Source organism: Ruegeria sp. C9 (assembly GCF_056537585.1).
In genome coordinates this window covers 1-57,671 of record NZ_JBQFRU010000010.1, presented here as the reverse complement: position 1 = coordinate 57,671, position 57,671 = coordinate 1, and the positions used below count along the sequence as shown (strand labels likewise).

Here is a 57,671-nt window from a genome sequence, read left to right as displayed (position 1 = left end):
CATATGGCGGGTCGACCCTTTGCGATCTGGACCGACCGGGTGGAATCTGAGGTAACCCGCCGCACAGCGTCTAGTAACCCGCTCTGGCATCGCCGGATCAGAGCGCGGTTAGAACATCGGCCCATGTGGGAATGGGAAAAATTTATCATCCGACGCGCGGCTCTGGGCCTGTTTCACGGCAAGGAAACCTATGAGACCTATGCCCCCTATTGCCGCCAACCACAACTCGTGCACGACATCCACATCAAGGCCTCGGAGCATCTCCCTCCCGAAGCTCTGAAAGCTAAGGTTGTCGCTGCGAACAATGGGCCCCTGAAGATCGTCTATACAGGAAGGGCGAGCGCGATGAAGGGTCCGCAAGACTGGGTGGAGGTTCTTGAGACACTTGCCAAGCGACAAGTGGATTTCCAAGCCACATGGCTGGGTGATGGACCGGATCTAGCAGACATGAGGGCGCGCGTCGCCAACGCAGGCCTTGAGAGCCACGTCACCTTCACAGGTTTCGTGAATGACCGCGCTGCGGTTTTCGACCACTTGCGACAGGCCCATATTTTCCTTTTCTGCCACAAGACGCCGGAATCCCCGCGATGCCTAATCGAAGCGCTGGTCTCTGGCACGCCGATCGTCGGCTATAGCAGCGCCTATCCCGAGGATCTGATTTCGACTCATGGTGGAGGACAACTCGTTTCACTGAACAATGTCGCTGCCCTGAGTGAAACAGTGCAGTCGATTGCTGGAGATCGGTTACTCCTCGGAGACATGATGGCCCGAGCCTTGCGGGATGGAGAGGGTTATACCGACGATGCGGTCTTCCAGCACCGCTGCGAGATCATTAAGAAGTATCTTTAAACAACGGATTGCCCGGGAAGGTCGTCTTGTGGTGACCTTCCCCCGCAGCCCGGATCAATGGGTAGCTTCACCGGGTTTGTGCGACAAAGCCACGAACATGTTTCATGCAAACATATCATAAGGGTTCGATATGAAGTATCTTTTATTCAATACGTTGATGAGTATGAAGAAGCCATTTTCCGATGCGGCTCGCGAACGTCGCCAAGCTCAGTTTTTGAAGCGTATGAAAATTAAAGGCGGCGAACGCATCATCGACTTAGGGGGAACGGTAGAATTTTGGAGAGGTTTCCCTGTCCCTCTGAAACTGACAATCGTAAATCTGCCAGATCCTGAGAAGACGGTTGATGCAAGTCACGAGTTGCATGAGATTGAAATTTTGGACGGAGACGCATGTGACGTAAACTTTGCCAATGACTTGTCTTATGACATAGTTTTTTCCAATAGTGTGATTGAGCATGTTGGTGCGATCGACAAGCGTAGAGCGATGGCTGAAGAGGTCTTGAGACTGGCGCCAAGCTACTGGGTTCAAACTCCTTCTATTTGGTTTCCAATTGAAGCTCATTGCAACATGCCGTTTTGGTGGGCCTATCCTGAGTGGTTAAAACGCCGATTAATTTCTCGTTGGTATAAGAAATTGCCTGCTTGGACGGACATGGTGGCCGGGACAACTGTCTTACTGAGAGCTGAAATTTTGTCTTTGTTCCCTAATTGCATACTGTGGACGGAATGGAAGTTTGGGTTCCCCAAGAGTTACGTGGCCTACAAACCTCCGTCTAACAGCAAGGGCCGGGTTTCAGAGCAGATGTAGGCGCCGAAAGCCAGTCCATTCATTGCAGCCTAGCTTGAGCTCGTACCGAGACGGAACTCAAATGGTGAAAAACGCGCTTTGGGTTAGAGTTGTGCTGGAGAAAAAGCCCGTTCGCTTAGTCGTAGTCGCCTTGGCAATCAAAATTGCTCGAACCGTTTGGGCTATATTGGCGCACGGGCGAACTTATCATCCATATCGTTCAGAATCGAACTAAATCCAGAAATTTAGAATGACAAAATAGGATTTGAGACGATGCGTCCAAAACCCGGAACATCCCTCGTTGTTCATTTCACTCCGGGGTGCGTCAAGAGTTTAGACCCGGTTTATCCCGCCGGTGCAAACCGAGGCAATGGCGGTTCAATCGCCATCAGCGCATCCAGCAGCCTTTCTTCCGCTGCTGCATCACTTTCACCTGGTCTAATCGGCGTGCTCAACCGGATGAGTGCCCCATCTGTCCGCCCTTCTCGGATGCCGTCCACCATCAGCCAGAACTTTGCTGCTAGATCCCATGCTACCTTTCGGCCTTTTTGGTCGAACCAGTAGAAAACCATCATCCGCGCCTCGCCGTGCTGAACGATTGCGCGGTTGATCATGAAGGGCGTCGCGCTGCCGACTTCTGCAGCGATGTCGGTTCGTTCTAGCCAGGCGATCTCCCAGCCGCTACCGGGCAGGCATATCTCAGGCGAATGAACGCCACCCCGACCCTGATCCGCATACCAGGCCATGAAAAGTCCGACCTCAGCGCCATCCGCTCGGGTCATATTGACCTGGCGGTAGTCGTCGGCGCCAAGCGTCTCCTCCACAACTGGGTCAAGCCGCTGATGGGGGGTTGTGCGCCAGTCGCCGAGGGTTCGGGGAAAAAGTGCAAAGCGTTCACGGGCCACTTCGATCTGGCCGCGTTCGGGGATCATCTGCCATGTTGCGACGGCCCCGACGGCCAGAATGGCGGCCGTGATTAGTGCGGCTGAAGGCTGAACCAAACGTATGCGTTTGGCTTGAGTCCAAAGCCCGTCCGTTTCCAGATCCAGAGCTTCGGTAAGGCTCATCTTCACGGGGTTAAAGAACAGCATGATCCGGGCAAGAACAAACAGAAGCAACACACAGGCAACAAAGATCACCCATCCTTCGAAGAAATGGGTAAACCCGTCCAACCAGTCGAGCCCGTAGTAGTTGACGACGGTTCCCGCGATGGCGATGCGGACCGAGTTCATGATGACGGTGATCGGCGCGGCCGCGATCAACAGTATAGCTTTGTGCCACATCGGGCCCTTGTAAAGGATGGCAAAGATGTAGCTGAAGCTGAGGATCGGAAAGAGGTATCTGAGCCCAGAGCAGGCCTCGGCCACATGCAGTTTGGTGACGCCCAAATCAATGATGTTGCCGTCAAGAAAGACCGGTACGGACAGAAGCCCTAGCATCCATACGCCCAATTCGGATGAGATCAGTTGCAGCCAGGTAGACATCTTGTAATAGAGCGTGTCGGGCAGCGGTAGCATGTAGACAAGATGCAGTACCGGCGGCCAGAAGTGTTTTCCGGTGGACCAGCCAAAGCTGATCAAAAGAATGCCGCCGACCCAAAGGATCAGCGCATAGGCGGCCATGTCGTCGATATTAGCCAGCCGTGCCAACGCACCAAAAACGAGTGCCAATGCCACGACTGCCACTCCGACCCAACGATCACCAATGGGTCCGGGCCGTTCGGGGTAGTCTTTGAGTTGGCGGAGGAAAAGAAGCCCGGACAGAACCGGGATCAACGGAGCGTGTGAGTACTCTGGCAGGCCCCAGGCAATGCGCAGCGCATCAAGTCCTGGTGATAGAAATATGAACGCCCCCACCGTCGCCACCAAAAGCCATAAAAGGCCCAAGTGCAGGCTTTTACCTACACGGTGGTTCAGAACGGTTTGGGCTGCGGATTCAGTCATGAGGATCTGTTTATCTGGTCGGGCCGGGTTGCCGTATCTTGCGGAAGCTATGTCATCCTAAGCGTAGTCATTAAAGCTTTTCAAACGCCCACCAGACAAAATCATGTCATAGATCTTCATCGTCTAGGCGGCTTTTGTGTTAGAAGTACATAGATTGACAGCATAGCCTTCGCGGCGGTGGAGAAATGTTTCAATGGCCTTGAGCTTGGTTCGAGGCTACGATTTACTCAGCACATGGCGAAATTTGTTCCTCATTGCCGGAGAGGTCACCATTGCGCGCGAGTATTTGTATCCGACCGCCGGTAATGAAGGCCATATAAAGTTACAGTCTCCTGCAAGGATCAGAACACGGGGGCGAGATATAAAAGATTTAATAAACCTATATACCTCACACATTATGGATAGGCCGGACAAAACGCTGAAAGATTTTGCAAACTGCCTGATTGTTTATGACTGACCGCACCTATGTCCTGATCTCTCCATGCCGGAACGAAGCGGCCTATATGCGGCGCACGCTCGACAGTGTGGTGGCGCAAACCGAGACGCCGTCGCTCTGGGTGATCGTCGATGACGGCTCAACCGATGGGTCGATGGATATTCTTACCGAATATGCCGCAAAGCATGACTGGATACGCATCGTCTCCGCGTCCGACCGCGGGCATCGGGCCGTTGGTCCTGGTGTGATTGACGCGTTTTATGCAGGGTTAGACACTGTTTCGCTGGAAAATTATGCCTATCTTTGCAAGCTCGACGTCGATCTGGACCTGCCGCCGCGCTATTTCGAATTGCTGATCGAACGGATGGAGACTGACCCGCGGCTCGGCACCTGTTCGGGCAAGCCCTATATTCGTCAGGATGGCAAGCTGATCTCGGAGCGCCGTGGTGACGAGATGAGTGTCGGTATGACCAAGTTCTACCGCCGTGAATGCTTCTCCGATATCGGCGGCTTCGTACGCGAGGTCATGTGGGACGCCATCGACTGTCATAAGGCGCGCCAGTTGGGTTGGATTGCGCGTTCGTGGGATGACCCCGACCTGAGGTTTGAACATCTGAGGCCCATGGGGTCGAGCCAAACCTCAATCTATACCGGTCGCCGCCGCCACGGGTTCGGGCAGTATTTCATGGGGTCCGACCCGCTTTTCTTTTTGGCGACGGCAATCTTTCGGATGACCGACAGGCCATATGTGCTGGGCGGGTTAGCCACAGTGCGGGGTTATCTGGGGGCCTGGTTTCGGGGGGAAAAGCAGCTCGATGACCCCGAGCTGCGCGCTTTCATTCGGGCCTATCAGCGTCGGGCGTTGTTCAAAGGCAAAGCTCGGGCGATTGCAGAGCAGGAGGCCGCAAAAGCCCGGGCGTGGTCGCTCGGCTCAACTTAGTCCGCATACATCTCCAGCCAGCTCTGGAACATCAGCACATTCCACAGCTGATGACCCCAATTGTGGGTCCCAGCTTGGTGTTGGGACCAAAGCTGCCCGACCAGGACGGGGTCCAGGTATCCTTCTCGGGCCAAGCGCTCGGGGGCCAGCAGGGCAGCGGCCCAGTCCTTGAGCCCTCCGCGCAACCATAGGCCGATGGGAACTTCGAAACCCATCTTCGGGCGCTCGATCAATTCTCGGGGGACGTATCGGTGGAGCACCTGTCTGAGCAGCCATTTCGATTGGCCGCCGCGGACCTTCATGTGAAGGGGCAGCCCCCAGGCAAACTCGGCCACTCGATGATCGAGCAGGGGCGCGCGGCTTTCCAGTGCCACAGCCATGGTCGCCCGATCGACCTTGGTCAGGATGTCGTCAGGCATATAGGCCAACATATCCAACTGCATCATCCGTTCGATCACACCCAGATCGCCACGCGGAGGGAGATGATCAGCCAGGATCGAAGGCGGGTTGGAACCGCCAATGACTGCGGCCTCTGGGAAGCGCCAAACCGATACCATCTTGCGGTGCAGTTCATCTACGTTGTGGCTCGCGGCATAATTGGCCAAGCGATGCAGACGCTGACCGTTGGGTTCCTTGCCTTGCGGAGTTGCGCGGATGGGCTCGATCAACTGGTTCAGAAGCGTTGCGGGGAGAGCGCGAACGGCCCCCGCCCCAAGACGACGTAATTGGGAGGGCATCAATGCCAGCTTTCTGAGCAGCGCCGCGCCTTGCTGATAGCGGTCGTAACCGCCGAAAAGCTCATCTCCACCGTCGCCAGAAAGCGCCACCGTAACGTGTTGGCGCGCCAGTTCGGCAATTAGGAACGTCGGAATTTGAGAACTGTCGGCGAAAGGTTCGTCATAGATAGTAGGCAATCGAGGGATCACGTCGCGCAGGTCTGTGTCGCCTACATAAAGTTCTGTGTGGTGCGTGCCTAGATGTTTCGCCACATCGGCGGCGAATACGGCCTCATTATAGCGGGCTTCGTGGAAACCGATGGAAAAGGTATGTACCGGCTTGTTTGATAGGTGCTGCATCAGCGCCACGATGGTCGAACTGTCGATGCCGCCCGACAAGAAGGCTCCAAGCGGCACGTCTGACATCATCTCGTTGCCGACAGCATCCAGCAGGAGTGCTTCAAGCTGGTTGATGGCCTCAGCATCAGTTGGCACCGGGCCGCGGGGAGCGGCAGCAATGGCACCCCCGTTCCAGTAAAACTTGCGGGCGAAGCCGGGGGCTGTCAGCGAGACTTCGGCCATCTCGCCCGGACGCAGCTTCATCAGCCCTTCATAGATCGTCAGGTCTTCGGGGACATGACCGTGGCGCAGCATCGCCACCAGCGCGTCGCGGCGCACTTCGGCGCGGAACGCGGGATGCGTGCGCAGTGCTTTGAGTTCTGACCCGAACAGGAATAGTGCGTCTTTTCCAGTGCCCTGCCAGCCATAGTAAAGCGGTTTTTCCCCCAAACGGTCGCGCGCCAGCAGAAGCTTCCTCTCCTCGCGGTCCCACAGCGCGATGGCAAACATGCCTTGGGTACGCCGGATCGTTTCTTCGAACCCCCAGACCTCGAAGCCACGCAGCATGACTTCAGTATCGGATGTACCGCGCCATTCCGGCGCCTTACCTGTGTCTTCCAATTCGGTTCGCAGGGCTCGGTGGTTGTAGATCTCGCCATTGTAGACCAGTTGGTAACGCCCGGTTGACGACACCATCGGTTGGTGTCCCGCAGGTGACAGATCGACGATGGCCAGTCGCAGATGGCCCAGGGCAACGCCTACCTCCTCATCGACCCAATGGCCCTGGCTGTCAGGACCGCGATGAGCAATGGCACTCATCATCGCCTGAACGCAGGTCGGAGCGTCCTGTACCTGAGGGTGACCCGGAAGCCAGAGAAAACCGGTGATACCGCACATAACGTGGTCTTAATACCTTACAAATTTCCCTAGTCTTAATGCCGGGGCGGAGAACATGAGGCAAGCGTACAGTCTCTTGCGCGGAAAAACTGTTTTTATGATGCTTCTTGCGCGCCGCGAGACGGGTATTGTGGTCGCTGGTTGCCAAAAAAATCATCATAAGCGATAGGTTGGGTTTCATCGGCGTCACCAAGCGCCGAGGAGCCGGGCAGGGGGGCATAAGTATCAAACATACCGGGGGTATTTAGTGTGGCCGTTTGTGCGCGAAGATCGACTGTAGATGTCTGATAGCCCCTTTCGCGAGGGCTGAAAAAGAGATTTGTGGAACTGGAAAGCGGGGCGTCACCGATCATTGGGTCATCAGTTCCCGTTTGATAGACAACATTGTTGGCGACCGTGATGTTATTGAAATGGTCCTGCCAGTTCACAAATATTGCCATATTGTCAGCAACATCCCATTGATATGCGTCTCGTCGGAGCCGGTTCACGAACGTATTATTTAGAATAGAAATCGGAGCGGAGTTGTTGTCTGGGGATGTGGAAGAACCGCCATTATGTCCGTCCAATAAAATAAATGCATGAGGGTTCGTGGTTCCAAGAGATTGTTCAGAATCCGGCAGAACAAAAACGTTGTTTCGGATGGTGGTGCCCCCAAAACCGAAATTTACGAGATTGGCAGTTTGATACCCTCCAACCACGTAATTTTTTTCAAACAAAGCATTTATGGGAAGCTTTTTCTGACCTTCACCCGGCCCCATTGTCACAACATTGTAACCTCCCTCAAAGGCATTCGCCTGGCAGTTGATTTTGGCGCCTTCGAAAGAGCTTGCATTCAATCGTAAGCACGGCTGCGTCGCAATAATTTTGCCATTTCCAGACCATCCTTGTCGAATAAAGAAATCAGAATTTTGAATGATCGAAACAACAGCATTTCCCGCCAATCGAGCCCCCCATCCTCCATTGCCGGTTGAATCGATCAGAGCATTGACATCAGATATGATTGAAGAGCCGGTGATGGCAAACCCTTCAAAGCTGGCGTCTAGAACCGCCGTACCAAAGTTGGTGACAACCGTATCGTTCAAAACGACAGAATGACCACCTTCGGTTTGGCCTACAATAATTGCAGCCAGAAGACCTGAAACGGAGCACCCATCCAACAATGCCAAATGCGGTGGGTTATTAAACCAAGTGAACAGGATGGGGTGCTCTCCGCCCAGAACCGAGGTTGAATCAAACCCGGACTCAAGAACCACATTTTGCCAAACCATATCTTTGGAAGGGTTTGGGATTCTTGGGGCGATGTCGTTCCAGAAAACCCCTCCTGTACAAAAAACCAGCGGCCTGTCAGCATTGCCGTCTCCTGCAACAATATGGAAGGATGGGGTATGTCCGCCAAACCCAGGCGAAATGCCGGAGAAGGTATATTCTTCGCCCCGATTTAACACGATCCTTTTGGGTGCCGCTTCTTGCCCTGCAATATTGTCGTTAAAAACGCTGCTGATATCGCCAGTTTTAAGGCGCCGAGCCCGAGGCGGAGAATGTTCGAAATTACCGGAGGGGCTGAGAAAAAGCGTGTTTCGGGCTGGAAATACGGCGCCAGGGTCTTCGATCACGATATCGGTTGATGCTGTGGCTGTCTTTCCCGAAGCTGGTTCGATGACGAAAACCGAAACGCGATAGCTGCCCGGAGTGCGAAACGTATGTGAGACCCAAGGGCCATATGCGACACCGGCGTTTAGGTGTTTACCAGGCAGGTTCTCTGGCGCCTGGAAATCGTATGGATCATCAAAGTCCCAAAAATAGTATAAGTCATGAAACCGGCTGTCATAGATTTGACCAGCGGTTGGCGCCACAGCGTCAAAGCCATCGACCGTCACTTCAAAAAAGACGGCATCGGGGGACACCTGCCAAACTGAGCGGCGCATAACGGTAATTTCAGCTGTAGCACCTTCAGACATGTAGGGGACTCCCGGCTGGAAATTTTACCTTGTTAGCAAGCGTTAATCTGATGAGAAACACAACCCTATTTAAGTTGCGGGCTCGTATGAAGCATTTTAAGTGATCGTGTTTCTTGACGGCGCCAGTGCCTGAAATTGTGTCACAAGTTGGATTGGTGACAGACAGGATTGGTGACAGTGTCAAAATCTTCGTGTACCCACTGGGCGTTGCTTTTGAATGCTGGGCGCGGGGCGGCTCCAAAATGTTCGGATATATCGTCCTGTATACTTGGCCGCTAGTCGTATTCGCCTTTTTCCGCGTCTGGTCTCCGGCCGTCGCGTTATTGGCGGCAATCATCGGGGGATATCTGTTCCTACCGACGGGATTGTCTCTTGACTTGCCCGGCTTACCAGCCCTGAACAAAGATACGATACCAGCAACTGCGGCTTTTATAGCTGCAATGATAACTTCAGGAACGACTACACCAACGAGCCTGCCGGGCTGGCTCCCCAAAAAACGTTTGCCAATACTTTTGATCGTTATTCTGATTTTGGGTACATGCTTGACAGTTTTAGCCAACAGACACCCATTGTTCTATGGGCCTCTCGTCTTTCCGGCTCTCCGAGTCTGGGACATTCTTTCGACATTGCTTTCAGCTGTAATGATGCTTCTGCCTTTCATTCTCGGACGGAAATATTTAGCACATCCGGAGAAGCAATGGCTTTTTCTGAAGGCGCTTGTCATTGCTGGAACTGGATATTCGCTACTGGCTCTATATGAAATTCGGATGTCGCCGCAGCTTAATTTCATGATTTATGGGTATTTCCCGCACGCATGGGAACAACATATTCGCCCGGGCGGTTATCGCCCACTTGTTTTCGTGCAGCACGGCCTTTGGTTGGCGATGTTCTTCGCTATGTGTGTCTTGGCTGCCGGCGGACTTGCCAAATACGTCAAAGAGAAAAGAGGGCGTGTCTACCTCCTGCTTTGCGTATGGTTATTGATGACGTTGTTTCTATCAAATTCTCTTGGGGCGTTTTTAATCGCAGCGATCCTGATAGTTGTGATGTTTGTTCTGAACGTCAGATTGCACTTTGCGATTGCTGCAGTGTTTTCTGGCATTGCTCTGCTTTATCCGATGCTTCGTGGTGCTGATCTTGTACCTGTCAATACTATCATTGAATGGGTTACAACCTTGAGCGTTGATCGAGCAGATTCCTTGGAATTTCGGGTAGTTAACGAAAATTATCTGTTGGAGAAGGCGCGCGAACGACCGCTGTTTGGATGGGGCGGGTGGGGTCGCAGTTTTGTGTATGATCCAGCCACCGGTGAAGGCATCAGTCTAATTGCTGATGGGTATTGGGTGGGGGTAATTGGTGTAGGTGGATGGGCGCGATACCTATCCGAGTTTGGATTGCTTTGTCTCCCGGCCCTAGTACTTTTTTTCAGAGCCCGGAGATTTGGTCTGGGACCAGAGACGGCTATTCTTTCGTTGGTTTTGGTCGCAAATGTGATCGACTTGCTTCCCAATGCGACAGTAACGCCAATTACCTGGCTTATAACCGGGGCGCTGTGGGGTAGACTAGAACTCGGCCGTGTCGCAACATCCGACACTGAAATGGCACCAGTAGCTGAGCCCAAGCATGCCCTTGCCCGTGCCCGCCCACGGGCACCCCTGCCGCCATCATCACCTGTGCCGGGACCGTCGGCCATGAAATCACGACCTACCAGCCGCTACACCCGGCAAACCAACCGGATCATTCGGAACGGTCGCGGAAGGAAAGGAACTGACGCATGACAGGGCAACCGACGGTTGGGGCCGTCGTCATAGGCCGTAATGAAGGGGATCGATTGGTGCGGTGCCTGGCCTCAGCCACTGAACAAGCAGATAGGGTTGTTTATGTGGACAGCGGTTCAACTGATGGCAGTCAACAGGCCGCGAAAGCCGTAGGCGCAACATGTGTCGAATTGGACCAAAGCCAACCCTTCACAGCGGCGCGCGCACGTAATGCCGGGTTCGATATCTTGCAAAAAGACCCGGTGCCGGTGCAATTTGTGCAATTCATCGACGGAGATTGCGAATTGCAACCAAGTTGGATCGAAGCCGCACGATCCTTTCTGGCGGAAACGCCGACTGCGGCCGTCGCCTGTGGTCGCCGCCGTGAACGCTTTCCCGAAGCGTCGGTTTACAATCGGCTTATTGACCAGGAGTGGGATACGCCGGTGGGACAGACCAGAGCCTGTGGTGGAGATGCGCTGATGCGCAGCAAAGCCTTGTCGGCTGTTGGCGGTTTTGATCCGGCCCTCATAGCGGGGGAAGAGCCTGAATTATGTGTCCGCCTGCGCGCAGCGGGTTGGTCGATCTGGCGGCTTGATGAGGAAATGACGTTGCACGACGCGGCTCTGACCCGGTTTGCGCAATGGTGGAATCGGAACCGGCGTGCGGGCCACGCATATGGGGAAGGGGCGGCCATGCACGGGTCTCCGCCCGAACGCCACTGTGTGCGGGAGACCCGATCAGCTCTCGCCTGGGGGGCTGTGTTTCCCCTGCTTGTTGTGACGGGTACACTTGTGACATCTTGGTCGCTCGCGTTACTTTTAGTCTGGCCCGCTCAGGTGCTGCGCCTGGTATCGCGTGGTATGGACCCGACCCGTGCCCTGTTTATAACACTGGGTAAGATCCCTGAGGCACAAGGTGTCCTGGGCTATTGGTGGGACCGGTTCCGCGGACGCCGGGCAAAGTTGATAGAGTACAAATAGGATCTTACCGCCCGGCAAAGGGCAGAATGTCAAAAACGCTTGGGTTCATCCAGATTGTAGCCATTACAATTCCACAGGAAGCAATCAGAAAAGCGAGGTCTTGTTTGGGGTACCACCCACTGTAAGGCCGGATAAAATAGACCAGAAATGGATAGGAAAAAATATCAACGATAACAGGAGCCAAAGCTGCACCGATCAAACCAAACTTGCTGACCATAGGCAACAACACCAAGATACGAGCAATTGCGGTGCCTGTTGTGAATATGGTGAAATCGCGCGAGTTTCCATTCGCCAATAGTATCTTATCGTAGCTCATGATGACCTGCCTTGGGATCATCGCCAGACTAAGAAGCACCAGAATTGGCCCTGCAGCGTGGTAACGGGGATCATAGAGAAAAGTTACAGCTAAAACGCCAACCATAGCCAAGACTGCAGCCATTCCAAGTGTTCCCATGGTCAGTAGCATTCGCGCACGTCCAATACTCTTTCGGTTTGCGTCATTGTCTGCGGGCGGTCGGGTACGATAAAGCGGGAACAATATCCGCTCTAGCAATTGCGTGCTGAGTGTGAGCGGGACAGCGGCAAGCATGAAAGCGATGGTGTAGACTGCAAGATCTTCAAGGCTTACATATTTCCCGAGTACCATTCGGTCACCTTGCTGCACAAAGAAGCCTGCAGCAGTCCCAAGGATAATATACTTTCCGAAATGAAAGATTTCCCTAAAAGCGTCGCGCTCCCAAGCAAGTCTGTTTGCGGGCCCGGGCAAGATTGTATGTGAAAGAACAACACGAACGCTGACCCCAACAAGTGCGCCCATTACAAGCGCCCAAACCGAGTTTAGCCAAAGCGCCATAACAATCATGAATACTGTACCAGAAGTTTGTGACGCTAGTTCCATCGCCGTCAAACGGCCTAACGTGAGATGTCGATTAGCGAGATACATTTTCGTCGACTGGAAACCCTGGATGAATGTTGACATCGCCAAAACCGGAATGATGAGACCAAGTTCAGGTTGTTCATAAAATGCGGCAATCGGATTTGAGATAAGACACGCCACAACCCAAAGCACAGCACCTCGAATGACTTGTAACGTCCAGGCGGTGTTCAGGTACTTGGGATCATCGCCTCGCGGACTCCGTACAACGGACGCACCTATGGCCACGTCAGAAAACATTTCGAGCCCGGCGATGACAACCTGCACCAGGGCCATCAGGCCGAACGCTTCAGGAAAAAGAATGCGCGTCAGGATCAGGTTCGACCCCAGGCGGATCAACTGGCTGCTGCCGAAGCCCATGACACTCAGGGCTGTTCCGCGGATTGCCCGCACCTTCAAACCATCACCGCTGAGAACGGACCGGAGCGCTGCTTTCATGATGGCAGCATCCGGAAATCGGGTTGATTTACCATGCCTTAACCGGTTAGCCGTGTCAGATTGATGGATTCCATGAACCGCAGGTCCAGCGCCTGTTCATACTTTTGTGCAGCCTCTGGCAGCACCTGCCCTGAGTGCAGAAGCACCCAATCTGCAAAGGTTAGCTCGTTGCGGGTCCAGATTGTGTCATAGATGTTGATGAACTCGCGGAAAGTTCCTGTCTGTACTTTGTGCCAGAAGAAATCCGTTGTTGCGTAATCGACGAAGGCAAAGCAGTCACGATAAGCCGTCCAGCTGTCTTCCAGCGTCCAGTTCAACGGACGTCCAATACGTGTGAGGAACGTTGAAGCGATGTAGCTCTCCGCAGCTCCAATCTGGCAAAGCTCACCGATGGGGATTTGGGCATAGATGTCCGACAACGCCTCGGGCCAGTGTTTGGGCAATGGGTCGGTTCGCAGACCGGGCGTCCAGTAGCGCAACATATCCTCCGCATGACCAAAGACGGTCTGATCTGTGACGTGATAGGGCGCGAATTTGAGCGTTCCGTGACCTACGCCGATGATCCGGTGCAGCTGTTCAAATCCGCCTCCGGCCGGAAAGCTGCGCGCAATGGCCGCGAGGAATCCCATGACATTGGGCCGGTACAGCCGCTGATCAGTGCGGGTTTTCATGATCCAGATTGCACCATTCTTATGCGCCTGGATGATCCCGGCACCGGCGCTGACCAGTTGCATGTTGATGTTGAAGAGCCCCGGGGCCGCGGGCTTTTCGGATAACACCACATCGACCCCTTCGGCACGGATGGGGGCAAGATCGGCCTCAGGCGTGTCGTTCCAGGTCGACAGGATTAGCCGCACACCAGGCATGTTGCGGCGATAAATCCGCAGGGTTTCGACAGTGAAATCATCCTGTATGGAGATCGGCCCCTGCATGACGATTGCCATCGGTTCATCCGTGGATTCAGGTTCGGACTGATTGGCGATCTGCCGGCTCAGCTTGGGGCGCTGCGTATATGTTAGAAAATGATCTGATGACCGGGTGATTTGCTCCAGGCTCCACATCAGCAGGCGCCGGGCGACTTTGACCATCACGGTATCGGTCGTATCCATGATGTTTATCCCGCTAGGCCATTGATGGCCTTTTGCGACACTGGTGCCGCCAGGAAGGCATCAAGATCATCCGGTACGCCGATGCCGTGCATCCCGGCGCCAACTCGACCAATGGAATGACAGGCAATCGCAGCACCTTGTTCGATCATTTTCGTGTAAGCAGGAGCCACATAGAACTCTCCGTTCACGCGGATATTGGCGGCGATCATCGCATCTGCGGCAGCCACAAAATCGCGGCCGTGCGCAAAGTTATATATGCCTACCGTCGCCTCGTTCGAAACGACTTCCTTTTCGACCACCTCGGTAACGCGACCGCTGTCATCTCGGCGTATGAAGGACCATTTGTCATCATCAGCCCACATCGTCATAATCAGCCCATCGGCTGTGCCCATATCGACCAAATAGGCATCAATGTCGGCATCAATGTATTGGTCACAATTGGCGATCATCAGCGCATCGTCATTGTTGATGGCAGCACGATTGAGAAGAACGGTGCAGGCCGCCCCTTCAGTCACCGCATCGACATAGGTGATCGTGCAGCCCGGTGCCCAGCCCCGCAGTTTGCCGGCCAAACCATATTCGCTGTCGTGCTCGCGCAGGATCAGGAAATGGAACTGGTGTGGCACAGACGGCGTCAAGTTGGCGATCACAACCTGGATCATTGGAAACCCGTGGATTGGGATCAGGGGCTTGGGCAGATCATAGCCTACATCAGCAAACCGGCTTCCCCGACCGGCCATTGGGACTACAATGTTCAGCATTCGTATTTGTCTCCGGTCACGCTTGGGGTCTTGACGACAACGGTGGTCACATCGGTGAGAGCCTCAAAATCGGTCGCCTCACCCGGTTCGATCAGGATGATGTCGCCAGCGCCGTATTCTATGCCGTTCATTCGGACCCGACCTGTGGCAATCAACGTCACCTCGGGGGCAATCTTGTGCATATGACGAGCTTCTTTCGCGCCTGCTTCGTAGGATTTCATTGCCACTTCGGCATCTCGAGTACGCAGCACCACAGGATCAAAATCGCCGACAAACCACCCCTTGGTCATGTTTTCCAGACGAAATATCTTCATGAAGCTGCCTCTCGCCGGCGGGCGATCAGTTCCTGTTCATAGTCTTCGACCGCCTGCGGTGTTGCCAACGAAATGTATTGCGCGCGATCGACCTGATAGGTGCCGACCGATTTCTGTAACAGGATCAGCTCGTTAAAGGTTGGGCAGACGAAATAGCCTCCGTTCACATCGGCTCCTTTCATGATCATGGTCTGCGCTGCATCCACGAAATCCTGTCCGCGCCTGAAATAATACACCCCCGCCGTGGCATTGCGGCTGATCGGGCGTTTTTCCGCCGCTTCAATGACCATGCCGTTTTCATCGGTTTTCACGAAAGACCAACGGGGATGAACACTGTCGAACACGACCGTCCCGGCGTCCAGCTTGCGCTTGCGGAAATCAGAGATTGCAGCGGCCACGTCGAATGCCAGTATCTGGTCGGCATTGGCGATCAGAAGCTCATCATCATTGGCCACGTGCTCAACCGCCAGCAGTGCCGTGCAAGCTGCTCCAGCGGTGTCACCTTCCGTGCGGACGATATGACAATTGGAGTGCAAAAGCTGCAAAACCTCGCGCAAGTGAAAGCGCAGATCATCTTCCTTGCGAACGATAAAGACAAACTCCACGCCATCGATCACATTCAGGCAGTCAGTGGCATGTTCGATCATCGGGCGTCCGTCGATCTCGATCACCGGCTTGGCAAAAGGAAAACCGTGATTGCGAAACCGCTCATCGCTGCCGGCCATGGGAACCACGATTTTCATACCTCGCCCTCCTCTACACGAGCAATGGCATCCAGGATGCGATCCAGTTGTACATCATAGACGCTTTGTACCACCAGCAGATGGCAACCTGCATCCTCGGCTGCTTTGATGCCGTTTTGATTGTCCTCAACCACTAAACACTGGTCGGGGTGCAGTCCCAACTTGGCAGAAGCCGTCAAATACATGTCAGGATCGGGTTTCGGCTTGGAGACATCTTCGTTCGAAAGCATCACATCAAGATAACCGTCCAGTGCGCTTTTCTGCATCATCAATTCGACGCTGTTCCGCACCGAATTCGAGGCCAGACCCAGTTTGTAGCCACGGGCTTTGAGGTTTGATAGCGCATATTCATGCACAAAGACCGGATGGCAGTTTACATGCACCTGATCGACGGTAAATTTCTGCTTCAGCGTGTTCAGAAACCCGTGCAGTCCTCGCGGCAAACCACGTTCTTTGGACAGCATCTCCAGCTTGGTGCGCGTTGGCAATCCGTCAAAGGTCGACAGGTGATCGGCCCGTGAAATCGTGTAGCCAAAATGCTCTAGCGCGCGGTTTAAAGCATGATAATGCCATTCTTTAGCGTCTATCAACACGCCATCCATATCAAATATAACCGCCTCAATTTTCATGATTAAAATACTCCTTGGCCGCTTCCGGGTAATCAGTGCAAATCAGAACATCTTCATGTCTGGAGACATCCCATACTGCGAGGCGCTCCCATACTGGTTCATAGGTGCGTTTGTGTAAGTCAGGTGAAACAACACACACGCGTTTTCCCGCATCCAAATGTCGTGAGATGTCATCGCGATCCCACCAGTCGGTCCAGAATGCGTCCAGCCAGACGCCTGCGGCCTCTGAATAAAGAGGTGGTTCCGGTTCGGCATCAGAATGGCGGGTGAAAACCGGGACCCCGGCGTTGAGCCAGTGCAGCGTGTCCGGTACCGACATGTCGAAGACGAAAGCATCGCGCACTTCAAATTGATCCAGTAGATCCCGGACCATCACCTGCAGACCGTCCGCCTTAATGTTTAGCGCCAGTGTCAGTCTCGGGTCTGCCTTAGCGTGGATCGCGAACATCTCTTCGGCCTGCATGGCACCGGCCTTTGGCGGATCGTGCGCAATGGCCAGATCGCCGCCCAAATCGCGGAGGTCGGTTTCGGTACCGAATCCCAGTTCGAATGATCGGGTGAAGGCCACCGGTGCATTCTTTTCCGCCTCGGTCTTCCAATAACCTCTATGACTTAAAATTTGCATGTCCTACTCGGATTTCACATGAAAACAAGTCTCTGTCTCGACCTGCGTGGGAGGGGACGCGTTTTTCAGACCAGCGCGCCGAAGCATCCGTGTCATTGCACTCCTTCCTGGGTAAATCGGGCGAGAGGTGGAAAATCTGTTGCGCGCTGGCACAACCCGCTGCCCCAGCCAGGAATAGCTCAGCGTGTTAAGCGTCGTAATCGTCAGACCTTTCAGCTTTCTCGGATTGGAGGGAAGCTCTGCGACAGTTCCAAAGAAATAAGACCAAAGCGTGCCCCCAATGATGATGGCCTCTCCACTGGAAGCTAGCACACGGTTGATCTCGGCAAAAGCTGGCGCCAGATCGAAATATTGATGGGCCGACACGCACAGGACGAGGTCGAACTCACCATCATCAAATGGTAAAGCCTCGGCCGAACCCTGTTGCACTTCCGGCGGGTCCATACCTTCGCGTTCACAGAAGATGGCACCCATCTGAACATAAGCCTCGATAGGTTCGACGCCCATTACCTTGGCCCCCTGCAATGCAAAGGACATCAGGTTTGTCCCCATGCCGGACCCAATCTCGAGCACGCGGCGCCCGCGAAAGCGCTCAATGGCAAGCTGAGGAGCGACCCCTTCGAAAGGCAGTGCCCTTTGGCGTTCGGTCCAAAATTGGTATTCGCGACAAGAATCTTCAGCGCAAATGCCAAGCTCTGTCCTGTGCCCGTCCGATCCGACCCATTCTAACTCACGGGCCTTGGCCCGGGACTCTGCCCCGTGATCCTCTGAGGCCTTTCCGAGCGCGAGATCGTGCATAAAGCGGATCAGATCATCGCCCTCGTGACCCAAAAGTGCTTCGCGGATATTTTCAATCGCTTGCACGTCGAATTTCATTTGATACGCCCCAGAACACCCAAGTTTAGGGCTGTATCGTGCACGAGCACCTCAAAAGTATAGGAAAAGGTCGTGGCTCCCTGATTTTCGATTTCCAGCCAGGTCAATATTCCCTGCCAATCTGCCAATACTTCAATTGGGCTCTCAAGTACGTAGTTTAGCACATGGCCTTCTGTCAGGATCGCCTGAAGTGCCGCAGGATTGACCTTGCCATCCAGATTGATCGTTCGATCGTGCCAGTATCCCAGTGTCCCTGTTTGCACCGCGCCAACCCATGTTTCGGCATGCACGTTTGCAGTCACCCAGTCGACAACCTGAAAATGCCCCTGATCGCGCACTCCCGGTACAAGGGCACGGCCCAGAAGGCCTAAGCAAAGTGCCAAAGCTGCCAAGCAAAAAAAACTGAACATTGAAGCATGCCGCTCAGGAGTAATACGTCCCACCACTGTCAACAGAACTGATGCCGCAGCGATAATCGTGAAAGGCGCAAAAGGAGCCAGATAGCGACTTAAAAACCAGCCTGCACCGAAATATAGTCCGTAATAGATGCTGAGTACGGTGGCGAATATTAGGAATGCCACGGTCACATACCGCGCCGGACCTCCGCGTTTCCAGGTTTGGATCACAAACACTGCAACGATGAGCAACACCAACAGCAACGCAATGACTTGAAACGCCGGTATAGATTGCAATACCGCCGGGATTGGAAACATCGGAAAAGTATTTTCAAACAGGATAGCGGGCAACAAATCAACGTTCTTGGCAAAGCCGCCACTCAGAGCCTGCGCAGTGCCGCTGACAGGCACGATGGAACCGAAGTTGACATAGTTGTTGATCAGCCACGGTGCCGCAATGATCAGGCTCAGCACACCGGGTGGAAGCAGGTCGGCGACAACTTTAACGAACCTGTCTCGCTGCACGATCAGGTTATGCAGGCCCCAGACAAGGAAGATAGCAGTCACCAGGAAGGCACCGTCATTACGGGCCAGGAAAGTCACGCCGCAGGCCGCGCCCAAGATCATTCGGTCCGCAAAGGTTGCTCCCGGACCCTTTGCCAACACTTCGCCGAACAGAACGAGCGTCAGCGCAATCATAGCGGTGTAAAGTCCGGTCTCCAGCCCGTTCATCGTATGAAACAGCAACAATGGCCCGAGAAACCAAAGGGCCGCCACGAACCAGGGCCAAAGTGGATTGTCGTCTTGCCCCCGCAACAGATCTCGCGCCAATGCGCGAACTGCAAAAAGTCCACCTACCGATATGGCTGCCGCGATCAGGTGCACGCCAGTCAATCCCAAAACCTTGTCGCCGTTGGTCAGCAGATAAGGAACCGAAAACAGGAACGTGGCCAAAGGCTGCACACCATTGCTCGCGGTTGTGCCGTCTGAGACCGACATCCCCAGGCCGATCGCCATATTGCGGGCGATGGTCAGCATCAGATAGCCGTCTTCAGTCATGAAGAATTGGGCCAGCGCTGGGGTGCCCGCCACAACCGGCCACAATCTATAGGCCGTGCCCAGGATCAGAGACGCCACAATAAGGCGAAATGTGGTTTTTTCGGTTAGAATAGTCATGGCCTAGCGCTATTGCCTGAAAAATGTGTCATCAATATTGCTATTGCTTATAACAAACCCAATTTGCGCGAAACCTCACATCCCCACCATCCGCAATCGAAATCTAGCTGTCCCATCATACCGGCCTATACCGATCCGGGGCAGAGCCTGCTGCGGATCGTCAGGCGCCATATGCCTATCCTCCAGGATCGTGGCGCTGACAAAACCCAGATCATAAAGCATTTTCATTAAGTCGGGCGTGTAATTGCCATTGGGGTAGGCGAAATGACGGATCTCTTGCCCGGTCCAGCCCTGCAGCAGATCGCGCGATCGCGCGACGCTGGCGCCTGCGTCATCAAGTGATATCTGGTCCAGCAATTCATGGCTGTGGGTGTGTGATCCGATGGTTACGAGAGGTTCCGCCGAAAGTTCCTGCAACTGTGGGAGGCTCATGGGTTGAAGCGGAGTGAAGCCTTTGGTCTCCTGACCTGTCTGCGCGATAATTTTGTCGGCTAACGCGTCTCTGTCTCTGGTATTTACCGCCTTCAAAGCTTCTAATACCGGGCCGATCTGAGCCCAACGCAGCTTACTGCGGTCAGGTCCGATCTGCCAGGATCCAATGCCATCCAGTTTGATCTTTGTGGTGCCCGCACTCTGCAATGCATTCATCACACGATCGAACCAGAAGGCCCGGCCGGTTTCGATCTGTTTGGTGGCAACATAGACAGTCACCGGCAGGGCTTCAGCTCGGACAATCGGCAACAGGTGCTCGTAGAGCCCCAATTCCCCGTCATCGAAAGTCAGCACCACACGGCGGCGGTCGCTAGTGGTAGGAGCCAATGCATCGTCCAGAGATACGATATCATAGTCCTGCCGCAGCAGATCGATTTGCGCACGAAACGCATCAACCGACAGCGCAGTCCATGCATCCAACTGCTCGCTGGCCGGCCGGAGTGTGTGATAGCACAGGATTGTCACGGGATTTCCGTGAAACGCCCGACGACGTAGCAACCCATAGACTGGTGGCGTGGTCAGCGCCCAAAGCGCTCCCCGTTTCAAAACCGCCTTCATGACCCGAGGGCCTTGAACAAGGCTTTCAACTTGGCAGCTTCGACAGACGCATCGTGGCGCGCACGCACCCGGTCGAATCCGGCTTGACCCATTGCCTCAAGCTTTTCAGCGGGCATGTCTGCGCAGGCCAGCATCGTCATGGTTAGATCCTTCACTTGCCCGGCCGGTACCAACCAACCTGTTTGCCCATCCTGAACCAGTTCCGGAATGCCCGCTATATAAGTCGAAATGACTGGTCGGTACTCGGCCATGGCTTCCATGATCACAACGGGCAAGCCCTCGGTAAAGCTTGGATGCACCAACGCACGGGCACCGCGCAATTCCGCACGCACCTGATCTGATGTCACCCAGCCGGTGATCCTCACCGCTTGCTCAAGGTTCAGCTGTGCAATGTGATCTTCCAGCATCGCGCGCATCGGCCCGTCGCCTGCCAACACCAGCCGCGCCCCGGGGTGAGCGGCATGTACAGCGGCAAAGGCTTCAATCAGCAGTAAATGTCCCTTTTCAGGGCTGAAACGTCCGACGCTCAGGAAAATCGGCGCATCCGGCAAAGGTGTTGCATCGTTGGCAAAGGCCGTGGCCGCCAACCCGCAATGCACAACATTAACTTTTGACCAGAGCGCGGGTGGCACATTGTACATCATCTGGCTGCCAATGTATGCGCAAGAAGTCACCGCAAACCGCGCCCGGTCTACTTTCAGCGGTAGGGCATGGCGTTTGGGATCATCAAAAACTTCTGACCCGTGCGTTGTGAAGCTGAAGCCCGGGCCGCTCAAAGCCTCTACTAAGGCGGCGATTTCCGCTGAATTAGAGCCGAAATGCGCATGCAAATGGCTCACTTCCTTCCCCTCGAGCCAGGTCATGATCCGGCAAGCATGGGCGAGGTAGATCAGGTGATAGGGCCAGGGGCGAATGGCCCCCTTCGACATCAAAAACGCCAACTTCAGGCCGCGCAAGAATGCCTGCGGATGACGCAGGCCCCAGACAAGCGCCCCCAGTATCAGCCGGGCGGTTCCATCTTTCAGTGTGTGACGGGTCCGGGCCATCTCTTCGCGGTCCAGCGTATCAACAACATCGCTGTCCCAGCCCCTGAGCGCAAAACGTTCGACCTCGACTCCCATGTCCTCCAGGGCCCGGATCTCGCGACGGATGAAGGTATGGCTGATCGCAGGGTATTGGTTAATCAGGTAGGCTACGCGCATCTGGGACTACACCTTGCCGTGGCCGGAAAGGCCCCGAATGCTTTTGCTTATGGACCGAAACCCATGCTTCATTGCGAATTCCAGGAGCCCCCAGGTTGGGGAGAAGTCAGCAAAGGATACCGTAGCTCTACCTGACCGACTGTAGATACGCTTTGCCAAAGGTCTTCGTACGGGCATTGGTGTGCAAGTCCAAAACCTGTTCCCCTAATTAAAAGAATGTGTCTGTTCATGATCTATTGTCTTCAAAAATTGCCGGCAAAGCCTGGCGTTGGACCATGCATAGAATGAAGCCTCTGAATCCAGAACCCTTTCAAGACAGAAATTTTGCAACTGATGTTACCTTGCTTTGCAAAGCCTCTGCCATTGCGTCAAAATTGGTCACGACACCGGCCCGAATTCGATCCTCGCACAAAGGTCCTCGCTTGATCCGCTCCAGTCAATTTGATTTCTGTCTATGTGGATGTGAAAATGACCGCTATTTGATGTTTAGGTTAGGTCATGAAACCACCAGCTGATTCCCCTTATGTCGATATCACTATTGTTAGTATCGCCGTGCGCATCCCGGGAGTGATCTCGATTGACACCTATTGACAAACCCGCAAGGCGGGATCGAGCCGAGCACGTGTTAGATGAAAAGGTTAGCGGCACTACATGACTGATTTGACTGAATTTAAGCCGCTGAGCTGGGGCCTGTTGATTGCAACTAACAAACGCCCTGATATTCTCCGGACATGTATAGAGTTGGCGCTGGCGCAAACACGGGCGCCATGTGAAATCATTGTCATTGACACCAGCCCTGACTGGGAAACCCACGCAAGTGCAATCAAAGCATTGATCGAACCAGATTCAGGCATCCGGATGGTTTATAGGACATGTGACATTGGCTCGACAGCGGTGCAACGTAACACAGCAGTATCAGAGGCGCGGGCCGACATTGTGTTTCTTATTGACGACGACTCCCTGATGTATCCGACTTGTGCTTCAGAAATCATGAAGATCTATGAGGCGGATACAAAGGAGCAGATAGGCGGCGTGCAGGCCGCGCTGTCAGACGCGCCTCCTCATCTAATGGAGAGTAGGGGTCCGCAAAAGCAAGACAATCGACAGGAAGCAATAAAAAGCCGCTGGTTCTGGGTGGGGCGGATAAAGTACTTCATCTGGCGTAAGGTCTTCCTGATGCATCAGGAAGAAGTATTCATTCCATATGAAGGAAAATTTCCTGACCTACCGATACCTGTTGAGGTTCAGGGAATGTCGGTTTGGCCCGAGCGGCTCTTTCACGGCTGTCGCATGACCTTCCGTCGTGAAAGCATTCTTCGTGAACCTTTTGAGAACCTGTTGCGTTCTTATAGCCCCGGCGAGGATCTTGATGCGAGCTACCGGATTTCCCGAACGCAAAGTCTGGTCACGGCAGAAAAGGCGCTTCTTAATCATTATAATATCGCGACGGGGCGAATTGACCGCTACAAGACAACTGTTCTGAGCAATATGAACCAGGCATTGCTGGTCACAAAACACGGAAACGCATTGGCAAAACGGCGCTTCCGCCCACTTCTCCGACGAAAACTGCTGGCCGAGTTCTTGAAAGATATTCTTCAAAAGCGGCTGACCCTCCCGCAGGCCAGAGGTATCCTGAGCGCAATACGCCAGTCCCGCCAAATTCCGAATATGCCCCCTGGTGAACTGGAAGCATGGTATCCGGTGTGTCAACAGCGCATACTCGAGACTTAAATTTGCTGTGGCCTCTTGCTAGAAATTTGGAACGCAACCTAGATTGCTCTCTGTTCTGAAGTTCATAACTCGGATTTTCTGCCCGAGTTTTCCGCCGTCAGTTTTTCGGAAAGCTGAGGCTGTTTCCTGACGGACACCTCGGCTTGAATCCGGGAATGTCTGCCACCAGCTTTCGAACTGATATATTAGGCAACTTAAATTAGAAGAGCATTAAAGGTCGTAAGCCATCGCCTCCAAATTCCCGGTCAAAATGTACGAGTCATCGGGACCATTGAGAAAGCCATTCTATAAACTGGAAAACGACAGCGTCTATAGCACTGAAAGCAAACGTCTGATATATGTAACATCCTGAAAACAAATAAATCATAGCGCCCAATGACAGAAAAAGTGGTTAGCCTCCAATGGCTTCGAGCTCTAGCAGCCTGGATGGTCGTTTTTCATCATTACATTCAGGTATATCGAGACTTTGAGCCTGAAAACAAAATAGAGGCGTTCTTTACTTATCACGGAAGCCTCGGCGTCGACATTTTTTTTGTTCTCAGCGGTTTAGTTATGGCCATGTCCATTTCTCGCGGCCATGTCTCAGCGGCACGGTTTTGTCGGGATAGAGCGACCCGCATCATACCGGCCTATTGGCTGGCGACAGTGGTCTTTTTGGCGGTTCTCCCGTTCGCGAATTGGGACGCCGTAAGTTTCCTGCATGGGTCAACCTTGAGGGACGTTTTGTTTTCAATGCTCTTTATCCCTCATGAACACGCATCTGGGATAGGTTACATCCCAGTTCTTACAGTGGGCTGGACACTTAATTTCGAGATGTTTTTTTACGCAATCCTGGCCGTTGCCTTATTGATTAACAAAAAATGGTCTTTGGTGATCGCCGTAGCTGTAGTTTTAGCGTTGCCAATTGGTGGCCGTTTCGGACTTCCAGTCGGACCAATTGCATCTAACATCGTACTCTTTAATTTTGCTTTTGGTGTTTTGATATATTTGGTTGGAATTAAACTCTTCCGTATGCAGGAATGGCCAAGAAGGCGTCGCTATACCATCGCTGCTATATGCGCCAGCGTCGCTTTAGCGTCGTTAGAGTTAAGGTTCCCTTGGTACAAAGAGGCTTTTTCAGTCGCGATGGTTGTTGGCTTTTTTCTCACTGAGGATGTGTTTCTTAAACTGTCGTCAGGTGTAGGCAAAATTGGGCCTCACTTGGGTGATCTATCGTATAGCACCTACCTGTTTCACGTGCCCGTTTTGCTGTTGGTTGGAGCCCTAATGGATTTTTCACGTGGTAACGATTTTTGGCTGGTCATCGCTGTTTGTACTATAACGTACATTACATCTTTGCTGAGTTATTACATTGTCGAAATGCGTTTCAGAAGGTGGCTAACGACAACCATCGGAAACGTGCACTTTAAAAGTGGTTTTCGTTCTCTAAAATAGCCCGAACCGTCGTCGCGCACATTTTGTTACCCCCCTGCGGTCTTGATCCCGCGCGTATTCACTTTTGCTAAATCTAGAGAAGCGGAGCGGACCCACCAAGGGCTTTTGCTGGCGCGAACTGCACGTGCACAGCGCGTCAAATATCCATCTTCTTAAATACGCCTTCCGGGATCGCACCAATAATCGCCATGATCACAAACCAGATGCGGCGCACGTAGATGATGTTCCGGCCTTTGCGTAAGCCCTTGAAGATCGCATCAGCCACCTCTTCGGGTTCTGCCGTCAGTTTTTCGGGCAGGTCCATACCTGCGGTCATCTGCGTATTCACGAACCCTGGCAGCACCGTCATTACGTGGATCCCGCGTTTGGCCATCCGGTTGCGCAGGCCGGAGAGATAGGAGGTAAAGCCTGCCTTGGCGGAGCCATAGACATAATTCTTGGCCCGTCCGCGATTGCCCGCCACGGAACTGATGCCCACGATCTGCCCGGAACCCCGCGCATCGAACCGCTCCGCCAGAAGACCCAGAATGTGCGCCGGGCCCTCATAGGTGCTCCGCATCACGCGGGTAGCAGCCTCGATGTCACGTTCATTCTCGATCTGATCCCCCATCAGTCCGATGGCGCAGATCACCACGTCCGGCAAGACAGGCAGAGCGTCGACGAACCCGGTATGCGCGGCACTGTCCAGCACGTCAAAGTCGTGTAGGCTTACCTCCACGTTGTGACGCAAAGCCATATCCGTCCGGGTCTTTTCCAGCGCGGTACTATCGCGTGCAGCAAGTTGGATGTCATAGCCTTCTTTGGCAAAGCGATGCGCTGTTGCACGACCGATATCGGAGCGCGCGCCGAGAATCAGGACTGTTCCTTTGCTCATAGATCCAGCCTTTGTGATTGATGTGACTGAAATGCCTCCGCTGCACCAAGTTGCGTTCGCATCTGCCGGAATTGCTCAGTACGGGGATCGGAGGCATGCAATGTCTGTGCGCTCATGCGGCTGTCCTTGGCGAGATAAAAACGCCCGCCATGTTCCAACGTGATCTCGTCCAGCTTGCACATCAACGCGATCATCTTAGGCGTGGCGGGGAAGTCGAGGGCCAGTGTATAACCCAGCATGGGAAAGGAGAAGGCGCTATCCTGCGGCCCAAACCGTTTGAGTACGGCAAGAAAGGAACCGGCTTTTTCCTGCGAGGTAGTCTTGAGCAGCGCGTGAAGTCCCTTGCGCGATGTCTCCAGCGGCAGAACGCACTGGAACTGCATGAAGCCGCGTCTCCCATAGATCCTGTTCCAGCCGTGGATGGCATCGAGCGGGTAGAAATAGCTGTCATAATCGAGAAAGCTGGTCCCGGATTTGCGGCATCCATTCCAGTAATAAAGCGCGTTAAAAGCCCGAACCGTGAGGCTGTTTAACGGGCTGAAGGGCGGCGCGAAGGGGACGCTGCGCCGCATCTTTTTCGGGATTTCGAACGGGTAGCGTGCCGCGTCATCGGACAACTCTTCCGGTATGGCATGCTCCCCCAGCATCAGAATGGCTCGCCCAAGGGCATCACCAGATTGCAGGCAATCGATCCAGGCAACCGAATAGGTGGCCTCATGTGCCGCTTCAAAAGCAGTGATGACGGCGTCGAGATTGGGAAGGGCCTGCGCGGTCTGCCGGATCCATGCAGAGGGCACCGCTCTCAACCGGATTCCGGCGCGCAAGATAATACCCGTGAGCCCCATGCCACCTATTGTCCACTCGAACAGCTCGGGTTTCTCATTGCGGCTGCAGCGATGCACGACGCCTTCGGTATCCATCACGTCCAGCCAGTCCACGAAGTTGCGGAAACTGCCATCTTTGTGATGGTTTTTGCCATGAACATCCGCTGCGATCATGCCTCCGAGGGTGACAAATTTCGTCCCCGGCGTGACCGGGGGGAACCATCCATGAGGCAAAAACGCCGGGATGATATCACTGAGCAGAACGCCCGCCTCAGCCACCAGAATTCCGCTTTGCCGGTCAAAGCTGAGCATGTGGTTGAACCTGTGCATATTGACCGTGCTGCGCAAGCCAATCGCGCTGTCACCATAGGCTCGCCCATTGCCGCGCGCGATCACCGCTCCAGCCGTGACAGCTTCGACCAATGCAGTCTCGTTCACAGGCTCTGTTGCCACCCCATAATGTTTGGGAAAACCGCCCCAGCCCGAAAGCTCTGTCATACCGCCGCCGCCTTTTGGGTATTCTGAAAGACAAAGCGTCGATCGAGGAAATATTTGACGACATAACCCACCGAGAGCCCCAACACAGCGCCAAGTTCACGCATCATATCCGTGTCCCAGATCAGCCAAAACGCTGTTTCCGTACCCCAAAAGATCGCTGTCGTGACAATTCCCATGATCGTGTAGAGCGTAAATTTCTGGCCGTGCGCTTTGAGACCTGTACTGAAATCGGCAAAAATCCAGCGTTTGTCGAGGGTATATTTGACGACGAGGCCCGCGAGCGTGCCGCAAAAGACCGCCAGCGCAAAGCCAGTTGCGTCACTGTTCCACGACAGAACCAGCCTCTGGACGCCGAGGTTGATCACTGTCGCGATCACGGCAAACAAGGCATAGAGAACCGCTATACGTATGATGCTCACAACAGCGTCCCACCAGCGGCGACGAGGATGATCAATATAGCACAGATCCGACTTTGCCGATCTCGTGCAGCAAAGACGACCGGGTCCTCGTGCATTTGGCCACGATGCGCCAACAGGATGACCCGGGAGATCCAGTAGAGCAGGATGCCGCAGATGGCGCCCAAAAATTTGGGGTTTGTGTAAAGCTCCGAAACCGAAGGCGACTGGATGTAGAGCGCCATAACCAGGACGGCCACATAGCCGGACGCTACAGCCATCATGACCAGAACAGGTAGGTCATCGACAACATAGCCTCTCCCGGCAGCTTTGAGCTTGCCGCGCGCAGCACTGTCCATCAATTCCGCCTGCCGTTTCACGATGGCCAGCGACAGGAAGAAGAAAATCGAGAAGGCCAGAAGCCACATCGACAGCGTAATACCCGTTGCCACGGCGCCTGCGATGATCCGCGTGGTATAGAGCGCAGCCAATGTGCCGATATCCATGATCGCTTTGCGTTTCAGCCAGAGCGAATAGAGCGTAGTGACAACGACATAGAGCAGCATAATCCCAATGAAGGCTCCACCGAGAAACAGGGACAGGATCAGGCCCAGCCCCATCAACGCGGCGATCAGGTAGGTGGCATGAGCGATCGGGATTGTGCCCGCCGCGAAGGGGCGCTTGCATTTCGTGGGATGCGCCCGGTCGGAGCGCAAGTCGAGCAAGTCATTGAGAACATAGATGCTGGAGGCCACGATAGAGAAGACCACGAAGGCCAGAAGGCTTTGCAGAAAGGTCTCGGCGTCGAGCTGGTGGGCCGCCAACATCGGCAGAAAGACCAAAAGGTTCTTCAGCCATTGATGCACCCGGATCGCCTTGAGATAATCCCGCAGGCCGGGTTGGGCGGTGGACAAATGTTCAACTTCCAACCCCAAACCGTCAACACGTTGGCGCAGGGGCGCAGGTAGGTTGACCGTGACCGCCCTATTTGCGCTCTCCCAGACCGGCAGATCCGCCTCCGCATCCCCCATATAGGCATAGCCACCGCGCCCGAATTGGTCGGTCAAAAAGGCGGCTTTTTCACTGGATTTGAGATTGCGGACCCCGTTCGAGCCGTAGACGCCATCAAAAATATCAAGATGCTGGGCAATCTCTTGGGCAATCGTCTCGTCGGACGCCGTGACCAGAAAAACTGTTCCCCCCTCCGACCGCCATGCATTGATATAATCGATGACCTGCGGGTCATAAGGCAGCGTCGTGACATCTATATCCATCCGCCCCGCGAGACTGCGTTTGAGCGCCGCCCGCCCTCCAGCCAGCGCAAATGCAGCACCCAGAGGCGCGTGCCAGTCCCGGCTGGTCGCTGACCAGAAACTTTCAAACAACATGTCAGACCGCAGAAGCGTGCCGTCGAGATCGACAGCAAGTATGCGCTGGTCTTTCAACTGGTCCAGTTCCATACTGTTAATCTCCTGAATACGCCACGAGAACAAGCCTCCATATTAAAGTGACACGAGGTGGTATCTCAGACAAACGGAGCATTCTTGGTATCCGGTACAGAATGAGGCAAAAGAACCTATACTAAGAGAAATGGGGGGCTGGACGCGATCGCGTAATTCCGCAAATGCCTGTAGTATCGCAATGTTTCCCGTAATTTAAACCCAATCATTGTATAGGCCATGCCTTGAAGTCCTGCAAGATTGCGTCCTTTATCATCGCCATACTTCATGACGCTCGCAAAAGACCTCCAGCGCCACGACTCGCGCTCCATTGTGGGCGAGAACATGGTCGATGGGTGCGCTCAAGCGCCCCAAGACGGCAAAGCCCCAAGCGGAAGACGGCCATTACAAGCAGAAGCGCTAACACAAACCACCCGCGGGTGAGATTGTCGAATAAACGTGCTCCAGCGCTCCATACACTATGTTGAGAGGCAAGTTTCAGAACTGTTCCGACGATCAGACCGAGTATCGATAAAGCCGCCATGGCACCAGTCCAGACCGTCAAATGAAATGTGGCTTTGGAAGTGGAACATACTTCTGAAGCGCCACAAAAGCCAGCTTGTGAAGTGCGCTGGCTTTCAATCAGAATATTGCGCTTTTGGTCAGGCGAATTGACGGCGACGATGCATAAACCCGAGCCCACATAACCCTGTCAAAAGCAGTGCGAGACCAGTAGGCAAGGGCACCGCAGACAACACATTGAACGTGATGCTTTGTAGTGCGAAGTTATCACGCCAGCTGTCAGCGCCGAACCCGATGAGCGAGCCTGTGACCTCTCCTGCGCCAAAGTAATGTGTGTAAGGATTAGAGTTTCCGTCACCTAAGTTTTCTTCGTAAATCACGGCTGTGGCCGGAAGCACAGAGCTGTCATAGGTGCCGAATGCGAACGTATCGCGGCGGTCCCAGTAAGAGAAGGTGACCGATGTCACTTCAACTGTCAGGTCGCCGAAATCAATCAGCGCGAATTCGTCCGGGCCCCGCCCGTCGATCAAATGATTGTCCAAGCACCGGTTTTGCCAGCGGCAGTCATAAACGCCCAATCCACTGCGATTGCTGGCCCCATCCCAGCTTGCAGTCCAGAAATTAGAAGTATTGATGATTGTGCCTGAGTTGTTGACCCGAACACCATCCACGCCGACGGTTACTGATCCATCCGTACTGGTATAATTATTAGAGCCATTGGTATAGCTGCGGTCAACGTTGAAATTTATCGTTGCTGCGCCCGCAGACGTTGCGCACAACAGAACGATAGCGGCGGCGAATCCCGCCCCGATCTGTTTTGTAAACATTTCAATCATTACCCCCTAAAAAACTAGGTACCAGTCGTGAGTTATGTCATTTCGACATTATTATCCTACTATACTGAATGAAATTAGCTTTTTTACGATCATTTTACAAGCCAGTAGGCTTTGTCGGGTTTTATTGCACAAATGGCCTGAGGTGACACATCTTGCGAAACCTGCGTGATGGCTGGAGCGCATGAGCAGCTGGGGGGCCACAAAGTACAAGACTACGAATTGGTCGTCTTACAATGACGCGTCGAAGCACCGAGGATCGCTGTCGATCTTTAATCATTTCGCTCTGCTTCGGAACTATCGGAAAACATCATCCAATTAACCAAAAACTTGTTTGCGTGCGGCTTGGGAACAATTGAGAATCGTAGCCGATATTCTCAACTCTCCTTTTGTCTCCGCTCGAGCATCAAAAATCGCCAGACGGCCATAAGAGTAGCGAAACCAGAAACATTCATCGCGCCTGGAACTTAGGATTGTTGGAGCGCCGTAAGATTTTTTGATTTGTGGACAATGACTATTTGTGGACCCGAGTTAAAATGTGTTAACGTTGTGGCGTGGCAGAATTTTCGCCATAATTGGGGTCTTTATTGATTTTTTGCGGCCTCGGTTCGATGTGAGTGCTGGTAAGCGTGTTGTAACGAGTATGAATCCACCGTGATTCATGTGTTTGTGAGTTAAAAAGTGACAGTTCAATACACTGATATTCCGAGAGAACCACAACCTGTTATTATTCAGGTCGAACATGGAGTATATCGCTTTCCGCAGGTGGGCGTTTACTCAAACTTCTTTAAACGCATCCTTGATATTGCTCTGATTCTTCTGGCCTTGCCGATCGTCCTGCCGACTCTGTTGTTTTTGGCATTGCTTGTCGCGCGAGATGGAAGCAATCCATTCTACGGACAAACGCGTATTGGCCGTGATGGCAAAGAGTTCACCATGTGGAAACTACGCAGCATGGTTCCCAATGCGCATGTTTTGCTGGCAGATCACCTGACGCGAGACCCAACTGCCAAGCGTGAATGGGACGAAACCCAGAAGCTCAAAAACGATCCGCGCGTCACAAAAATCGGTCAATTGATGCGTAAGGCATCATTGGATGAGTTGCCGCAACTCTGGAATGTTCTGGCCGGTGAAATGAGCCTTGTTGGTCCACGCCCGATGATGCCGGAACAAAAAAATTTATATCCGGGTAAAGCTTACTATTCTATGCGCCCCGGGCTGACTGGCCTGTGGCAGGTATCTCAGCGTAATGCCAGCAGCTTTGCCAGCCGTGCCGATTTTGACACTTCGTATGCTGGACAACTGTCTTTACGCACTGATCTGGGCATTATATTCGCGACAGTCGGTGTTGTGTTGCGTGGTACCGGATATTGATCCGCACTATTTTTCGGACAAGTGAACCACATACAGGCTGACGTCGGCAGCATCGCGTTTGGACTGTAACTCCTGATGACGTATGATGAAGTCGTCGGTGATATTTTCCGAAGTTGTGGTGAAGTTCCAGCAAACCCAGAACCGCCTTCCCCACTAGCGCTTGAGCAAGTCCGGAAATGCCATCTGAACACGGCGGGATGAGCGCCCCTTGATCCGCTGCATGGCCTTCGACAACGCCAGATGTGGTGGTACCGTTATGAACATATAGGCATGGTCCCGTGCCAAAACGCATTCTACATTATCCACGCGGATGGATTGCAAGTAAGCGGTGCGCCGATCACACGTCTGCAGCGCAATCCCAGGACACCAGACTGCTGATGTCGGATTGCTTATGACCGTTTGCGATGGCGGTCAGGGTGCGAGTGATCCAAGCGACCATCTTCAAGGAACACGGTCAGGCGTCCCAGTGTTGGCAATATAGCTCAGGGCTCTGCCGATGGGGGATTAGGCAGAGACGCAGGGACACTGTTTCTGAAGTTGAGTTGTAAGCCAAGCCCGCTCCGCCGCGGTGCAAATTACTTCTTCCAAATCAGGATCAAAGGGGTGTGTTGGGTTAGATATCGATACTGCGAACTACCTGATCATTAGCGACGACAGCTTTGCAGGTACCCTCATAATGAGTAATGGAGCCTACTAAGCCCGCAGGTCAGATTAAGCTGCGATCAGGGACCATCAGGACAGAGCTTTCATGGTGGCCGATCTCTGCCGTGGTTTGATGGGCCGCCGCACGACCTGCTTTATTTGGGACGGCACGATCTACAGCAGAGGCTTCTTTGGGAAATAACGCGCCTTCGGGCGCCTTGGGATCGGTGACACCGCTCCCAACCTCGGGGTCGACCAAGCCACGTAATTCAGCGCGGATCAGATCAAGTTCTGTCACGCCTGCTTTTGACGTCGGGCGCGCATTTCCCGTCGGCGCGACATGGCGTCGCTGCGTTTTGCGGCCTTGTCAGATTGGACAGATCCTTCCGTTGTCGGGGTGGTTTCTGAAGTTGAACCGGTTCCAGCCGCGCCCCCTGTTTTTTCTTCGATCTTGGCAGCTAGTACACCCAACATTGGGAACCGGAAAATATCCGTGATGCTGAGACCCGGAACATTTAGCTCTTTCTTGATTTCCCGATGCGCCTGTACGGCCAGTAGTGAATGCCCGCCAAGGTCAAAGAAATTGTCGCGCGGGCCGATATCCTGAATGCCCAGAATCCGGGACCATATCGCGGCAACCTGTCGAACAGCCGTTCCACCCGATGCTGCTGCGGGTGCGGGGTCGGTGGTTTGCACCACCTGGGTCTGCGTGGTTGGAGCGGCCTTGCGGGGCCGAGGGGCTGGCAACGCCTTACGATCAATTTTCTTGTTGGGTGTCAGTGGAAAGCTGTCCAGCGTAACGAAATGTGCGGGGATCATGAATTCGGGCAGTTGTCCGGTCAGCGTATCCCGCAGCGCCCGTTCATTCAGGTCGCCATCCGCGATCAGATAGCCTACCAACTGGGTCAGGCCCGGAGTGTCTTCGCGGGCCATAACAACGGACTGGCGAATGCCTGATTGGGCATCCAGAACACTTTCGATCTCTCCCAATTCAATCCTGTATCCGCGCAGCTTGACCTGATGGTCCGCCCGCCCCAGGAAATCGAGTCGCCCGTCCGGACGCCAGCGCGCCAGATCTCCTGTCCGGTACATCCGAGCACCGGGTTGGTTGTTGAATGGGTCAGGCACAAAACGCTCGGCCGTTAAGTCTTCACGCTGCCAGTACCCACGGGCAACGCCAGCCCCGCCAATGTAAAGCTCACCCGCGACACCAGTGGGTAGTGGGTTTTGATCTTCGTCCAGAACATAAACCTGAGTATTGGCAATCGGTCGACCGATGTTGACCGTACCCAACACCGGAGTTGCAGTTTCAGTCGTCGACCAGATGGTGGTTTCGGTCGGCCCATACATGTTCTCAACATGTGCCGAGGTGATCTCGGCCAATTCCGAAACCAGTGAGCCGGGTAGCGCCTCGCCCCCGATCATCATGTGCTTGAGGCGCGCCATCGCCTGACGGGCCTCGTCATTCATCACCAGCATCTGCGCCATGCTGGGGGTACACTGCATATGCGTAACCTTGTGGCGATGAATTTGCGCTGCGATCGAGAAATCATCCTCGGCCGGTTCTGTATCCTGATTGGACAGGCGCAGAACTTCGGCCAGAGGTTTAAGCCCCTCAAGCACCTGATCCACCGGGACGCCATAGTCGATCAGACAGGCAATCTCATCCACGCCAATGCGCTTGAGCTCTTCGACGCGCGCCAAGCAGTCTTCGACCGTGCCAAAAAGACCCGAGTCTTCGAAATACCGCAGGAAGGCGAAATCAAGAATGCCCTCAAGTTCTTCTTCTTCAAGCGAGCCCAGGTCCAGTTCGAACGCATTGCTGACGCCCTCGGGTTTCTTGAAGGCGGGGAAGGCCCAGGCATATTGTTTGATCAATCCTGCAGCGGAGCGCAGGTAATCCTTCATCGGTTCGCGCGCCACTTCGCGTACCTCTTCACGATCCGCTCCGACGAATGTATGCAGCATCAGGGTGACTGTGTGGTCCTTCGGGTCATTGCCTGCTTCGCGCAATGCGCTGTGGTAGAGACCGATTTTGTCAGCGACTTCATCGACGCTTTGTCCCAGAAGGTGGGTCAGGACATTTGCGCCGATGGCGCCAGCCTCTTTCCAGGTTGCCGGGTTGCCTGCTGTGGTGACCCATACTGGAAGCGTCTTCGAAACCGGCCGGGGCTGAGTGACAACAGCGTGCATTTCTCCGGACTTCTTTGGAAACTCGACGGGCTCTCCCTTCCAGAGTTTGCGCAGGATATCGATGGATTGCAGCATGGCTGGCTTGTTGTCCGGCGGGGTGTTTTCTGGGCGCAGAACGAAATCATCAGGTTGCCAGCCAGAAGCGATCGCCAGCGCCGCACGTCCGTTGGTCAGATTGTCGATGATGGCCCATTCCTCGGCGATCCGGGCCGGATGGTGCAGGGGGGCGACACAGGAGCCCGCGCGGACCGATAGGTTCTCGGTGACGGCTGCGACGGCTGCGCCAGTGACTGATGGGTTCGGATAGGGACCGCCAAAGGCGTGGAAGTGACGCTCGGGCGTCCAGACAGCGCAAAATCCGTGCTTGTCGGCGAATTTTGCCCCCTCTAGCAGGGATTTGTATTTATCGCGCCCGACGCCGTCATCATTACCCCAGTAATAGAGGCTGAAGTCCATGCCACGTCCGGTGCTTCCGCGCGCAGGGGTACTGTCGCCCGCCACAAGGGCGCGGTTATCATCATCGCTCAGAACAACCTTGAAACCGCGGGCCAGTGTCCAGAACAACTCCAGCACGGAAATATCGAAGGACAAGCTGGTGACTGCCATCCAGACACCTGCCGGGTCATGTGAAATACGCCCATCCATGCCGGTGAAGAAGTTCGATACATTGCGGTGTTCGATCATCACGCCCTTGGGTCGTCCGGTCGAACCTGACGTATAGATCACATAGGCCAGATCATCTGCCGTCACGGTGCTGTCGGGGTTGCTGTCAGCCGCAGCAGACAGGCGCGAATCCGCATCGATTGACAGTAGCTGCGCCCCGGATTCCGGCAAGTTCCGGGCGAGATCGGTCTCGGTGATGACAACGGGTGCGGCGCTATCTTGAAGATACAGCGCAGTGCGATCCGCCGGGTAAGAAGGGTCCATCGGCACATAGGCACCGCCAGCTTTGAGAATACCCAGAGCTGCGATCACAAGCTGCGGCGAGCGTTTGACATGCAACCCGACCAAAGTGCCGGGACCAACCCCCATATCCTGCAGAACATGCGCAACCCGGTTGGCCGCACGGTTCAAGGCATCGTAGCTAAAGCTTTGATCTTCGAAAGCCAGCGCAGTGGCGTCGGGCGTCCGGGCGACTTGGGTTTCAAAGTGCTGGTGAATGCAGGTCGTGTGATCATAGTCCGTGTCGGTCGCATTCCATTCCGTCAGGATTTTCACCCGCTCGGCTTCAGACATCAGGGATAGATCGCGGATGGGTTTTCCAACCGTCTCTGGGGTATCCAACTGTGCCATGATGGCCTCAAGCCGGGCGGCGATCAGGGCCAGCGCCTCGGCGCTGATATGGCCACTGTCGGCACAGAGCTGAATCTGACCCTCTACAAGCGACAGGGTCAGGCTGGTGCCGGGGATCAGCTCTGCGTTTGTATCCGTCAAGCCAAGCTGCGGCATAGCAAAATGATCATCTCTGGACCGGGACAGACGCGCGGGCAGGTCAATGGAAAACCCGCGACGTGCCCGGGCCGCAGTGATGTCCTGTGTCAGCCCGGCCTGTAGCTCTACCATGGTATTACCCGATGACACGGTGACTGGCACCCAGTCGCTGATATAGTCTGAGGCCGTTTCGGGCAGAGATAGAGCCAGATTCAGAGTATCACCTCCCCCTTGGCGCAGGAAAAGCGCGGCCAGCGCAGTGGCGGCTTTCTCGAATGTGGCGCTTCCATTTACGATATGTGTAATCACCGCGGATGCGGGCGCATTCCGCTCAATCAGTGGCAGATCGGAATGTTTCAGTGTTTCCAATGGTTTCCGCCAGTGAATATCTGCTTTGGCAGTGGGGGCGAGTGTGGCGGTAAGCTCGGCCCGGTCCGCGGCACTGAACAAGGGGAGCACATTGCAATCCGGGGCGATGTCTGCCGCCGTGATCCCTTTGCCAAAACAGTCTCTAAACTGGCTTAATCTGATGGCGTCCTGTCCGGTGGCGATGGTCAAGCTTTCCGCATCGCGGGCCAGAATTGTACCCGGTGCGGCCGGTTCCGATGATTGAACCTCGGCCTGGCCAACCAGATAGATCTGTTCTCCGGTGTCCAGCTTGGGGCAGGTCAGCGGGTTCCAGTAGTCTCCATGATCAAGGGCACGTACCAGTGTGGCAATCTGTGTGGCCGGGGCGCTGAAATCAATCTGTGCTCCGGCCCCGGGGCGCGCGTCACGGGCAAAATAACTGCGCTGGCTCAGGTCCTGAAAGTGTGGGTTGGGAACGCCCGCCTCAAGCGCTGCGATGACATCGGGAAAACTGTCCATCGCAGCGCCATAGCATTTGGTGTTGAGCGTCAATGCCGTGTCGTTTACGCCGATATCCACATGACGCTGGGTGATAATGTCGCCTTTATCCACTTCGCATGTGATCAAGTGCCAGCTGATGCCGTGCCGAACTTCTCCATTCAAAAGCGCCCAGACCGGCGCGTTCAGCCCGGCATAGCGAGGCAAGGGACCATCATGGAAATTGACCGCCCCTTTGCGGGCCTGATCCAGAAGCGTCTGCGGCAGAAGATCAAGATTGGCGATACTGAGCAGCCAGTCAAACTCGGTATCAGCGACCCGGTCAGCGAGGTCCGCACCCGGCGCGTGAACCGTCAGCGACTGGCCTTCAGCCCAATTCCGCACATCCGGATTTCGGGTTACAACACCTCGAATATTGTGACCGGCCTCAAGCAGCATTGTTCCGCATTGCACAAGTAAGGATTCATGGCCGATCAACAGGGTTGAAAAGGGCATATGTTACTCTCCAGGAATAGGATCAGGCCGATGTTCTCGCCTATTATTGGGCAGGCAAGCGTACAGGCCAGCCTTTAAATCGTGCCAAGCTAAAGTCGTTAGAAAGAAAGGCGGTACGTCGCGTTTCCTGCGGGTAATCAGACAACGTAGCCAATGCAGAAAACCGCCGCTCAGATGAGCAAGGGTCGCCCCAACCGCATAAAGAGCACCGTGGTTTTTAGTGAAATAGTATAGACGCGAGTCGAACCAATACGTTGGCACTCGGCTCCAGGACTTCATGCCAGTCGATACCGAACCGATATGCATGACGCGACTGTCTCGCAAATAGTATGTCTGATACCCGGCTTTTGCAGCGCGGCGGCATAAATCTGTTTCTTCGAAATACAGAAAGAAGGTCTCGTCAAACAAACCAATTTCATCAAGGAGGCTTTGACGCATCATCAGACTTGCCCCAGCCAGCCAATCGACTGGGCGACTGTGATCGGGGATTGGAATTGGAACAACACGATGCGCCAGAATCCGGCTAACCGGCCCAAAGCGGATTGCGCTTTCAAATTCACTGGCGATCGACGGAAAGCGGAAACTGGTCAGATGCGGATCATCATCTTCGCCGTGAATATAGCTGCCGGCAAAACCAGTTTGTGGGTTGGTATCGAGATGATCACGCAGGATACGGATGGCCTCTTTTTCGGGAAAAGCGTCAGAGTTCAGCACATAAATGTAATCAGGTGCATGCCCATTGCTGAGCTTGGCGCGAATACCAACGTTGTTGCCTGCTCCATAACCACCATTGTGCTCGGATTGCAGTACTCTGACCCTGTTGTTTTTATTCCAACCTTGCGAGGCGGCATGTGCACACATCCGCTCAAATGACCTGTCTTGTGAATTATTGTCGACAAGGATGATTTCGCCTTCGACACCTTCCATTGCCTTGAGGGCTGCTTCGGCTGAGCGCAGGCTCATCTCGGCAGTCTTATAATTCAGAATAATGGTAAGGACGGCAGAACCGGGCATTGTTATTCAGCCGCCTCCTGCCGGAGTTGTCGAAGAGGGGTAGAGAGTGCGGATTTGTCTGCGGCTTCCAGACTGCGCCGCATCCGAGCCGCGAGTACTCGTACATTGGGCTCCAACACCATGGAGTCATGATCTCCGGGGACTTCATGTATCTCAAGTTTAGGAGCCCATTCGGTCCAGTCATTATCAGGGCTCAGGTAGTCGCGATCGTCATTGACCAGACGGTCTGGCGCGACCTGCCATTTACCAACAAGTGGCGGGCGGAACAGAGTCAGCGGCCCATCCCAAGGTTTGAGCGGGTAATTGGCGATACTTTCCAAAAACGCAGCTTCAATGGCGGTATCGTGGAAATTTTGACCTGCTGTCGTGGTATCGTCTTCAAGACGACGCTGTCGTTTCTCGACCTCCCAGGCGATACGGTTTTTTAGCCAAGTTATCGGGTAAGATAACCCCTTCTTCTTCAGCTCAAGCCACTGGATCACCGCTCGATCCCGCGTACTCAACGCCCGGGGGACCGGCAAAGGTGTATCCAGCATGATCAACGCCAGAACTTCCTCACCTGCTTCCGTTAACTGGCGGGCAATCTCGTAAGCGGTAATACCACCGCCGGAAAACCCACCCAACATATAGGGGCCATGTGGCTGAACCTGACGCATTTCGGCGATATAATCACATGCCGCTTCGCACAGATCACGGTGGGGCTCCTCGTCGCCGTAAAGGCCGCGAGCCTGCAGTCCATAGAAGGGTCGGTCGGATCCGATCAGATGGGCCAGATGGCGCAAGTTGAGCACATTGCCAAACATGCCCGCCACCAGGAAGAAGGGTGTCTTCGATCCACCTTCGCCCGAATGCATCGGCACCAGATGCGTAAAGCGACGTGTAGGTGCGACTGGTGCATTTGCTGGGGTCACTTCCGCAGTGCCCTCGGTGGGGACACCACGTGCGGCGATCAATTCGGCACATTTGCGAATAGTAGGCGCCTCGAACAGCACTGAAATAGGGAAGTCCACATTGTAGGTTTTCCGAATCTGCGCAAAAAGCCGGACGGCGATCAGGGAATGCCCTCCAAGGTCGAAGAAACTGTCCTCGACCCCGATCTGATCAACCCCCAGCAGCTCCTGCCAGAACCCGGCCAATCGACGTTCAATGTCATTGTCCGGCGCCACATATTCCCCGTCGAGGTCTGGGCGCTGGAATTTCTGCTCGCTGTCACCGGTGGACGCGCCCGTCTCTGCGGCCTGTTCAATCAGTCCGTTCAGGTCCAATGATGAGAGAATGACCTGCGATTGGTTCAACCTTAGTGCGCGGAAGAAGAGGTCAGCGCCTTCTGTCGAGGAAATACCTTGCGACAAGTTATGACGCAGGCGCTCTTCGGCAGGCGACAGAGGTTGTGCAAGTTCCACATCACCCGTACTCGCGGTGTTTGGTGCTTCACTATGGGCAAAGTCGGCAACGGATTCTATTCGCCGAATGGTGAAGCCTTCGACTTCGACACAGACACTGCCATCAGGCAGGGCAATTATGACATCGAAACTGGCCGTTTCGCCGTCAGCCTGATTGTCACCAGCGCTGCGCACCCAGCTCACGATTTGTGGCCCAAGCGGGTGGTGCACTTTCACCGAGCGATACGAAACGGGCACCCACAGATGGGTAGGTTGATAGCCTTCGATCAACTCCATCGCCCATCCCGTCGCCAAATCCATCAAGCCGGGGTGCAGATCATAGCCTGCGGTCAGATCGTCAGTTAGGCTTCCACGCAGGCTGAGATGGGCGATCCCTTCCTCGGCTCCAAGTGCTGTTTGGGTCAGAACCTGCCAGCGTGGGCCGAACTTCAAATGTGCTTCTTGTGCAGCTGTCAGGCGCGCATTTTCTTCGGCTTTGTACTGCGGAGCGCATCGGGCGATGATAGCAGCAATATCAAGAGGTTCTGGGTTTTCCAGCGGCAAGAGCGACAGGCTGGCCTGCGCGTTCATCTCAAAGCTCGATCCCCCTTCAGGTGCGCTCTGTATCACCAGATCATAGCCCATATCGCTGCGTGGCAGGCGCAGTTGCACTTGTTGCCCGGCATCATCGTCAACAGCCAGCGGACGCAGAAAATAAAGGTCGCGAATTTCGAACGGGCCGGTTTCGCCTTGGGCGCGCAGGGCTTCGGAGGCAAGCTCCAGATAGCCTGTGCCCGGCACCAGCGCCTGACCCGCCTTGGTACGGTGATCATCAAGGAACCAGCGCTCCGCCACTTCATACTCTGCGGTAAAAACCCGATTTCCGGACCGGTCAAAAGTGGCGTTGTCCAACATGGGTTGGTCAATCGGTTCAACCGGCGCTTCCTCGGGCCCGATACGCGTTTCCATGGCGTCCGCGGCCATGCCCACATCGGACCAGATGCCCCAGTTTACAGCCAACACCTGTGTTTGGTCTTCCGAGCGCGCGCGCGCATAGGCGTTGAGATACTCATTTGCGGCCACATAATCTATCTGCCCAATGGGCGCGGTTGCCGTCGAGGTCGAGGAAAACAAAACCAGCCAGTCAAGCGCCCCGTCAGGAAATACCTGATCAAGCACCTGTGTGCCGTGAATCTTGGGGGTAAAGACGTCTTCAATCTCCATCATGGACTTGGTCATAATGGGCGCGTCATCGATCAAGCCAGCGGCATGAATGACACCATGGATTTCTCCGAACTCTTGCGCGCTGCGCGCAATGATGCGCTGCATGTCTTCGACATTGCTGACGTCCCCAGCAATCGGCAGGACCTTCCCGCCAGCGGCTTCAAGTGTCTGGATGGCGCGGATGTTCCGGACGGTTCGGTCCTGCGGAGCATTCTGATGCAGTATTTGTTCCCAGCTGTCACGCGCAGGCAGAGGGCTACGGGCCATAAGAACGATGTTGGCTCCGGTTTTGCGGATCAGAGCTTCGGACAATGTGAGCCCAATACCTCCGAACCCACCGGTGATCAGATAAGTGCCCCCGTTTCGCAGAGGTAAATCTGCAATGTCAGGCTCAGGCAGAGGCTGCGACCGGTACCCCTGTACATAGCGTTTGCCGCCGCGAATGGCCGCCGTCAGCGTGGCAGGTTCTGCCAGCAGATCCTCAAGCACCTGACCCACCATGTCGCCGGGCAGCGCCGGGCGGCGGCGTTTGCCTTCGGCTTGAGGCAGATCGATATCGAGCAGGGCACATGTCAGGCCGGGAAACTCGCGCGGGATCACCCGCGTAGGACCTGTCAGCGTGGCTTTTTCCGGGTGCGGTAAATCTTCATCCCGAACCTGTAATGCGCCCGAGCTCAGCACATGCATGTGCAGCGGCATTGGTAGGTCTTCTTCGCCAATCGCCTGCGCCAGGAAAAAGAGACTGTAAAAGCCTTGCTCCAGATTGCGATGGAAGAAACTGCTGCCAGGGCGGAAACTTTCACGGTCTGTCAGGGACCAGCCATGCACGATACGTGTGGGCAGGCGGCTCTGATCCGACAAATCCCTGAGCAGCATGTCATAGCCTTCGCGCCCCCGCTCCGGGGCAAGACAGTAGTGATCTTCATGGATGCGCGCAAAACCGTCGCCAGGAACCACCGTGATGACGGCATGGCCAGCACCACGCAGGCGCTCAGCCAATTGACGACACAGCCCCGCTTCATCTTCAAAGACAAGCCAGCTTTCTGGTGGCACATCTTCCAGGCCCTGCGCCACGTCGATATCGCAAGCAGCATAGGTAGGGGTCCAGCTGACACGATACCCCCAGCCAGCGGGATCATCGCTGCGCATCAACCATTGAGTTTCAGCATCTGACTGGGCTTTGCCCGGCTCAATGAAATAAGGCGCGCGTTGGAAGGCGTAGCTGGGCAACACGACGCGATTGCGGCGCGCCTCGCCCCAATACTGGCCCCAGTCAAAATCTCCGCCCAACGCCCAGACCCGACCCAGCATCGCCAGGAAATATGCGTCATCAGCGATGTCATCCTTTGGATGGCGCAAGCTGCCGATAACTTGGTTGGCGTCAACCTTGTCATGCTGACCCGTTAACGAGGCCAGCGCTTTGCCCGGACCAACCTCGATGAAAATCCGTTCGGGGTTTTCTGCCAGTGTGGTGATGCAATCTGCGAAATGAACAGTGTTTCTGAGATGCCCAACCCAGTATTCTGGATCAGTTGCTTCCTCGGTTGTGATCCAGGTGCCGCTCCGGTTCGACGGAAAAGGAATTTGCGGAGCGTTCAGGGTGATACTGCGCAGGTAGTCCCCGAAATCCTGCAGGATCGGCTCTAACATGCGGGAATGGGCGGCGATGTCGATCTGGATACGTTGACAGTCGATGTCCTGCGCCTGCAATCGGTCTGCAAGCGCGTCAAGCGCGGCCTGAGGCCCGGTTGCAATACTCAAACCCGGAGCGTTCACCGCGCCCAAATCCAGATCATCCCCCAGCAGCGGGCGCAACTCATCTGCAGGCAGCGGTACGCTCAGCATGCCACCTGCGGGCACAGTATCAAAAAGCTGGCCGCGCAGATGTACAAGGCCGATGCAGTCTTCAAAGGACATGACACCGGCCACACAAGCAGCGGTGTTTTCCCCCATGGAATGACCGACAAGCGCGGCTGGTTCCACACCCCAACTGATCCAGAGCTGCGCCAGCGCATATTCCGTGATCATGATCAGCGGTAATTGCACCGACGGCGTGGTCAGGCGCGCGTCGGCCTCGGCTTCCTGTCCGGGTTCCGGCAGCCACAATGAACGGATGTCATAATCGATCTTGGGCTGCAAAATCTCCAATCCGCGATCCATCCAATCGGCAAAAACAGGCTCTGTTTCATAGAGATCGCGCGCCATGCCGGCATATTGTGCGCCGCCCCCGGGGAACATGAAGACATGATCGGGATTGTCGGAGATGACGGAATGCGTAAAGACCCGGCGAGGGTCGCCGCCTTCCAGAAGCGCCGCGGCTTCCTCGTGGCTTTCAGCAGCAATCACACGGCGTTTTTCAAATCCCTGGCGGCCTTCTTTGAGGGTCCATGCAATATCAGCCAGATCTTCATCCTGATGCCGCCGCAAATGTGCGGCCAGTGCAGCTGAATTGCCCTCAAGCGCCTTTTTGCTGTGCGCAGAAATAGTTAACAACTGGAACGGCCAATCTGATGACTCAGATGCGGCCCGTGCGGGTGCTTCCTCCAGCACCACATGAGCATTGGTACCTCCAACACCCAGCGAGTTCACTCCGGCGCGTCGTGGCCCTTTGTGAGATGCCCATGGGGTCAACTGATCATTGACGCGAAACGGGCTGTCTTCGAAATCTATCGCCGGATTGGGTTTTTCATAGCCCAGGCTTGGTGGGATTTCCTGATGATACAGGGCCAAGGATGCCTTGATCAGACTCGCCACACCGGCGGCTGTATCCAGATGGCCAATATTGGTTTTCACCGACCCAAGCTTGCAAAAACCCGTCTCATCGGTGGTGTCAGAAAAGGCCTGTGTCAGCGCAGCCACCTCGATCGGGTCACCAAGATATGTACCAGTGCCGTGGCATTCCACATAGTCGAGCGTATCTGCCGTAACATCGGCCATGACATGGGCTTCCGATATGGCGGCGGCCTGTCCTTCGACGGAAGGAGCCAGATACCCGGCCTTGTCAGCACCATCATTGTTGATCGCCGTGCCCCTGATCACACCCCAGATGTGATCGCCATCGGCAATTGCATCTGACAAGCGGCGAAGGATAACGGCCCCCGCCCCCGATCCAAAAACCGTCCCCTGCGCCCGATGATCAAAGGCATGGCAATGACCATCCGGCGACAGGACCTCACCTTCTTTGTAGATATAGCCGCGATTTTGCGGCAGCTCGATGGTGACACCCCCGGCAATCGCCATATCACACTCACCGGTCAACAGCGCTTGCGTAGCATAATGTGTTGCCACCAGTGAGGTTGAACAGGCCGTTTGCACATTCACGCTGGGGCCTTTGAGATCAAGAATATGGCTCAGCCGCGTCGAGAGGAAATCCTTGTCATTGCCGGTATGACGCAACAGGAACATGCCCACGTCGTCCACAAGGTCAGCATTCGAGCAGATGTTGAAATAAAAATAGCTGCCCATACCACAACCGGCGAAGACTCCAATCGGACCTGAAAAGCTCTCGGGTGTATGGCCGGCATTTTCCAGAGCTTCCCAAGACACCTCAAGGAATTGGCGATGCTGCGGATCCATGATGGCAGCTTCCTTGGGGGAGAGGCCAAAAAACTCGGCATCAAAACCCTCAAACCCCTCCAGAGGGGCGGCAAAAGGCACATAATCCGGTCGGTTTAGCAAATGCGGAGCTTCACCCGCTGCGCGTAGATCGTCTTCGCTAAGATGGCGGATGGATTCAATGCCGTCCCGCAGGTTGTGCCAATACTCTTCAACCGAGGCCGCCCCAGGCAAATGCGCGGCCATGCCAACAATGGCAATATCGTTTTCCCGAACGGAACTACTCACTTAAATACACCTATGACTGAACCGCATTGATCTTATGCAGTGCGAACAATGTTGCCAAACAAATCTGGCATTTTAAACACTATACAAATTTTGTGAGGATTTTTATCCCAACAGAATGAGACACATTTTTCATAAGCTAAAGGAACTCTCCAGAAAATGCCTTGGTTTGCGCGACCATAAGACGCGTGAAATCTGTTTAACTCAACGATAGACTGTCTGCAAAATGGATACAGAAAGTCGCTTTAGGGTAGTTTTGTTGCGTTATTGTCTGATGTCAGACGCAGGTTAGCAACTGTATTTCTCAAGCGGTCTGAGCGGACCATTTTTGTCTAGATTTGACGAGAACGTAACGGGCGCAACTCTTCTCTATCTCTTGGCAGATGCTGCAGAATCTTTTTCAGTCCTCCGTGGCGTTGAAGTCTTGATCGACCGTTATCTGGCCTAGACGGTATGTTACCGATAATATTCCTGATCGAGTAATAGAAGAAACATTACAACACGAAACGACCACACAGTGCTCTGGGCTACCGCCCTCCGGTCTCAGCATCCATCATCCAGATGGACCAAACGCCAGTCGTGCACTAACAATCAAATTGGACCACTAAAGTGGGGCTGATCAGATCAAAACAGCTTCTTTGAAATCCAGACACTCAGCCAATATGCAAAGAAAGACTAAGTAACATGAGTACTAAGAAACTGCGAGTGCTGGTTATTGCTGAAGCCGCAAACCCTGAGTGGGTGAGTGTCCCCCTTGTTGGATGGTCGCTGTACAACGCACTACGAGAAGTTGCGGATGTTCACCTAGTGACGCAAATACGAAATCGCGAAGCAATAGCGCGGGCGGGGCTACAAGAAGGCACCGATTTCACCGCATTAGATTCCGAGGCACTAGCACGGCCCATGTGGAAAATCGCCAGTGTTTTGCGCATGGGAGAGGGAAAGGGATGGACCACCGAGGCGGCGATTAGTGCCATCGCTTATCCCTATTTCGAAAAACTCGTCTGGAGAAAGTTCGGCAGCCGCATTCGGGAAGGATACTATGACATTGTCCATCGTATTACACCCCTTTCACCAACCGCCCCAAGTTCTTTGGCAAAACGATGTTTAAGGGCAGGCGTCCCATTTGTGCTAGGGCCACTGAACGGGGGCGTGCCTTGGCCTGACGGATTTGATGCAGAGCGAAGACGAGAACGTGAGTGGCTATCTTATGTGCGAGGAGCCTATAAACTCCTGCCCGGAAGAACTGCAACATTGGCTTCGGCAAGTGCTATTTTGACGGGATCAAGATACACTGAAAGCGAGATCCCAAAACAATTTCAAACAAAGTGCATTTATATTCCTGAAAACGCTGTCGATATGACGCGCTTTAACCAAGTCGCTTCTCATTCTGGCAATTTACCTTTGCGCGCATGCTTCATTGGGCGCCTCGTACCGTACAAAGGCCCTGACATGCTAATAGAGGCCGCTGCCCCATTTCTTGCTGACGGACGAATGACACTAGATATCATCGGTGATGGCCCGATGATGCCTGATTTGATAGCGACCACTCAAAACCTTGGAGTTACAGATTCAGTATTTTTTCATGGCTGGGTTGAACACAAGGATGTCCAAGAAACCGCGAGCAAATGCCAGTTATTAACTTTTCCAAGCATCCGCGAATTTGGCGGAGGTGTGGTATTGGAAGCAATGGCAATGGGACTTGTGCCAGTTATAGTAGACTATGCTGGACCGGGCGAACTGGTAATTTCTGGCACGGGCTACAAGGTCCAGATAGGATCTCGCGACGAGATAATCGAGCGGTTTCGAGATGAGTTAGAGAGCATTTTAAGCAAATTGGATGAACTAGTGGAAGTATCAGACGTTATTAGAGAATACGTGAGAAACCACTTTACCTGGCAAGCCAAGGCACAACAGATAAGCGACGTGTACGATTGGGTTACCAAACGCTCAATCGAGAAACCCACCCCATTTCCCGTAAAATTACCCATTGTTGAGCAAAAGATGAAGAAACCTCACTTTTCTTCTTAAAGACTAATTCTCAAGTGTTGAACATCCTATCCAGTTATTCGGCTACTGGCAGAGAACCCTCTAAATGGTTAGGCAGGATCTTCCGAAAAGCACCTGTTTCATCTCCTTCCCAACTTTGGGTGACATAGTCGCGCGCGGCATAAAACGACACTCCAGCGTCGCAAAAAAGATCGTAGGTCGCACGGAATCTTTCGGTCTGGGAAATTTGATCAGAGGCCGCATCTAGATACCCGGAAAGCGGCACCCATTCGGACGGGCACGTGCTGTCGGATGGAAAAATCGGCAACACATCTGGCGGACTCTCCCAAAACACGTTGCTGTTGAACCCATGCTGATTGGGCACGTCTGATCGGTAACCATCATCGGGCGCATGGGCCATTTTCGTCCAGTTCAATCCGAGTAAATCCAGGACTTCGTGATCATAGGTCATGCGAATGGCACCAGCGGCGAACACACCTATGGAAGGTGTGCCCGGAAGTGCGTTCAGCTTGTCTCCAAGCACACGTCCCGCGTCCGCGATCGCAAATTCTATGATCATATTGCCTTTTGTTTGCACAAAACGGGCTCCAGCCACCAAGGCAATCACGACGAATGGTACAATCAGCAAGGTTGAAATCTGCCACTGCGGCCGATCTGTGGGGGTCCAACTCGCCAACCCAGCCACAATGATGGGCAAGGCCAACGGCAGGAAATACAGAAACTGCCGATGTGATCCGAAGTGATCTCCGCCAAGTACGGTATAGACCATTACACCGCCCACGATCAGATAGACCGAAAGCCAAAAGGCCCCCCTTTGCGCCCAGCCCCCACGTGACAGCACCATCGCACCAGACAGACAGAAACTGACGAACAACAAGACATTCTGTGGTTCTTGTAAGTAAGACAACACATAGCGCGCGCCGAGTTCAGCTTGCGCCAGAAGATCAGTCGAGGTTTTGGCATAGAAGGTGTTGGGAACCGGATAACCAAAATAACTCAGCCGCCACGCTGTGGCGGCGGCAAAACTCCCCGCGCCTGCCAATCCGATCACAAGCCCGGTCAACAGACCTGGCACAGCAAAAAGTAGCCAGCGCAATACGTAAAACCCCGCAAGCGCCATGGTCAGTGCGATCCCTTCAGGTCGCGTCACAGGCAACAGCGCGGCCAGCACCGCTACCCCCAAAACTAGATTACCGCGCGGCCCTGCCCTGTCGATCCGGCATAAGAGCCAAACCATCACTGCGATCACCATGACCCACAGCGTGACATCCATCAGCGACCAGATCATCCAGCCGAAAAACGCCGGGAAGGCCAGAAAGGCCGCCCCGGTCAGAAGCGCGGGGATCGGCCCACTTTCAGCTGTCAACTCCCGGGTGATCCGCATGGCGCTAAAGAGTGTAACCCAGGCAAACACGGTGCTAAGCGCTGCCAGGCCTATTTCAGGCGTGCTTGAGATCCAGAAGGCCACAGCGTTGATCAGAGTCCAGATAAGCGAGGTTGAGCCTTCGACCCGCTCGCCGCCGATATTGTAGACATAGCCATGCCCCGCCGCGAGGTTGCGACCATAAACCTGCGTGATGTTGGCATCGTCAATGCCAACCGTCGGCATCAGAACCCAATATGCCAGAGCGGCACCTAGCATGGTGATCAGAAGCGCCACCAGCGCCGTCAGTCCATGATCCGAACGTGAAGAATAGGCCATATGTCAATGCTCGAGCAAAAGTTCGATATCCTTTGAAATCTCTGCATCCGTCAGAATGCTCAAATCGGGATGGGTCGGGAAATTGATCAGCCGCTCGTAAATGGCACTGACCTGTGGCAGCGGTGCAAGCGGCGGGTACTGCCGGGCGATATCCACACCAAGCTTCAGGGTGGCAAGACGTGCATGATCAATCGGACGTGGCAACAATACGGGTATGCTGTTGGTGACCGGGGCTCCATCCGTTGGCAAAAGCGATGCGGCGCCCGCGTCCGTGAAGAGGGCGGCAATGCGGGTACGCTGTTCGAGATAACCGGGTTTCCACTTAGCGACGTTTGCAAGCCGCGCAATCAGAAACGCACATGAGATGTCAGAGATTTTGCCATTGTTTAGCCAGTATTCTGGCGCCTCTGGTATCCGGTCGTAGTTGATCAGCAGGCGCAGAAACTGGGCCGCCGAAGCTGGCGATAGCACCATCCCCCCTTCACCCAATCCATAGGGTTTCGTGTGGTGCAGGCTGAAAACCTGCCACGGCCAAGGCGGAATGTTGCGCGCCATCCCTGCAGCGTTGTCTATGATGAGCTGCTTGCCAGTTTGCTTGGCAAAAGCGATGAACCGGTCAAAATCTCGTACCAGACCAAAAGGGTTGGTAACGATAATGCCATCATAGCTGTCGGCCTCCAGCGTCAGGATATCGTCGAGGTCCATGACGCCCTGTTCGTCGCAATCGACGAAAGACATGTCCGAGAAATATCCTCGCCCGAGGTTCTTGAAGCTGAAGGCAGACCCAACCCACCTCAGTTTCGGCACTCCTGTGTCAGCCGCCAGGGCTCGTGCAGCCATCTCCAGCGCGATCCCAGCATTGGCACAAGGCGTCAGCGTCAGTTCAGAACCCAGCGACATATGCGTGGAGTAATCGGCGACCAACTGGTCATAAAGAGGTCCAAAGTTGGCCCATTGGTTCATGGCCGAACAGGTTTCCAACAAGCTGGCGACCAAAGGTATGTCTGGATTCTTCGCCTCAACGAATTTCACAGCTAAGTGTGGCGTGGTGAATTTTCGGGCTTTTTTTTCAGCCTTTTCCATCCCAATTCCCTTGAGGGTAATGCTATAATTTAGCCGCTCTTCAATTGTACGTGCATCTCGAGGAATCTGCTTCAAAGCCTTTCCAATAAGCGTTTCAAACTATCCGGTTCAACTTGAAATCCGTTGTCGACCGGGTCTCCGACAAGGAAAGCGTAAGACAAGCCCATCCTGTCAGTAAACTCTTTATATACCATCGAAAAACGATCTGGTGGCTGTATGATCAAAAAGGCACCACCATCGGCAACGGAAAAAAGCGCGTGGGCGATATGGCTGCCTTCGACACCAGCAACGACACGAGCCCCCATAGACAGTCGGGTAATTTCCTCCCCATCCATTTTGTCAGGGTCGATGATCACGAAGCCCTCGGCCTTCAGTTCTTGGGCAATTTCAGCCTCATTAATCAATTCACGACGCTCGCCACCGCGCCCACGCAGGATATAAACGCCCCGTCGGTCCGGAAGAGGTCCATCAGCACACACAAACCGACGCGCCCGCGCCCGCAGCTCCTGATACCTCGCTGCCCGGAATGCATTTTGTCCGACATCTGAGTAAACGGTCAGATTCCTGACACGGCCACGCATAACCACAGGCGGTGCAGCCATACCGAAGACCTTACGATATCCCTCTTCGTGCCAGCGGGGTAACGCGCATAAGGTGATTGGATGATCATTCGGCCCGGGCAACAACTCCATGGGCAGGTTGTCCCACATGAAATGACCGAAATGCTCACTTCCGACCCTGCAGGTCACAAGTTGTGCACTGTCCAACTCCTGCCATTCTCTCTGGGGCTTCCCAAACAATCTGTCGTTGCCCGCCCCATAGCGCCCCCGCAATGCACCCTTATAAAGATACGCGCCTGAAACCAGTACATCTGACATCTCGTAAGACAAGGTCGGCCCGTGGTCCATTGGCGCGCCCTTGATCAAAACCTGTTCGATATCCCAGCTGCGCCAAGGAGCAATCCTTTGCACTTTTTCCAGGTCTACTTCCGAATACACCGCAGGCTGGCTTGAGGAGCGCTCACCTGGGGCCAGTTCGTGAACACGATCTGCCCTACTCAGAAAGTCGCCCCCGCGCCCCCGTGCCAAGCGCGCGGCCATCCAACGCATTTTGATAGTGTCGATCACCACAAAAGAATCCTCTCTGGTTGGGAAGCCGGCACTTTACAACTGTACAGACAAGGCTTGGCAAGGTCATCAAACATACAGCGATCAGGCAAGGCTCAGTCTTTGAAAAAGTGGATCGCGAGCGGATGACGTTTTAATCAAGGATTTGATCTTTTCACTCTATGAGGAAAGAGCACGCGTGGTCCGCGTCTGGTGATACCAAATTGCGTTTCATCATAAATTTCGGAGCTTATGCCGTTATTTTTGCCTTCTGGCCAGAAGGTTTTCGAAAACAGATTTCCCTCTCGCTAATTCATCCCTATTCAAAAACGGGGGAGAACAGATGTTGCAAACCCAGGGCTGTGGTTATGGTTACGTGGTTGTTGTCGTGATATGCGGCTCTTCCATCCTTCATCGCTGAACAAATGTCGCCCGTACAAAACTCCGGCCAGGTTTCCAGAAGTGTGACATTCGGGCGACGCAGCACGGGTTCGAGCGCTCGATTAGTGTTGTACATTCGTTGTTTCAAATCTTTGCTTTGAACCAGTGTACGGGCCATAAGTTCGCTGTCATCCATGCCACGTAGCGCCGCATCGCGTGCCAAAAAATATGATAGATAGTTTGAAATTTCTGGCGGATGTTCCAATACGAACACCCTGTCAGATTTATTCTCCAGTTCATCAACGGTAAAATGAAGAGCCTTTGCAAAAAGTTGTGGCTGATCATCCCCAGAAAGCCCGCCAATTGATGGAAACAACTTGGTCGTTGTTCCTTCATCCAAGCCGACGCCCTTACCCTCAACATGATAGGCCCAGCGACTCACTAAAAGCACCGCCTTCAAATCCGGCAATTCTTCCAAGCCTTTCTGAAGAGACGTATTTGCGGTTTCGCATTTCCTGTCTTCTAATTCTGGCTGAAAGCTCTCGTCCTTTCCAATCCCGAACACAGGTGCGCAGCCAAGCTGCCAAACAACCAATGTAGGCACGCCAGCCGATCTTGCGGCAGCCTCTATACCAGCCGACAAAGCAACAAGGTGGCTGTCTCCCCAAATCAATACTTCAGGGTCACCTTCTGGGCCGATGTGGCAAACTGTGCTGCCCGGAAAGGCATAGCTCTCGGAAAGACGGCAGGTCGGTGTATCCCATCTGAAGTCCTGTGAAGCTTCAATGTGGGTACGTACATCGTGGGGGAAGCGTTCGACTATCCCATCCCCAAGATAGATCACCGCGCCACCGCCTAGGGTGATTATCGAGGCTCCGGCAGCGCCTCCCAAAAGCGCCTGAGGTTTCAGATTGCCAAAACGAACAGGTTTTTCAATGAACCGTAAGGACGCCCAAGCCAATATCACAGAGACACCGATCAACATCACTCGTACCAGCAGGCTCAATTCCTCACCCGAATAGTATTGGGCCAGCACGATCACCGGCCAGTGCCAAAGGTAGAGGGAATAGGAAATCAACCCGATGAAGACGAGCACCGGATGGTTCAATGCCCAATTGACGGGATTGTCATGTTTACCGTTTCCGATGATCAGAACTGCGCCCAGAACCGGCGCAAGGGGCCAGATCCCCGGGAAACTCTCGTCCGACGGGATCAGCGTCACGGACCCAACAATCAGCAGTAAGCCGATCCAGCTGACAAGCGGATGTATGGACCATCGCCAGCCATAGCGATGCCCAAAGATCGCCAGACAAACACCAGCAAGAAGCTCCCAGGCCCGGAAGGGGAACAGATAGAAAGCCGCGGGCTGAGACAGGGAGGTGAAGCCAATACATGCCACCAATGACACCAGCCCAAGACTAATCAGGATAGCTGGCAGCCATTTTTGGGCACGTCGTAAAAGCAAAAGAAAAAGCGGCAATATGATGTAAAACTGCTCTTCGACCGCCAGTGACCACGTATGTAACAAAAGTTTCTCGTCCGCTGCGGTGTCGAAATATCCCGCAGACAGGTAGAAATAAACGTTGGACAAATAGACCGTAGAAGAGATCAACTCTTTGCCCAGCTCTTGAAACTCGAACGGCAGAAGGACAAACCAGCCGACCACAAGGCAACTGATCGCCATCGTGAAATAGGCTGGTGCCAGTCGCCGTATCCGGCGGAGAAAAAACTGGTCCCATCGGATTCCACCCGTCTGGGTGAGTTCCGACCAAAGCAACCCGCCAATCAGAAAACCGGAGATGACAAAGAAGATATCAACGCCAACAAACCCGCCACCCAGACCGGGGAGCGAAAAATGGAAAAACACAACCGGCAGGATCGCCAAGGCGCGCAAGCCATCGATTTCACGTCTGTAGTCAGATGATGAGACCGTCATCCTTTGTCCCTAGAAGTACTCAATAATCAAATTTACCGATACACCCAACCTTTCGACACAAGATAAACCCAAGCCGCGTTCGTCTGTTATCAGAGCTTTTCAGAACACGTCGGTGATTTCGTACAGTACGATCTGGTTCGGTTTCAGTTTAGGCGACGGCAAATCAGGGCTGCAAGCGTTGTTTTTAGGGTGTCTTTTTCTTGATCTCCTTCCATTTTTAAACTCTGCACAGTTCTGCCGTCGCAGACATCAGCGGGTGTTCGACTGGTGATGTTCTCACTGTGTCGATGAATTGCCTGCAGAAGTCCCTGAGACGACCATAACGAGCATTCGCAACACCGGATGCGCTTTGATATGCGGGCTGAAGTGATCAAATGTTCTCAACACAGAACAGTGTCTATTAGGCGCTTTGGATTTTGAACGACCGTCGCACAATTGCAGCAAGAGCGTCACGGGATCATTATTCTTGCTCCAGCGGCAAAAAAATGTCTCATCCTCTGCGGCCTTCAGCGTGGCCGCCGCTAAACATTTGGCCTAAAACCAAATCCGGCACTGGTTCTTTTGGGGTGTTTCGTAATACTAGCGGCGCAATTTGAGCGGTTATTTTGTATGCAGGCCAAAGATCTATACGACGACTATCTTGCACGAAGGCATTTCGGCTCGCTTGACGGGCTCAGGTGTCTTTGCATCGGCGCAGTACTGTGGCACCACAGCCCGCTCTTTGATCCGGGTCAGGAACCTTTACGCCTGTTGGATCGCGGCTTCCTTGGTGTGGACCTGTTCTTCGTGCTCAGTGGGTTCTTGATTACGACGCTTCTACTGCGCGAAGAGGCCCGTAAGGGGCAATTTTCTATTGCGGGCTTCTACTGGCGTCGGGCGCTGCGGATCCTGCCGGTCTATTTCCTGATCGTGACAGCCTTATCGATCTATTACATCGCGTTGAAAGGCGAGACCCAATATGTGCCGTTGGTCAAGTTCTACTATTTTTTTATGGCCAATTTCCTGACCGAAGAAATCCCGCTTCTAGCACCAACCTGGTCACTTTCGGTCGAGGAACAATACTACCTGCTCTGGCCGCTGGTCCTGCTTTTGACCCTGCATATGCGCCATATCCGCGGCTGGCTTTTGGCGGCGGCCATCGTATTTTGTGCCTATGCCCAACAATGGGGGATGTGGCCAGGCCCGCTGCGTACCGAGAACGCGGTCTGGGCACTACCGGGGGGAGCTTATGAGGCCATCTTGTTGGGCTCATTTCTGGCTGTATTGTTGAATAATCGTCGTGGCTACATGGTACTGTCACGCGGCCTTGGTGGTCGATGGAGCGCGCTGATCTGGCTCGGTGTCTTGATAGTTGCTCTGGAATTTCTACCCGTAAACCTGACAGGTTGGCCACAGCTTGTTGTGCATCTGATCATGGCGCTCCTGCTGGGGTCTTTGGTCGTGCGGGAGGACAACGCATTGTCCCCTGTTCTGTCACTACCACCCGTCGCGCGGGTAGGTGCGATCAGTTACGGCGTCTACCTGTATCATCTGATCGGGTTGGATTTCACAACCCGCGGCCTGGCATTTCTGGGCGTCTCCGCGGGTGATCCAAGCTGGTCGCTTCTGGTCACTCTGGCTTATATTCCGATCTCCATCGCAATCGCTGAAATAAGCTTCAGAACCTATGAAAACTACTTCCTGTCATTCAAGCGCCGAAAGCCATTCCTCGGCCTGCTACAGAAGCCCTGATTTCTGTAGAAAAAGGGCGGTAGAGGAATGCTCAACCGCCCTGAGGATCTGAGTGGCCGGTTCAGCCAATCATATAGACCAATTCGGCTTCGTTATAGATTTCCGTCGGCAGGGTATCGGAATGCGGATCATGACCATCTGTCAAGGCCGCCCAAAGTGCAGCGCCATGGTCGTCCATATCACCCTCTTCACCAACATAGGACATATTCACGGAGCCCGAGCCCTCTGTCACCGACAGGGTGATCGTATCATTGGTGTAATCGACCACCAGATCGGCGTCATGGTTGCCTGCCAAACCATTGAAATACACGTCGGAGAACTCCCCGATTATCTCATCGACGGACAACAGCTCATATGTGCCGGCGGAAAGGCCAGAGAGGTCCAGATCAAGCGTACCCAGACCAAGGTTCGCGCCCGAAGCGACGTCCGGGTCGTCACCGAAGGCACCTGAGCGGAACTCCCCGATCCCGCCGATGTCGCCATCCTCGGCCGAGAAGGCCAACGTACCATCTTCGGCAAGGCGCAGCACGGCGGTGTCGCCTGTTTCTCCATCGAAACCGACCTTGGCATCGTTGCCTTCAACATGAAGGATCGCACCAGCCTCGACATCGTAATTGGCACCATCTGTGGCCAAAATCGCCTGACCATCCGTGACGGTGGTCTGGGCACTCCCGCTCATATCACCGGTATTGACGAAACGGCCGCCGTCGACATTGAGCACGAGTGTATCGTCGTCGCCATAGCCATTCATCCACAATTGGCCGACATTGGAGACCTGAATCGTGCCGCCATCTTCGCCGACCGTGGTGTCGCCAGTGACAGTCAGCTTGCCATTACCAACGGTCAGCGTACCGCCGTCGCCCAACTCGAGGTTCGCAATGACAGTTGTGCCACCGTAACTGACCCAATTGCCGCCCAGATCGACACTGTCGCCGGCAACGCTGCCAGGCAGGTCTTCGGTCGTCCAGTTGAGCCTGTTGTCCCAGCGGATACCATCCCCCAGATCGCTGGGCACGAACCGCACGGTTTCAGCGATGACGCGCTCCTCGACGGCCAAGCCAAAGCCGGTCTGGAAGAAGTCAATGATCAGGTCGGCGTCCACATAGTGATCAAGTTCGCCGTCGGCCTGAGCCCGCAGAAACGCCACCAGATCCGGAATATCTGCATTCGGATCGCCCAGAAGTTGCTGGGTGAAATTCTGAATCGTGGTCGCGTTAAGAATGTCCGTGTTGAGACCATCAATATTCTGGTCTGGTTGCTCTTCTCTTGAACCATCCCAGTTATATACGATGGTGTCGTCATAGAAAGGGTTCTGGGTGTGACCAACAGCATAGCCTGCCCATTCCTTATAAGCTATCTCTTCCGGATTGTCGGGGTTGGCCAAGTGCGCGATGATATTGTCTATCATCGTTGTGTCTAGACCGTTGTTGTGTATCCCTATAGATGGCGCGCCAGTATGTTCTGCCACGTGATAGCCTGCCGAGGTCACGACGTTGTCTGCAAAAAGTGTATAATTGCCAATGTAGCCCGAACCGTTCCAATTGCCCCCGGCAAAGTTGCCTGCCGCGTTGCTGTTTGCGAGGACGTTGTCCTCGATGAAGCCGCCTGAGCGGATCATCATCGCATTGTTTGCCGCATTCATCACAATGTTGTCGCGGAATGTGACATCCAAGTTGTTGTAGTCAATGTAGACACCGTGACTGAACACACTCGGAGGTTGGCCACCAGAGGTCGACAAATTCGGGTCATAGTCTGGAGCAAACCCATTTTGATCAAACAGAGTATTCTGGATGAGCAGACCATCAGTATTGCTCATTAGAATTCCCGTCGCGCCCTCATAGCCAGTCCAAGACCCGCCCTCCAATGGTGACGTAAGATAAACATCTGTGACTGTTGAGTTATTCAGGGTAAATCCAACGGCACCGTCAACCAGCAGAGTATTGCTGTTGAAATCCACATTGTCGAACAACAGGTGAGATCCAGTTAGAGATTGGACCCCACCGGTCACCTCCAGATCGGAGAAGACAATATAGTCGCTTTGTTCGGCAATGATCGAGATGTTGTCATGAAGGGTTGGGCGGTCTCCGTCACCATAAGCGGTAATATGAATCGGATGCAGGGGGCTCTCACCTTGAGTGCCCCATTCGATGATGCTACCCAGCCCATCATACTCATATCCGCGCTCAAACAGGAGCCAGTGCGAGGACGGCTCGGAGCCGGAACCCGTGATCTGACGCCACAGCATCATCCCGGCCTGACTGTCCAGCGCCATACCTTCACTGCCGCCGTATTCAGGATTGTTGACAAGCCATTGCGCCGTAATCTGGTCAGCACGCAGCCCCTCAATGGCGGCGATATCCGAGATGCTCAGCGCATCATTGCTGCCCGAAACATAGACCTCACGGTGATTGTCACCATGCTCGACAACGACATTCCCGTTCTCATCCTGCTCGAGCATGTAGAAGTCACCTTTTCCCCAGCCATCGCCCTGCGTGGTCGGCTGCACGTTCACAGTGCTACCATGCACTTCGGTGGCACCGCCTGCATAAGTGACTTCATAGGTAAAGTTTATCTGACCCGAAAACTCCTGCTCGTGGCTCATCACCAGCGCCAGTGTATTGTCCGGGTTCACGGTCAGGTTCCCGTGATCCGGGCCTTCCAGAATAGAAATACTTTCAACGGATTCGCTATTTTCCACCTGTAGCGTTGTCACTCGACCGCCGGCCACGGAAAAGGCCGAATCCACGTCTACGGGTGGGATTCCGCCACCATCCGAGTTGTCATCCTGATCACCTGGTGTCGGATCAACAGGTGTCGGATCAACAGGATCATCCTCAACGGGATCTTCGTTCACCGGCGTCTCATCGACAGGCG

The 57,671-nt window shown here is 54.2% G+C and carries 39 protein-coding genes and 1 pseudogene (1 of these 40 running past the window's edge); 11 read left to right on the top strand and 29 right to left on the bottom strand.

Translation table 11 applies throughout. The annotated features are described in order from the left end of the window. Both ACR0NE_RS20720 and ACR0NE_RS20715 read left to right on the top strand, forming a co-directional pair. Window positions 1–849 carry the 3' portion of a glycosyltransferase gene (locus ACR0NE_RS20720; RefSeq protein WP_480437946.1) on the top strand. 201 nt of this gene lie to the left of the window's left edge, so 849 of the gene's 1,050 nt are visible here — the last part of the coding sequence; its start codon lies off the left edge, out of view; its stop codon occupies window positions 847–849. Window positions 850–979: 130 nt separating this feature from the next. Then, window positions 980–1,657: a class I SAM-dependent methyltransferase gene (locus ACR0NE_RS20715; protein ID WP_170399542.1), complete on the top strand. Its 678-nt coding sequence runs from the start codon at window positions 980–982 to the stop codon at window positions 1,655–1,657. Between the two features lie 323 nt (window positions 1,658–1,980). Here the strand turns inward: ACR0NE_RS20715 and xrtD are convergent, their stop codons facing one another. Further along, window positions 1,981–3,579, bottom strand: a complete 1,599-nt coding sequence (xrtD, locus tag ACR0NE_RS20710; protein WP_170567787.1) for a VPLPA-CTERM-specific exosortase XrtD — start codon at window positions 3,577–3,579, stop codon at window positions 1,981–1,983. 449 nt (window positions 3,580–4,028) lie between these two features. Here xrtD and ACR0NE_RS20705 point away from each other — a divergent pair, with 449 nt between their 5' ends. Further along, window positions 4,029–4,955, top strand: coding sequence for a glycosyltransferase family 2 protein (locus tag ACR0NE_RS20705; RefSeq protein ID WP_170567789.1), 927 nt, complete (start codon window positions 4,029–4,031; stop codon window positions 4,953–4,955). On the opposite strand, the gene asnB is transcribed toward ACR0NE_RS20705, so the two are convergent. Further along, a complete protein-coding gene (gene asnB, locus ACR0NE_RS20700; protein ID WP_170598685.1) occupies window positions 4,952–6,907 on the bottom strand; it encodes an asparagine synthase (glutamine-hydrolyzing) in 1,956 nt (651 codons plus the stop codon). The two genes, ACR0NE_RS20705 and asnB, sit on opposite strands and share 4 nt — an antisense overlap. 95 nt (window positions 6,908–7,002) lie before the next feature. Next, window positions 7,003–8,865 (bottom strand): PKD domain-containing protein, encoded by a 1,863-nt coding sequence (locus tag ACR0NE_RS20695; RefSeq protein WP_170598688.1) that lies wholly within the window; start codon window positions 8,863–8,865, stop codon window positions 7,003–7,005. Window positions 8,866–8,990: 125 nt separating this feature from the next. Between ACR0NE_RS20695 and ACR0NE_RS20690 the strand changes: the two genes are divergently transcribed. Together ACR0NE_RS20690 and ACR0NE_RS20685 are read left to right on the top strand one after the other, a co-directional pair. Beyond that, window positions 8,991–10,643, top strand: coding sequence for an O-antigen ligase family protein (locus ACR0NE_RS20690; protein ID WP_170598691.1), 1,653 nt, complete (start codon window positions 8,991–8,993; stop codon window positions 10,641–10,643). Next, complete coding sequence (locus ACR0NE_RS20685; protein ID WP_170399560.1) at window positions 10,640–11,605, top strand: glycosyltransferase family 2 protein; 966 nt, start codon at window positions 10,640–10,642, stop codon at window positions 11,603–11,605. The genes ACR0NE_RS20690 and ACR0NE_RS20685 overlap by 4 nt, the downstream gene beginning before the upstream one ends. 4 nt (window positions 11,606–11,609) lie before the next feature. On the opposite strand, the gene ACR0NE_RS20680 is transcribed toward ACR0NE_RS20685, so the two are convergent. The 11 genes from ACR0NE_RS20680 to ACR0NE_RS20630 form a co-directional block, all read right to left on the bottom strand. Beyond that, a complete protein-coding gene (locus tag ACR0NE_RS20680) occupies window positions 11,610–12,977 on the bottom strand; it encodes an oligosaccharide flippase family protein (RefSeq protein ID WP_170399563.1) in 1,368 nt (455 codons plus the stop codon). Window positions 12,978–13,015: 38 nt separating this feature from the next. Continuing rightward, window positions 13,016–14,086 (bottom strand): WavE lipopolysaccharide synthesis family protein, encoded by a 1,071-nt coding sequence (locus ACR0NE_RS20675; protein ID WP_170399566.1) that lies wholly within the window; start codon window positions 14,084–14,086, stop codon window positions 13,016–13,018. A gap of 5 nt (window positions 14,087–14,091) precedes the next feature. Further along, a complete protein-coding gene (locus tag ACR0NE_RS20670; RefSeq protein ID WP_170399568.1) occupies window positions 14,092–14,847 on the bottom strand; it encodes a glycosyltransferase family 2 protein in 756 nt (251 codons plus the stop codon). Next, window positions 14,841–15,161 (bottom strand): cupin domain-containing protein, encoded by a 321-nt coding sequence (locus ACR0NE_RS20665; RefSeq protein WP_170399572.1) that lies wholly within the window; start codon window positions 15,159–15,161, stop codon window positions 14,841–14,843. Before ACR0NE_RS20665 ends, ACR0NE_RS20670 begins: the two co-directional genes overlap by 7 nt. Next, entirely contained in the window at window positions 15,158–15,904 is a 747-nt protein-coding gene (locus tag ACR0NE_RS20660) for a glycosyltransferase family 2 protein (protein WP_170399574.1), read from the bottom strand. Before ACR0NE_RS20660 ends, ACR0NE_RS20665 begins: the two co-directional genes overlap by 4 nt. Beyond that, window positions 15,901–16,533 carry an HAD family hydrolase gene (locus tag ACR0NE_RS20655; protein WP_170399577.1) on the bottom strand — a complete coding sequence of 211 codons (633 nt, stop codon included), beginning with the start codon at window positions 16,531–16,533 and terminating at the stop codon, window positions 15,901–15,903. Before ACR0NE_RS20655 ends, ACR0NE_RS20660 begins: the two co-directional genes overlap by 4 nt. Then, window positions 16,523–17,158: a PI-PLC domain-containing protein gene (locus tag ACR0NE_RS20650; protein WP_170567797.1), complete on the bottom strand. Its 636-nt coding sequence runs from the start codon at window positions 17,156–17,158 to the stop codon at window positions 16,523–16,525. Before ACR0NE_RS20650 ends, ACR0NE_RS20655 begins: the two co-directional genes overlap by 11 nt. Window positions 17,159–17,161: 3 nt before the next feature. Beyond that, on the bottom strand, window positions 17,162–18,034 hold the full coding sequence (locus ACR0NE_RS20645; protein ID WP_170399583.1) for a class I SAM-dependent methyltransferase: 873 nt from the start codon (window positions 18,032–18,034) through the stop codon (window positions 17,162–17,164). Beyond that, window positions 18,031–19,605 (bottom strand): hypothetical protein, encoded by a 1,575-nt coding sequence (locus ACR0NE_RS20640; RefSeq protein ID WP_170598694.1) that lies wholly within the window; start codon window positions 19,603–19,605, stop codon window positions 18,031–18,033. The genes ACR0NE_RS20645 and ACR0NE_RS20640 overlap by 4 nt, the downstream gene beginning before the upstream one ends. Before the next feature lie 75 nt (window positions 19,606–19,680). Further along, window positions 19,681–20,655 carry a polysaccharide deacetylase family protein gene (locus ACR0NE_RS20635; RefSeq protein ID WP_170598697.1) on the bottom strand — a complete coding sequence of 325 codons (975 nt, stop codon included), beginning with the start codon at window positions 20,653–20,655 and terminating at the stop codon, window positions 19,681–19,683. Then, window positions 20,652–21,857: a glycosyltransferase family 4 protein gene (locus ACR0NE_RS20630; protein ID WP_170598700.1), complete on the bottom strand. Its 1,206-nt coding sequence runs from the start codon at window positions 21,855–21,857 to the stop codon at window positions 20,652–20,654. Before ACR0NE_RS20630 ends, ACR0NE_RS20635 begins: the two co-directional genes overlap by 4 nt. A 651-nt stretch (window positions 21,858–22,508) precedes the next feature. On the opposite strand from ACR0NE_RS20630, the gene ACR0NE_RS20625 reads away from it, so the two are divergent. Further along, complete coding sequence (locus ACR0NE_RS20625) at window positions 22,509–23,588, top strand: glycosyltransferase (RefSeq protein WP_170399597.1); 1,080 nt, start codon at window positions 22,509–22,511, stop codon at window positions 23,586–23,588. A 375-nt stretch (window positions 23,589–23,963) separates the two neighbouring features. After that, window positions 23,964–25,022: an acyltransferase family protein gene (locus ACR0NE_RS20620; RefSeq protein WP_170598703.1), complete on the top strand. Its 1,059-nt coding sequence runs from the start codon at window positions 23,964–23,966 to the stop codon at window positions 25,020–25,022. A gap of 136 nt (window positions 25,023–25,158) precedes the next feature. Here the strand turns inward: ACR0NE_RS20620 and ACR0NE_RS20615 are convergent, their stop codons facing one another. The 5 genes from ACR0NE_RS20615 to ACR0NE_RS20595 all read right to left on the bottom strand — a co-directional run bounded on the left by ACR0NE_RS20615 (window position 25,159) and on the right by ACR0NE_RS20595 (window position 30,401). Next, window positions 25,159–25,896, bottom strand: a complete 738-nt coding sequence (locus tag ACR0NE_RS20615) for an SDR family oxidoreductase (RefSeq protein ID WP_170598706.1) — start codon at window positions 25,894–25,896, stop codon at window positions 25,159–25,161. Beyond that, the gene (locus ACR0NE_RS20610) at window positions 25,893–27,218 is read right to left on the bottom strand and encodes an FAD-binding oxidoreductase (RefSeq protein ID WP_170598709.1); all 1,326 of its coding nucleotides are present in this window, start codon (window positions 27,216–27,218) and stop codon (window positions 25,893–25,895) included. The genes ACR0NE_RS20615 and ACR0NE_RS20610 overlap by 4 nt, the downstream gene beginning before the upstream one ends. Beyond that, window positions 27,215–27,637: a GtrA family protein gene (locus ACR0NE_RS20605; protein ID WP_170567805.1), complete on the bottom strand. Its 423-nt coding sequence runs from the start codon at window positions 27,635–27,637 to the stop codon at window positions 27,215–27,217. The genes ACR0NE_RS20610 and ACR0NE_RS20605 overlap by 4 nt, the downstream gene beginning before the upstream one ends. Next, a complete protein-coding gene (locus tag ACR0NE_RS20600; protein WP_170399612.1) occupies window positions 27,634–29,073 on the bottom strand; it encodes a UbiA family prenyltransferase in 1,440 nt (479 codons plus the stop codon). Before ACR0NE_RS20600 ends, ACR0NE_RS20605 begins: the two co-directional genes overlap by 4 nt. Window positions 29,074–29,714: 641 nt before the next feature. Beyond that, window positions 29,715–30,401 (bottom strand): VPLPA-CTERM sorting domain-containing protein, encoded by a 687-nt coding sequence (locus ACR0NE_RS20595; protein ID WP_170399615.1) that lies wholly within the window; start codon window positions 30,399–30,401, stop codon window positions 29,715–29,717. A 687-nt stretch (window positions 30,402–31,088) separates the two neighbouring features. Between ACR0NE_RS20595 and ACR0NE_RS20590 the strand changes: the two genes are divergently transcribed. Then, window positions 31,089–31,781 carry a sugar transferase gene (locus tag ACR0NE_RS20590; protein WP_480459929.1) on the top strand — a complete coding sequence of 231 codons (693 nt, stop codon included), beginning with the start codon at window positions 31,089–31,091 and terminating at the stop codon, window positions 31,779–31,781. A 153-nt stretch (window positions 31,782–31,934) separates the two neighbouring features. Here the strand turns inward: ACR0NE_RS20590 and ACR0NE_RS20585 are convergent, their stop codons facing one another. The 5 genes from ACR0NE_RS20585 to ACR0NE_RS20565 form a co-directional block, all read right to left on the bottom strand. Then, on the bottom strand, window positions 31,935–32,087 hold the full coding sequence (locus ACR0NE_RS20585; protein ID WP_255612279.1) for a transposase: 153 nt from the start codon (window positions 32,085–32,087) through the stop codon (window positions 31,935–31,937). Between the two features lie 400 nt (window positions 32,088–32,487). Continuing rightward, window positions 32,488–32,721, bottom strand: a complete 234-nt coding sequence (locus ACR0NE_RS20580) for a hypothetical protein (protein WP_170598712.1) — start codon at window positions 32,719–32,721, stop codon at window positions 32,488–32,490. Then, window positions 32,718–37,388 carry a MupA/Atu3671 family FMN-dependent luciferase-like monooxygenase gene (locus ACR0NE_RS20575; RefSeq protein WP_170598715.1) on the bottom strand — a complete coding sequence of 1,557 codons (4,671 nt, stop codon included), beginning with the start codon at window positions 37,386–37,388 and terminating at the stop codon, window positions 32,718–32,720. The genes ACR0NE_RS20580 and ACR0NE_RS20575 overlap by 4 nt, the downstream gene beginning before the upstream one ends. Window positions 37,389–37,391: 3 nt before the next feature. After that, window positions 37,392–38,402, bottom strand: a complete 1,011-nt coding sequence (locus ACR0NE_RS20570) for a glycosyltransferase family 2 protein (RefSeq protein WP_170598718.1) — start codon at window positions 38,400–38,402, stop codon at window positions 37,392–37,394. Between the two features lie 2 nt (window positions 38,403–38,404). After that, window positions 38,405–44,851, bottom strand: a complete 6,447-nt coding sequence (locus ACR0NE_RS20565) for a type I polyketide synthase (RefSeq protein ID WP_170598721.1) — start codon at window positions 44,849–44,851, stop codon at window positions 38,405–38,407. 486 nt (window positions 44,852–45,337) lie between these two features. Here ACR0NE_RS20565 and ACR0NE_RS20560 point away from each other — a divergent pair. After that, a pseudogene (locus ACR0NE_RS20560) lies at window positions 45,338–45,436 on the top strand (integrase core domain-containing protein); the annotation flags it as partial. Window positions 45,437–45,532: 96 nt separating this feature from the next. Further along, window positions 45,533–46,879 (top strand): glycosyltransferase, encoded by a 1,347-nt coding sequence (locus tag ACR0NE_RS20555; protein WP_170598724.1) that lies wholly within the window; start codon window positions 45,533–45,535, stop codon window positions 46,877–46,879. 34 nt (window positions 46,880–46,913) lie between these two features. On the opposite strand, the gene ACR0NE_RS20550 is transcribed toward ACR0NE_RS20555, so the two are convergent. From ACR0NE_RS20550 to ACR0NE_RS20535, 4 genes are all read right to left on the bottom strand, one after another. Then, window positions 46,914–48,560, bottom strand: coding sequence for a hypothetical protein (locus ACR0NE_RS20550; RefSeq protein WP_170598727.1), 1,647 nt, complete (start codon window positions 48,558–48,560; stop codon window positions 46,914–46,916). Window positions 48,561–48,563: 3 nt separating this feature from the next. Next, complete coding sequence (locus ACR0NE_RS20545; RefSeq protein ID WP_170598732.1) at window positions 48,564–49,643, bottom strand: DegT/DnrJ/EryC1/StrS family aminotransferase; 1,080 nt, start codon at window positions 49,641–49,643, stop codon at window positions 48,564–48,566. A gap of 71 nt (window positions 49,644–49,714) precedes the next feature. Next, window positions 49,715–50,770 carry a glycosyltransferase family 61 protein gene (locus ACR0NE_RS20540; protein ID WP_170399638.1) on the bottom strand — a complete coding sequence of 352 codons (1,056 nt, stop codon included), beginning with the start codon at window positions 50,768–50,770 and terminating at the stop codon, window positions 49,715–49,717. Between the two features lie 298 nt (window positions 50,771–51,068). After that, a complete protein-coding gene (locus ACR0NE_RS20535; protein ID WP_255612278.1) occupies window positions 51,069–53,066 on the bottom strand; it encodes an acyltransferase family protein in 1,998 nt (665 codons plus the stop codon). A 609-nt stretch (window positions 53,067–53,675) separates the two neighbouring features. On the opposite strand from ACR0NE_RS20535, the gene ACR0NE_RS20530 reads away from it, so the two are divergent. Further along, on the top strand, window positions 53,676–54,797 hold the full coding sequence (locus ACR0NE_RS20530; protein WP_170567819.1) for an acyltransferase family protein: 1,122 nt from the start codon (window positions 53,676–53,678) through the stop codon (window positions 54,795–54,797). A gap of 61 nt (window positions 54,798–54,858) precedes the next feature. Here ACR0NE_RS20530 and ACR0NE_RS20525 read toward each other — a convergent pair. Beyond that, window positions 54,859–57,671, bottom strand: a 2,813-nt coding sequence (locus ACR0NE_RS20525; RefSeq protein WP_480780093.1) for a right-handed parallel beta-helix repeat-containing protein, incomplete at its 5' end; no start/stop codon positions are given.

Bases quoted from the DNA above. Each gene is read 5' to 3' on its own strand.
- ACR0NE_RS20715 (WP_170399542.1), top strand. From the start codon at position 980: ATGAAGTATCTTTTATTCAATACGTTGATGAGTATGAAGAAGCCATTT.
- xrtD (WP_170567787.1), bottom strand. From the start codon at position 3,579: ATGACTGAATCCGCAGCCCAAACCGTTCTGAACCACCGTGTAGGTAAA.
- ACR0NE_RS20705 (WP_170567789.1), top strand. From the start codon at position 4,029: ATGACTGACCGCACCTATGTCCTGATCTCTCCATGCCGGAACGAAGCG.
- asnB (WP_170598685.1), bottom strand. From the start codon at position 6,907: ATGTGCGGTATCACCGGTTTTCTCTGGCTTCCGGGTCACCCTCAGGTA.
- ACR0NE_RS20695 (WP_170598688.1), bottom strand. From the start codon at position 8,865: ATGTCTGAAGGTGCTACAGCTGAAATTACCGTTATGCGCCGCTCAGTT.
- ACR0NE_RS20685 (WP_170399560.1), top strand. From the start codon at position 10,640: ATGACAGGGCAACCGACGGTTGGGGCCGTCGTCATAGGCCGTAATGAA.
- ACR0NE_RS20680 (WP_170399563.1), bottom strand. From the start codon at position 12,977: ATGAAAGCAGCGCTCCGGTCCGTTCTCAGCGGTGATGGTTTGAAGGTG.
- ACR0NE_RS20675 (WP_170399566.1), bottom strand. From the start codon at position 14,086: ATGGATACGACCGATACCGTGATGGTCAAAGTCGCCCGGCGCCTGCTG.
- ACR0NE_RS20670 (WP_170399568.1), bottom strand. From the start codon at position 14,847: ATGCTGAACATTGTAGTCCCAATGGCCGGTCGGGGAAGCCGGTTTGCT.
- ACR0NE_RS20665 (WP_170399572.1), bottom strand. From the start codon at position 15,161: ATGAAGATATTTCGTCTGGAAAACATGACCAAGGGGTGGTTTGTCGGC.
- ACR0NE_RS20660 (WP_170399574.1), bottom strand. From the start codon at position 15,904: ATGAAAATCGTGGTTCCCATGGCCGGCAGCGATGAGCGGTTTCGCAAT.
- ACR0NE_RS20655 (WP_170399577.1), bottom strand. From the start codon at position 16,533: ATGAAAATTGAGGCGGTTATATTTGATATGGATGGCGTGTTGATAGAC.
- ACR0NE_RS20650 (WP_170567797.1), bottom strand. From the start codon at position 17,158: ATGCAAATTTTAAGTCATAGAGGTTATTGGAAGACCGAGGCGGAAAAG.
- ACR0NE_RS20645 (WP_170399583.1), bottom strand. From the start codon at position 18,034: ATGAAATTCGACGTGCAAGCGATTGAAAATATCCGCGAAGCACTTTTG.
- ACR0NE_RS20640 (WP_170598694.1), bottom strand. From the start codon at position 19,605: ATGACTATTCTAACCGAAAAAACCACATTTCGCCTTATTGTGGCGTCT.
- ACR0NE_RS20635 (WP_170598697.1), bottom strand. From the start codon at position 20,655: ATGAAGGCGGTTTTGAAACGGGGAGCGCTTTGGGCGCTGACCACGCCA.
- ACR0NE_RS20630 (WP_170598700.1), bottom strand. From the start codon at position 21,857: ATGCGCGTAGCCTACCTGATTAACCAATACCCTGCGATCAGCCATACC.
- ACR0NE_RS20625 (WP_170399597.1), top strand. From the start codon at position 22,509: ATGACTGATTTGACTGAATTTAAGCCGCTGAGCTGGGGCCTGTTGATT.
- ACR0NE_RS20620 (WP_170598703.1), top strand. From the start codon at position 23,964: ATGACAGAAAAAGTGGTTAGCCTCCAATGGCTTCGAGCTCTAGCAGCC.
- ACR0NE_RS20615 (WP_170598706.1), bottom strand. From the start codon at position 25,896: ATGAGCAAAGGAACAGTCCTGATTCTCGGCGCGCGCTCCGATATCGGT.
- ACR0NE_RS20610 (WP_170598709.1), bottom strand. From the start codon at position 27,218: ATGACAGAGCTTTCGGGCTGGGGCGGTTTTCCCAAACATTATGGGGTG.
- ACR0NE_RS20600 (WP_170399612.1), bottom strand. From the start codon at position 29,073: ATGGAACTGGACCAGTTGAAAGACCAGCGCATACTTGCTGTCGATCTC.
- ACR0NE_RS20595 (WP_170399615.1), bottom strand. From the start codon at position 30,401: ATGTTTACAAAACAGATCGGGGCGGGATTCGCCGCCGCTATCGTTCTG.
- ACR0NE_RS20575 (WP_170598715.1), bottom strand. From the start codon at position 37,388: ATGCCCTTTTCAACCCTGTTGATCGGCCATGAATCCTTACTTGTGCAA.
- ACR0NE_RS20570 (WP_170598718.1), bottom strand. From the start codon at position 38,402: ATGCCCGGTTCTGCCGTCCTTACCATTATTCTGAATTATAAGACTGCC.
- ACR0NE_RS20555 (WP_170598724.1), top strand. From the start codon at position 45,533: ATGAGTACTAAGAAACTGCGAGTGCTGGTTATTGCTGAAGCCGCAAAC.
- ACR0NE_RS20550 (WP_170598727.1), bottom strand. From the start codon at position 48,560: ATGGCCTATTCTTCACGTTCGGATCATGGACTGACGGCGCTGGTGGCG.
- ACR0NE_RS20545 (WP_170598732.1), bottom strand. From the start codon at position 49,643: ATGGAAAAGGCTGAAAAAAAAGCCCGAAAATTCACCACGCCACACTTA.
- ACR0NE_RS20535 (WP_255612278.1), bottom strand. From the start codon at position 53,066: ATGACGGTCTCATCATCTGACTACAGACGTGAAATCGATGGCTTGCGC.
- ACR0NE_RS20530 (WP_170567819.1), top strand. From the start codon at position 53,676: ATGCAGGCCAAAGATCTATACGACGACTATCTTGCACGAAGGCATTTC.